Annotated in this window: 52 protein-coding genes (2 of these 52 only partly in view); 29 read left to right on the plus strand and 23 right to left on the minus strand. The window is 72.6% G+C overall.

Features of this window, described 5'->3' with window-relative positions:
• The 4 genes from QRN30_RS04825 to QRN30_RS04840 all read left to right on the plus strand — a co-directional run.
• Window positions 1-293: the 3' portion of a dihydrofolate reductase family protein gene (locus tag QRN30_RS04825; RefSeq protein ID WP_056070136.1), read on the plus strand. The gene continues 256 nt to the left of window position 1, outside the view; 293 of the gene's 549 nt are visible here — the last part of the coding sequence; its start codon lies beyond the left edge, outside the window; it ends in the stop codon at window positions 291-293.
• Between the two features lie 103 nt (window positions 294-396).
• The gene (locus QRN30_RS04830; RefSeq protein ID WP_017886975.1) at window positions 397-1,695 is read left to right on the plus strand and encodes an NAD(P)/FAD-dependent oxidoreductase; all 1,299 of its coding nucleotides are present in this window, start codon (window positions 397-399) and stop codon (window positions 1,693-1,695) included.
• A gap of 367 nt (window positions 1,696-2,062) precedes the next feature.
• A complete protein-coding gene (locus tag QRN30_RS04835; RefSeq protein WP_284760566.1) occupies window positions 2,063-3,337 on the plus strand; it encodes an acyltransferase family protein in 1,275 nt (424 codons plus the stop codon).
• 57 nt (window positions 3,338-3,394) lie between these two features.
• Window positions 3,395-4,588, plus strand: a complete 1,194-nt coding sequence (locus QRN30_RS04840) for an FAD-dependent oxidoreductase (RefSeq protein ID WP_159556086.1) — start codon at window positions 3,395-3,397, stop codon at window positions 4,586-4,588.
• 9 nt (window positions 4,589-4,597) lie between these two features.
• On the opposite strand, the gene QRN30_RS04845 is transcribed toward QRN30_RS04840, so the two are convergent.
• From QRN30_RS04845 to QRN30_RS04855, 3 genes are all read right to left on the minus strand, one after another.
• Window positions 4,598-5,467 (minus strand): UbiA family prenyltransferase, encoded by an 870-nt coding sequence (locus QRN30_RS04845; RefSeq protein ID WP_284760567.1) that lies wholly within the window; start codon window positions 5,465-5,467, stop codon window positions 4,598-4,600.
• Between the two features lie 42 nt (window positions 5,468-5,509).
• Window positions 5,510-7,108 (minus strand): long-chain-fatty-acid--CoA ligase, encoded by a 1,599-nt coding sequence (locus QRN30_RS04850; protein WP_071250437.1) that lies wholly within the window; start codon window positions 7,106-7,108, stop codon window positions 5,510-5,512.
• 120 nt (window positions 7,109-7,228) lie between these two features.
• Window positions 7,229-8,134, minus strand: a complete 906-nt coding sequence (locus tag QRN30_RS04855) for a DMT family transporter (protein ID WP_082046982.1) — start codon at window positions 8,132-8,134, stop codon at window positions 7,229-7,231.
• Between the two features lie 71 nt (window positions 8,135-8,205).
• Between QRN30_RS04855 and QRN30_RS04860 the strand changes: the two genes are divergently transcribed.
• From QRN30_RS04860 to QRN30_RS04900, 9 genes are all read left to right on the plus strand, one after another.
• Window positions 8,206-9,054: a LysR family transcriptional regulator gene (locus QRN30_RS04860; RefSeq protein ID WP_056070117.1), complete on the plus strand. Its 849-nt coding sequence runs from the start codon at window positions 8,206-8,208 to the stop codon at window positions 9,052-9,054.
• 98 nt (window positions 9,055-9,152) lie between these two features.
• Complete coding sequence (locus QRN30_RS04865) at window positions 9,153-10,394, plus strand: sensor histidine kinase (RefSeq protein WP_214585138.1); 1,242 nt, start codon at window positions 9,153-9,155, stop codon at window positions 10,392-10,394.
• Window positions 10,382-11,107 carry a response regulator transcription factor gene (locus tag QRN30_RS04870; RefSeq protein WP_056070111.1) on the plus strand — a complete coding sequence of 242 codons (726 nt, stop codon included), beginning with the start codon at window positions 10,382-10,384 and terminating at the stop codon, window positions 11,105-11,107. The genes QRN30_RS04865 and QRN30_RS04870 overlap by 13 nt, the downstream gene beginning before the upstream one ends.
• A 53-nt stretch (window positions 11,108-11,160) precedes the next feature.
• The gene (locus QRN30_RS04875; protein WP_284760568.1) at window positions 11,161-11,973 is read left to right on the plus strand and encodes a fructosamine kinase family protein; all 813 of its coding nucleotides are present in this window, start codon (window positions 11,161-11,163) and stop codon (window positions 11,971-11,973) included.
• Window positions 11,974-12,252: 279 nt separating this feature from the next.
• The gene (locus QRN30_RS04880) at window positions 12,253-14,424 is read left to right on the plus strand and encodes an ArnT family glycosyltransferase (RefSeq protein WP_284760569.1); all 2,172 of its coding nucleotides are present in this window, start codon (window positions 12,253-12,255) and stop codon (window positions 14,422-14,424) included.
• Between the two features lie 35 nt (window positions 14,425-14,459).
• Complete coding sequence (locus QRN30_RS04885; protein WP_284760570.1) at window positions 14,460-15,182, plus strand: response regulator transcription factor; 723 nt, start codon at window positions 14,460-14,462, stop codon at window positions 15,180-15,182.
• An 86-nt stretch (window positions 15,183-15,268) separates the two neighbouring features.
• Window positions 15,269-16,846 carry a sensor histidine kinase gene (locus QRN30_RS04890; protein WP_284760571.1) on the plus strand — a complete coding sequence of 526 codons (1,578 nt, stop codon included), beginning with the start codon at window positions 15,269-15,271 and terminating at the stop codon, window positions 16,844-16,846.
• The gene (locus QRN30_RS04895) at window positions 16,843-17,112 is read left to right on the plus strand and encodes a hypothetical protein (RefSeq protein WP_017885437.1); all 270 of its coding nucleotides are present in this window, start codon (window positions 16,843-16,845) and stop codon (window positions 17,110-17,112) included. The genes QRN30_RS04890 and QRN30_RS04895 overlap by 4 nt, the downstream gene beginning before the upstream one ends.
• Before the next feature lie 214 nt (window positions 17,113-17,326).
• On the plus strand, window positions 17,327-17,830 hold the full coding sequence (locus tag QRN30_RS04900) for a hypothetical protein (protein WP_250891688.1): 504 nt from the start codon (window positions 17,327-17,329) through the stop codon (window positions 17,828-17,830).
• 39 nt (window positions 17,831-17,869) lie between these two features.
• On the opposite strand, the gene QRN30_RS04905 is transcribed toward QRN30_RS04900, so the two are convergent.
• Window positions 17,870-18,688, minus strand: a complete 819-nt coding sequence (locus QRN30_RS04905) for a helix-turn-helix transcriptional regulator (RefSeq protein ID WP_031259005.1) — start codon at window positions 18,686-18,688, stop codon at window positions 17,870-17,872.
• Window positions 18,689-18,801: 113 nt separating this feature from the next.
• Between QRN30_RS04905 and QRN30_RS04910 the strand changes: the two genes are divergently transcribed.
• From QRN30_RS04910 to QRN30_RS04920, 3 genes are all read left to right on the plus strand, one after another.
• Complete coding sequence (locus QRN30_RS04910) at window positions 18,802-20,109, plus strand: bifunctional glycosyltransferase family 2/GtrA family protein (protein WP_502869529.1); 1,308 nt, start codon at window positions 18,802-18,804, stop codon at window positions 20,107-20,109.
• Between the two features lie 340 nt (window positions 20,110-20,449).
• Window positions 20,450-26,020 (plus strand): glutamate synthase-related protein, encoded by a 5,571-nt coding sequence (locus QRN30_RS04915; RefSeq protein ID WP_284760573.1) that lies wholly within the window; start codon window positions 20,450-20,452, stop codon window positions 26,018-26,020.
• Window positions 26,017-27,807, plus strand: a complete 1,791-nt coding sequence (locus tag QRN30_RS04920) for a sulfite reductase subunit alpha (protein WP_056070095.1) — start codon at window positions 26,017-26,019, stop codon at window positions 27,805-27,807. Before QRN30_RS04915 ends, QRN30_RS04920 begins: the two co-directional genes overlap by 4 nt.
• 362 nt (window positions 27,808-28,169) lie before the next feature.
• On the opposite strand, the gene QRN30_RS04925 is transcribed toward QRN30_RS04920, so the two are convergent.
• The 9 genes from QRN30_RS04925 to mvk form a co-directional block, all read right to left on the minus strand.
• On the minus strand, window positions 28,170-28,565 hold the full coding sequence (locus QRN30_RS04925; RefSeq protein WP_042539899.1) for a DUF7882 family protein: 396 nt from the start codon (window positions 28,563-28,565) through the stop codon (window positions 28,170-28,172).
• 8 nt (window positions 28,566-28,573) lie between these two features.
• Complete coding sequence (locus tag QRN30_RS04930; protein WP_052481865.1) at window positions 28,574-29,788, minus strand: alpha/beta hydrolase family protein; 1,215 nt, start codon at window positions 29,786-29,788, stop codon at window positions 28,574-28,576.
• Window positions 29,789-29,792: 4 nt separating this feature from the next.
• Window positions 29,793-30,698, minus strand: a complete 906-nt coding sequence (locus QRN30_RS04935; RefSeq protein WP_042539900.1) for a hypothetical protein — start codon at window positions 30,696-30,698, stop codon at window positions 29,793-29,795.
• On the minus strand, window positions 30,698-31,165 hold the full coding sequence (locus QRN30_RS04940; protein WP_017885429.1) for a hypothetical protein: 468 nt from the start codon (window positions 31,163-31,165) through the stop codon (window positions 30,698-30,700). The genes QRN30_RS04935 and QRN30_RS04940 overlap by 1 nt, the downstream gene beginning before the upstream one ends.
• A gap of 187 nt (window positions 31,166-31,352) precedes the next feature.
• The gene (locus tag QRN30_RS04945) at window positions 31,353-32,516 is read right to left on the minus strand and encodes a hydroxymethylglutaryl-CoA synthase (RefSeq protein WP_042539902.1); all 1,164 of its coding nucleotides are present in this window, start codon (window positions 32,514-32,516) and stop codon (window positions 31,353-31,355) included.
• Window positions 32,513-33,577 (minus strand): hydroxymethylglutaryl-coenzyme A reductase family protein, encoded by a 1,065-nt coding sequence (locus QRN30_RS04950; protein WP_017885427.1) that lies wholly within the window; start codon window positions 33,575-33,577, stop codon window positions 32,513-32,515. The genes QRN30_RS04945 and QRN30_RS04950 overlap by 4 nt, the downstream gene beginning before the upstream one ends.
• Complete coding sequence (locus QRN30_RS04955) at window positions 33,570-34,652, minus strand: phosphomevalonate kinase (protein WP_042539904.1); 1,083 nt, start codon at window positions 34,650-34,652, stop codon at window positions 33,570-33,572. The genes QRN30_RS04950 and QRN30_RS04955 overlap by 8 nt, the downstream gene beginning before the upstream one ends.
• Window positions 34,649-35,662 (minus strand): diphosphomevalonate decarboxylase, encoded by a 1,014-nt coding sequence (mvaD, locus tag QRN30_RS04960; RefSeq protein WP_042539906.1) that lies wholly within the window; start codon window positions 35,660-35,662, stop codon window positions 34,649-34,651. Before mvaD ends, QRN30_RS04955 begins: the two co-directional genes overlap by 4 nt.
• A complete protein-coding gene (gene mvk / locus QRN30_RS04965) occupies window positions 35,656-36,639 on the minus strand; it encodes a mevalonate kinase (protein WP_140448800.1) in 984 nt (327 codons plus the stop codon). Before mvk ends, mvaD begins: the two co-directional genes overlap by 7 nt.
• Before the next feature lie 104 nt (window positions 36,640-36,743).
• Between mvk and QRN30_RS04970 the strand changes: the two genes are divergently transcribed.
• From QRN30_RS04970 to QRN30_RS04980, 3 genes are all read left to right on the plus strand, one after another.
• Complete coding sequence (locus tag QRN30_RS04970; protein ID WP_284760574.1) at window positions 36,744-37,214, plus strand: MarR family winged helix-turn-helix transcriptional regulator; 471 nt, start codon at window positions 36,744-36,746, stop codon at window positions 37,212-37,214.
• 100 nt (window positions 37,215-37,314) lie between these two features.
• On the plus strand, window positions 37,315-37,737 hold the full coding sequence (locus QRN30_RS04975; RefSeq protein WP_017885422.1) for an organic hydroperoxide resistance protein: 423 nt from the start codon (window positions 37,315-37,317) through the stop codon (window positions 37,735-37,737).
• A 27-nt stretch (window positions 37,738-37,764) separates the two neighbouring features.
• Window positions 37,765-38,739, plus strand: a complete 975-nt coding sequence (locus tag QRN30_RS04980; RefSeq protein WP_031259002.1) for a zinc-binding dehydrogenase — start codon at window positions 37,765-37,767, stop codon at window positions 38,737-38,739.
• A gap of 148 nt (window positions 38,740-38,887) precedes the next feature.
• Here the strand turns inward: QRN30_RS04980 and QRN30_RS04985 are convergent, their stop codons facing one another.
• The 6 genes from QRN30_RS04985 to QRN30_RS05010 all read right to left on the minus strand — a co-directional run bounded on the left by QRN30_RS04985 (window position 38,888) and on the right by QRN30_RS05010 (window position 46,005).
• On the minus strand, window positions 38,888-40,345 hold the full coding sequence (locus QRN30_RS04985; RefSeq protein ID WP_042539908.1) for a sugar porter family MFS transporter: 1,458 nt from the start codon (window positions 40,343-40,345) through the stop codon (window positions 38,888-38,890).
• A gap of 155 nt (window positions 40,346-40,500) precedes the next feature.
• Complete coding sequence (locus tag QRN30_RS04990) at window positions 40,501-41,037, minus strand: hypothetical protein (RefSeq protein ID WP_139179692.1); 537 nt, start codon at window positions 41,035-41,037, stop codon at window positions 40,501-40,503.
• Between the two features lie 238 nt (window positions 41,038-41,275).
• Window positions 41,276-42,997: a glucose-6-phosphate isomerase gene (gene pgi / locus QRN30_RS04995; RefSeq protein WP_194590778.1), complete on the minus strand. Its 1,722-nt coding sequence runs from the start codon at window positions 42,995-42,997 to the stop codon at window positions 41,276-41,278.
• A 237-nt stretch (window positions 42,998-43,234) separates the two neighbouring features.
• A complete protein-coding gene (locus QRN30_RS05000) occupies window positions 43,235-45,466 on the minus strand; it encodes a heavy metal translocating P-type ATPase (RefSeq protein WP_284760575.1) in 2,232 nt (743 codons plus the stop codon).
• Window positions 45,463-45,681, minus strand: a complete 219-nt coding sequence (locus QRN30_RS05005; protein WP_017885416.1) for a heavy-metal-associated domain-containing protein — start codon at window positions 45,679-45,681, stop codon at window positions 45,463-45,465. Before QRN30_RS05005 ends, QRN30_RS05000 begins: the two co-directional genes overlap by 4 nt.
• A gap of 33 nt (window positions 45,682-45,714) precedes the next feature.
• Window positions 45,715-46,005 carry a metal-sensitive transcriptional regulator gene (locus QRN30_RS05010; RefSeq protein ID WP_027466001.1) on the minus strand — a complete coding sequence of 97 codons (291 nt, stop codon included), beginning with the start codon at window positions 46,003-46,005 and terminating at the stop codon, window positions 45,715-45,717.
• A gap of 82 nt (window positions 46,006-46,087) precedes the next feature.
• On the opposite strand from QRN30_RS05010, the gene QRN30_RS05015 reads away from it, so the two are divergent.
• The 10 genes from QRN30_RS05015 to QRN30_RS05060 all read left to right on the plus strand — a co-directional run bounded on the left by QRN30_RS05015 (window position 46,088) and on the right by QRN30_RS05060 (window position 51,959).
• A complete protein-coding gene (locus tag QRN30_RS05015) occupies window positions 46,088-47,314 on the plus strand; it encodes a helix-turn-helix domain-containing protein (protein ID WP_194590780.1) in 1,227 nt (408 codons plus the stop codon).
• 161 nt (window positions 47,315-47,475) lie between these two features.
• The gene (locus tag QRN30_RS05020; RefSeq protein ID WP_017885413.1) at window positions 47,476-47,934 is read left to right on the plus strand and encodes an Asp23/Gls24 family envelope stress response protein; all 459 of its coding nucleotides are present in this window, start codon (window positions 47,476-47,478) and stop codon (window positions 47,932-47,934) included.
• Window positions 47,931-48,122: a DUF2273 domain-containing protein gene (locus QRN30_RS05025; protein ID WP_017885412.1), complete on the plus strand. Its 192-nt coding sequence runs from the start codon at window positions 47,931-47,933 to the stop codon at window positions 48,120-48,122. The genes QRN30_RS05020 and QRN30_RS05025 overlap by 4 nt, the downstream gene beginning before the upstream one ends.
• Complete coding sequence (locus tag QRN30_RS05030; protein ID WP_017885411.1) at window positions 48,119-48,433, plus strand: hypothetical protein; 315 nt, start codon at window positions 48,119-48,121, stop codon at window positions 48,431-48,433. Before QRN30_RS05025 ends, QRN30_RS05030 begins: the two co-directional genes overlap by 4 nt.
• A gap of 9 nt (window positions 48,434-48,442) precedes the next feature.
• Window positions 48,443-49,018, plus strand: a complete 576-nt coding sequence (locus QRN30_RS05035; protein ID WP_056070061.1) for a DUF6286 domain-containing protein — start codon at window positions 48,443-48,445, stop codon at window positions 49,016-49,018.
• Window positions 49,015-49,578 carry a hypothetical protein gene (locus QRN30_RS05040; RefSeq protein WP_017885409.1) on the plus strand — a complete coding sequence of 188 codons (564 nt, stop codon included), beginning with the start codon at window positions 49,015-49,017 and terminating at the stop codon, window positions 49,576-49,578. The genes QRN30_RS05035 and QRN30_RS05040 overlap by 4 nt, the downstream gene beginning before the upstream one ends.
• A gap of 83 nt (window positions 49,579-49,661) precedes the next feature.
• A complete protein-coding gene (locus tag QRN30_RS05045) occupies window positions 49,662-49,835 on the plus strand; it encodes a CsbD family protein (RefSeq protein ID WP_017885408.1) in 174 nt (57 codons plus the stop codon).
• Window positions 49,836-49,913: 78 nt separating this feature from the next.
• On the plus strand, window positions 49,914-50,870 hold the full coding sequence (locus QRN30_RS05050) for an Asp23/Gls24 family envelope stress response protein (RefSeq protein ID WP_284760576.1): 957 nt from the start codon (window positions 49,914-49,916) through the stop codon (window positions 50,868-50,870).
• Window positions 50,867-51,283, plus strand: a complete 417-nt coding sequence (locus QRN30_RS05055; protein WP_214519520.1) for an MFS transporter permease — start codon at window positions 50,867-50,869, stop codon at window positions 51,281-51,283. Before QRN30_RS05050 ends, QRN30_RS05055 begins: the two co-directional genes overlap by 4 nt.
• 100 nt (window positions 51,284-51,383) lie before the next feature.
• Window positions 51,384-51,959 (plus strand): gamma-glutamylcyclotransferase family protein, encoded by a 576-nt coding sequence (locus QRN30_RS05060; protein WP_235517570.1) that lies wholly within the window; start codon window positions 51,384-51,386, stop codon window positions 51,957-51,959.
• Here the strand turns inward: QRN30_RS05060 and QRN30_RS05065 are convergent.
• The 4 genes from QRN30_RS05065 to QRN30_RS05080 all read right to left on the minus strand — a co-directional run.
• Entirely contained in the window at window positions 51,935-52,924 is a 990-nt protein-coding gene (locus tag QRN30_RS05065) for an NAD-dependent epimerase/dehydratase family protein (protein WP_214519521.1), read from the minus strand. The two genes, QRN30_RS05060 and QRN30_RS05065, sit on opposite strands and share 25 nt — an antisense overlap.
• Window positions 52,921-55,626 carry an alpha/beta fold hydrolase gene (locus QRN30_RS05070; RefSeq protein WP_284760609.1) on the minus strand — a complete coding sequence of 902 codons (2,706 nt, stop codon included), beginning with the start codon at window positions 55,624-55,626 and terminating at the stop codon, window positions 52,921-52,923. The genes QRN30_RS05065 and QRN30_RS05070 overlap by 4 nt, the downstream gene beginning before the upstream one ends.
• Window positions 55,627-55,634: 8 nt before the next feature.
• Window positions 55,635-56,708: a 3-oxoacyl-ACP synthase III gene (locus QRN30_RS05075; protein ID WP_042537701.1), complete on the minus strand. Its 1,074-nt coding sequence runs from the start codon at window positions 56,706-56,708 to the stop codon at window positions 55,635-55,637.
• A 69-nt stretch (window positions 56,709-56,777) separates the two neighbouring features.
• Window positions 56,778-57,671: the 3' portion of a RimK family alpha-L-glutamate ligase gene (locus QRN30_RS05080; RefSeq protein WP_042537686.1), read on the minus strand. It continues 285 nt past the right edge of the window; the window shows 894 of its 1,179 coding nt (coding positions 286-1,179); its start codon lies beyond the right edge, outside the window — the gene reads right to left on this strand; its stop codon occupies window positions 56,778-56,780.

Consider the following 57,671-nt stretch of genomic DNA (forward strand, 5'->3'; position numbering starts at 1 on the left):
ACCTGACCTGGCAGAACAGCACCCGGATCCCGGGCGACGTCCCCGCGTTCGTCCGCGACCTGCAGCAGCGCGACGGAGCCGACATCGCCGTGTGCGGCAGTGTCACGCTCGTCCGCAGCCTGCTGTTCGCCGGGGTCCTCGACGAACTGCAGCTCATGATCCACCCGGCGATCGCCGGCCGTGGCCGGCGGCTGTTCGAACCGACCGACCCGCCCACGCGCCTGCGTCTGGTCGACAGCACCGTGACGAGCAAGGGGAACGTGCTGAACACCTACGGGCGGTTCGACGCCTGACGGACGCACCACGGGCCTCCCGGCCCCTGCCCGTCATGCGCCCTGCCGAACCGCGCGTACCCTCGTGGGTGACCACACGCACCCGAGGAACACCGGAGCAAGCATGACCCAGGACACCCGCCCGCACGTCGTCATCGTCGGCGGTGGATTCGCCGGTGTGGCCGCCATGCGTGAGCTCGCCGACGCGCCGGTCCGGGTGACCCTGGTCGACCGCCACGTCTACAACATGTTCCAGCCCCTGATGTACCAGGTGGCGACGGGCGGCCTGAACGCCGGCGACGTGACGTACTTCCTGCGCTCGCTCCGTGCCCGGCAGTCGAACGCGGAGTTCCGCCACGGCCTGCTCACCGGCATCCGCACCGACGAGCGCATCGCCGAGATGTCCGACGGCGAACACCTGCACTACGACTACCTGATCCTCGCCAACGGCGTGAACACGAGCTACTTCGGCACCCCCGGCGCGTACGAGTACGCGTACTCGATGTACTCCCGCTCGCAGGCGCTCCGCATCCGCGACGAGCTGTTCACCCGACTCGAAGAGGCGGCGGCGAACCAGGGCCCCGACGAGATCCGCATCGTCATCGTCGGCGGCGGCGCGACCGGCGTCGAGATGGCCGGCGCGCTCGCCGAGCTCCGCGACCAGGCCCTCGTCGGCGCGTACCCGGAGATCGAGCGGGGCAACATCTCCATCACGCTCGTGCACCGCAGTGGTGAGCTGCTCAAGCCGTTCGCCCCGCGCCTGCGTCGCTACGCCGCCAAGGTGCTGCGGAAGCGCGGTGTCGTGCTCCGGCTGAACACGGGCGTCTCCGAGGTCAAGCCCGACGGCGTGATGACCGCGGACGGCGAGTTCATCCCCGCGTCGCAGGTCGTCTGGGCGACCGGTGTCGCCGCCCACAAGGAGGTCTCCGGCTGGGGCCTGCCGCAGACCCACGGGGGCCGCATCCAGGTGAACGACGACCTGAGCGTGAAGGGCGCCGAGCGCATCTTCTCCGCCGGCGACATCGCCGCGCAGGACGACGCCCTCGCCCAGCTCGCCCAGCCCGCACTGCAGGGCGGCCGGCACTCGGCGCGGCAGATCGTGCGCCTGCTCGAGGGCAAGGCCACCGAGCGCTTCAAGTACTTCGACAAGGGCACCATGGCGACGATCGGCACGAACGCCGCGGTCGCCCAGCTGCGCGGCGGGATCACGATGGTCGGCCCGGTCGCCTGGCTCGCCTGGGTGTTCGTGCACATCACGAGCCTGCTCGGCGCCGGCAACCGGATGTCGACCCTGACGCACTTCTTCGTCCGCTACGTGTGGTTCATGCGGAAGCGCTCGATCCCGATCGTCGGCGACGTCCGCCCGGTGCGCCCGAACGGCGACCGCGAGCCGGACCCCTGGCAGCTGCAGAAGGCCGAGTAGCCGCCGAGTCCACTCGCGCGCTCGCGCGCTCGCTTCGTGAGCAGGAACGGTCGAGTCCGCACGTCGGACCCGACCGTTCCTGCTCACGGTGTGCGTGCGGCGGACGTTGGGCGCGACGGTCTGGAGGCGCGGTGCGGGCTGGCCACGGGCCTCCTGGCCGACGCGTGGTGCGCGGGGCTGGCGCCGACGCGGAACGACCATGTCGCCGTCGTACGACAGCGACATGGTCGCTGTGCGCGCAGCGCGATGGTCCGCACGTTCGGCGTCGACACTGACGAGCCTGGTACACCCCGCTCGTTGAGCCTCCTCTTACCCGCGAGAGGCACCCTGGTCGGCGACACGCAACCGAGCAGCGCGCGGAGGGACCATGGCGACGACGACGCTGACACACGCGCCGACGGACGCGCCGACATCGGCGCGACCGCAGCACCGCACGGCCGCCCCGGCACGCGCCGGAACCGGTGCGCCCGAGGCTCCGCCGCCCCCGCTGACGCACCGTGCGCCCGCGCTCGACGGACTCCGGACGCTCGCCATCCTGGTCGTCGTCCTGTACCACCTGCACGTGCCGCAGTTCGAGGGCGGCTTCCTCGGGGTCACGGTCTTCTTCGTGCTCTCCGGGTTCCTCATCACGACGCTGCTGCTCGGCGAACGGCGCCGCACCGGGCGGGTGCGCCTCGGGTCGTTCTGGGTGAAGCGGCTGCTGCGCCTGTACCCGGCGCTGCTGGCGCTCGTCGTGGTCGGGCTGCTGCTCTGGAACTGGGTCGGTGACTACAAGGGCGCGTCCCTGCACTCCGGTGAAGCGGCGTTCATCGCGCTGACCTACACGGGCAACCTGTTCCGCGCCTTCTGGGACACCTCGCAGGGCGTCTTCGCGCACACGTGGAGCCTGTCGATGGAGGAGCAGTTCTACCTGGTGTGGCCTCCGGTCCTGGTGCTGCTGGCCGCGCTCAGGGTGCGGCGTCGCTGGCTCCTCGCGGGGCTCGGCGTCCTGGTCGTCGGGGCGTCGGCGGTGTCGTGGGCGAGCTACCGGACCCCGAGCGGCGGGACCACGCCCGACGTCTACTTCTCGCCCGTGCTCGGGGTGGTGCCGCTCGCGATCGGCTGCGGACTCGCCCTGCTGCTCGACGACGAACGCGTGCGGGTGCGGGCCGCCGGGGTCCTGGGGCACCTGGCGACCTGGGTCGGCCTCGTGCTGCTGGTCGCGGTGCTGCTCGGCATCGACGACGACTGGACCGAGCACGCGTCGACGTTCGGGATCGTGCTGCCGGCGACCGGACTGGTCTCGGCGGTGGCGATCGGCGGCCTGGTCTCGGTCCGGTCCCCCGTGTCCGCGGCCCTGGGCTGGACGCCGGTGTCGTGGTTCGGCCGCCGGGTGTCGTACTCGGCGTACCTCTGGCACCCGCTGGTGATCGCGCTGCTCGGCACCTTCGCGATCGGCCCCTGGGGCACTGTCGGCCTGGTCGGCGCCGTGGTGATCGTGTCGATCGGTGCCGCGTACGCCGTCGAGGTGCCCGTCGAGCGGTTCCGCGCGCGGGCTCGTGCGGCACGCAGCGCATCCGCGCCGATGCCTGCGGCCGCACCTGTGCCTGCGCCCGCGCCCGCGCCGTCGAGTGAGCAGAAGACGCCGGGTACGGCGCGCTGACCCGACGTCTTCTGCTCACTGAGTGCCCCGGCGCACGCCGACCGTAGGCTCGCCCCCGTGCACTCGGAACGGACGGACGTCCTCGTCGTCGGCGGCGGACCCGTCGGGCTGTTCGTGGCGGCGCTCCTCGCGGCGCGGGGCGTCGACGTCCGGGTGTGGGAACGCCGCGCGGAGCCGCCGACCGGTTCGCGGGCCATCGGCATCCACCCGCCGTCCCTCGACGCGTTCGCCGCGATCGGCCTGGACACCGCGGTGCTCGCCGAGGCGTCGCTCGTCCGTGCAGGGGTGGCCAGGAGCCGCGGTCGGACCCTCGGCACGCTGCGCTTCGACCGGGCTTCGCCGACCCACCCGTACGTGGCGACCCTCGACCAGCACCGCACCGAGTCCCTGCTCCGCGACCGGCTCCACACCGGTGCGCCGGAGGCCCTGCGTACCGGGACCGCCCTGACCGCCCTCACCCGGCACACCGACCACGTCGATGCCACCGGGACCGGGCCGGACGGCGACGTGGTGACGGTCCGTGCGGCCTTCGTCGTCGGTGCGGACGGCGCTCGGAGCGTCGTCCGTGACCTGCTCGGCATCGGAACGACCGGGCGCGAGTACCCGGACCGCTACGTGATGGGCGACTTCGCCGACCCCGAGGCTCCGTCGGCCCGGTCCGCCGCGCTGGTCGACGTGGGCCCGGACGGCGTGGTCGAGTCCTTCCCGCTGCCGGGCGCGCGTCGCCGGTACGTGGCACTGGTGCCGGACGACGCAGCGTTCGCCGCAGCGGAACGCGGCGCGACGGGCGACCCGGACCCCGCGCTCGTCGCCCGTCTCGCGGCCCTCGTCGCGGAGCGCACCGGTGTCGTCCCCGACCCGGCGACCTGCTCGATGACCAGCGGCTTCCGGGTGCGTCGCCGCACGGCCGACCGCGTCGGTGCCGGCCGGGTCGTGCTCGTCGGCGACGCCGCCCACGAGATCAGCCCGATCGGCGGGCAGGGCATGAACCTCGGGTGGCTCGACGCCGCCGAGCTCGCGCCGCTGCTCGCCGGAGCGGTCCGCACCGGCACGGCCGGGCCGTGGCCGGGCTACGCCGCCCGCCGCCAGGCAGCCGCCCGTCGTGCGGCTCGCCAGGCCGAGGCGAACATGGCGCTCGGTCGTCCGCTCGGCCCCGTCAGCACGACCGGACGGGAGGCGCTGCTCCGGACCGCCCTGTCGCTGCCGACCGCGCACGGCTTGGCCCGGCTCTACGCGATGCGCTGGGCCTGACGGCTCACGTCAGGCGACGAGTCGCGCGCCCGCGAAGCCGAGCTCGACGACGAGCACGAGCGACGACGCGATGACCAGCCGGAACAGGGTGCGCGACGCCCGTCCCGCGAGCACCAGCCGCACGCCGACGACGGCGAGGACGAGCACCACGACGGCACCGAGGACCGCGAGCACGACCCCGACGCCCCGCACCGGGTCGTCACCGAGCACCTGTCCGCCGAGCACCAGGGCGGCCGCGACGACGAGCGAGGCGAACGCGACGATCCCCGCGCCGCGGAGCCCGAGCCGGTGCGGGAACCCCCGGACACCGGTGGCGGCGTCGTCGACCAGGTCGGGCAGCACGTTGGTGCAGTGGATCGCGATGCCGAAGACGGCCCCCGTCGCGATCGCCCACCACGTCGGCCACTGTCCCTCCGGCCCGGCCGCGACGGACACGACGGGCAACAGCCCGAAGGCGACGATGAACGGCGCCACCGACCACACCGAACGCTTCAGGCCGGCGTCGTAGGCCCAGCCTGCGGCGACCAGCACGAGGTGCGCGATCGCGGCGACCGGACCGAGGAACATCGAGAGCACCACGGCGATCCCGGCGGTGACGTAGGCAGCGGTACGGACGGTGCCGACGGCGATGAGGCCGCGGGCCACGGGCTTGTCGCTCCGTCCGACGGCCCGGTCGCGGTCCGCGTCGATCCAGTCGTTCGCCAGCCCGATGGACAGCTGCCCGGCGACGACCGTCAGCGCCACCAGGGCCACGAGCCACACCGGGTGTCCGACGGCGGCGGCGACCACCGCGGCGAGGACGGTCACGGTGATGGTCGGCCCGGGGTGCGACGACGCGAAGAGCAGTCGTGCGGTCGACGGGGCGCTGCTGGCGGTCACCCGGTCAGCGTACGGATCGCTCCTGCGCGGTCGTGGGGCCGGTCACGGGACCGCGGTCACCTCGACGCCGAAGCGGTCGACGAGCTCGCGCTTGAGCACCTTGCCGCTCGGGCCGAGCGGCAGCGCGTCGAGGACGTGCACGACCCGGGGGTACTTGTACGCGGCGATCTCGGCGGCGACGAAGTCGACCAGGACCTGCGGCTCGACGGTCGCGCCGGAGCGCAGCACCACCGCCGCCTCGATCTCCTGCCCGTGCACCGCGTGCGGCACGCCGAACACCGCGGCCATCGCCACGTCGGGGTGGGTGGCGAGCACCTCCTCGACCTGGCGGGGGTACACGTTGTAGCCGTTGCGGATGATCATGTCCTTGGTGCGGTCGACGATCGTCAGGTAGCCGTCGTCGTCCTTCGTGCCCAGGTCGCCGGTGCGGAACCAGCCGTCGACGATGGCCTCTGCGGTGTCCTCGGGCCGGTCGAGGTACCCGTTCATCAGGTTGTGGCCGCGGATCACGAGCTCGCCGATCGCACCGTGCGGCAGCATGACGATCGCGTCGCGGACCTCCGGGTCGGCGATCTCGACGTCGACGCCCCACACCGGCGTGCCGATCGTGCCGGGCCGCGGCGGCTGTCCGACGTGGTTGAAGGTGGCGACCGGCGAGGTCTCGGTCAGGCCGTACCCCTCGTGGATCGGGGCGTCGAAGACCTGCTCGAACCGCTCGAGCACCGCCAGCGGCAGCGAGGCACCACCGGAGATCGCGTACCGGAGCGTCGGACGGGCCTCGGACCGGGTCGCGGCGTCGAGCAGCGCCATGTACATCGTCGGGACGCCCATGAAGATGCCGCAGCCGTGCTCGACCATCGCGGCGAGCGCCGAGTCGCCGTCGAACTTCGGCAGCATGACCAGCGTCGCGCCGGTGCGGAACCCGGTGTTCATCGTGCAGGTCTGCCCGAACGTGTGGAACAGCGGCAGCGCGCCGAGCAGGACGTCGCCGCGGTGCATGTCGAACGTGGTCATCAGGTTGGTGTTGACCTGTTCGAGCAGTGCGAAGTGCGACCCCTCGGCACCCTTGGGCTGGCCGGTGGTGCCGCTCGTGTACAGGATGGTCGCGGTGTCGAACGGGTGCCTGGGGACGTAGGTGTCGAGCGGTTCGCTCTGCGCGGCCAGGGCCTCGAGCCGGTCGGGGCCGGCCGCGGACTGGTCGCCGGTCGGAGCCTGCGCAGGGGCCGGCGCGAGCACGGTCACCACGTCGACCCCGGCCAGCTCGGCGCCGGCAGCACCTTCGCCGAGCAGCGGTGCGGCGCAGACGAGCAACGTGGCCCCGCTGTCGCGCAGGACGTACTCGATCTCGCGGCGTTTCAGCAGGGCGTGCACGGGCACGGCCACCGCGCCGAGGGCGAGTGTGGCGTAGTAGACGCGGGGGAAGTCCGCGACGTTCGGCACGAGCATCGCGACCTTCGACCCCTCGGTGACGCCCCGCGCACGGAGCGCTCCGGCGTAGGACAGGGTCTGGGCCCACAGCTCGGCGTAGGTGGTGCGGACGTCGCCGACGATGACGGCGACGTCGTCGGGGTACCGTGCCGCCGACTCGGCGAGGATCGCTGCGACCGATGCGGTCGCGCGGGTGGTGTGGGTGTCGTGCATGCCGGTCTCCGTCGTCGTCGACGACCTCGTCGTCGTCGCAGCCGATCCTACGGCTCGTCCTGCCGCGTCGCGCGTGCTCCGACGACACCCGTCCGGGGCGGTCGCCGCACGGGTGTCCGGTCAGGCAGCGGTCGGCGCGGCGACCTTCCGGCGCACCAGGACCCCGGACGCCAGGGCGATCCCGAGCAGCACGACGAGTCCGCCGACGGGTTCGTTCCACCGCACCCGCTCCCCCAGCACGAGCACCCCGAGCGCCACCCCGACCACCGGCGTCAGGTAGGTGACGGTGGAGGCGCGACCAGCGCCCCACGCCTGCACGAGCCGGGTGTTCCAGGCGTAGGCCAGCCCCGTGCCGACGCAACCGAGCGCGATCATCGCGGCCACGATCCTCCCGTCCAGCTCGACCGGACCGGTCGCGATGACGGGCGCGACCAGCAGCAGCATCCCGGAGGCCAGCGTCAGCTGGACCGTCGCCAAGGTGACCGGGTCGTACGCGCTCGCCACGGCCACCCGCCGCAGGTAGGCGAGCCCGATGCCGTAGGACGCGGTCATGCCGAGCAGTGCGACCTGCCCCGGCACGCTCGCCAGGACCTCGGGGTCGGTCAGGACGTCCCACGGGCCGACCAGCACGAGCACCCCGACGATGCCGAGCACGATCCCGAGCACCTGCCGTCCGCGCAGGCGTTCGGACGGCACGAGCACCGCGAGCGCGGCCAGCGTCATGATCGGGGTCGTCGCGTTGTAGATGCTCGCGAGGCCGGACGGCACCGTCTGCTCCGCCCACGCCATCAGTGACGACGGCACCGCGTTGAGGAACACCGCGACGACCGCCAGGTGCGCCCAGGTCCGCGGTTCCCGGGGCCAGCGCCGACGGGTCGCCAGGAGCACCACGACGAGCGTGACCCCACCGAGCACGGTCCGCACGGTGGCGACCTGCTGCGGGGCGAGACCGTCGAGGCCGATCTTCGCGAAGAGGAAGCTCGAGCCCCAGGTCAGTGCGACGAGGACGTAGAGGAGGGCGTTCACGTGGCCTAGTGTCGGACCACCGAGCGACATGCGGCAAACGCATGTCGCTCATGCCCACATGAGGAGGACGCATGACCGTCTCGGTCCAGCAACTGCGCGCGTTCGTCGCCACGCTCGACGCCGGGTCCTTCACCGCCGCGGCCGCCGCCCTGGGCGTCGGCCAGTCTGCGGTGTCGCACGCCGTCGCGGGGCTCGAGCGCGAGGTCGGCGGCTCCGTCGTGCACCGCGGCGCGGTCGCCGCCCCCACCCCGCTCGGCGACCGCCTGCTGGCCCACGCCCGCAGCGTGCTCGCCTCGGTCGAAGCCCTGGAGGCGGTGGTCCGGCCCGGCACGGCGCGCGGCACCGTGCGCCTCGCCGCGGTCCCCACCGTCTGCCAGGGGCTGCTGCCGCGGCTCCGCGAGCTGTGGGCGGTGACCCTGCCGGACGTCGACGTGCAGGTCTACGAGGGGGACGACGACGAGATGCCGGAGTGGCTCGAGGCCGGCACCGTCGACGCCGCCGTGCTCGTCGACCCGTCGCCGGTGCCCGACGGCGGCGTGGTCGTCGCGCGGGACGAGATGGCCGCGGTGATCCGCCGCGACCACCCCCTCGCCGAGCTGCCAGCACTCACCCTCGACGACCTGCACGAGGACGGCCTGGTGGCGGGCGGCGGCGGGTGCGAGTACCAGGTCCAGAAGCTCCACGAACTCGACGGCCGGCCGTTCCGGTACGCCCACCGGGTGCGCGAGATGAGCACGATGTTCGGGATGATCCAGCGGGGCGAGGGCGTGTCGATCGTGCCGACCCTGGGCCGCGGGATGCTGCCGCCGGACCTCGTGATGATCCCGATGGCCCGGCGGCTCGAGCGCACCCTGGTGCTGAGCGGGCCGTCGTCCCGTGCGTGGCACCCCCTGGCGCGGGCGCTGGTCGACGCGGTCTGAGGCGGGCGGGCGGGTCGCCGGTCGAGCGGCTCCGGCGGCTCCGGCGGCTCCGACCTTCGGCGGATCCGCTCGTCGACGCGGCTCCCTAGGCTCGGGGCATGACCTCGACCGCGCTCCCCGCCGTGCCCCTCGGGCAGCGTGTGTGGTCCCAGACGTGGCGCGTGGCCGTCGCGGCGCTGACCGGGCTGTTCACCGCCGGTCTGGTGTGGCCGACGACGGACACCCGCGGCTGGAACGACCTGCACGTCGGCGCCCTGATCCTCGGGGACATGGGAGCGGGCCTGGTCGCCCTCGTCCTGCTGCCGTTCCGGCACCGGGCACCGCTCGTGGTCACGGTCGTCATCGGTGCCCTCAGCTCGGTGTCGACGCTGGCGGTCGGGTCGGCCGCGATCGCGACGGTCTCGCTCGCAACCCGGCGCCGTGCCGTCGAGATCGCCGTCGTCGGTGCGGTGCTGCTCGGCGCCACCGTGCTCTACGACGTCGTCCTGGCCCCCGACCAATCCGTGCCGTTCTGGCAGATCGTGCTCGCAGGCACCGTCAGCATCGCCCTGCTCGTCGCGATCGGCATCGGGATCGGGCAGCGCCGGGCGCTCCTGCTCTCCCTGCGCGAGCGCGCGGACCTGCTCGAGCGCGACCAGCAGCTGCGCGAGGACCGCGCCCGCGAGCAGGAACGCGCCCACATCGCCCGCGAGATGCACGACGTCCTGGGCCACCGGCTCTCCCTCGTCGCGCTGCACGCCGGAGCACTCGAGTACCGCGGCCCGGGGCTCACCCCGGACGAGACCGCCGCAGCGGCCGGGGTCGTGCGGGCCGAGGCACACTCCGCGCTCACCGACCTGCGCGACGTGCTCGGGGTGCTGCGCGACCCGGCCGCGAACGCCGGCGACGAGGTGACCGGCACCGCGCCTCCGCAGCCGACACTCGTCGACCTGCCCGCCCTGCTCGACCAGGCCCGTTCCGGGGGCGCGGCCGTCCGGGCGCGCGTCGACTCCGACGCCGCGGCGGTGCCGACTGCCGTCGGGCGACATGCGTACCGCATCGTGCAGGAGGCGCTGACGAACGCCCGTCGGCACGCCCCCGGACAGCCCGTCGACGTGGTCGTCGAGACCGTCGGCGGTCCGGCGATCCGGGTGGTGGTGTCGAACACGCTGACCGACGAGCCAGCGCGCACGAAGGCCGCCGCCGCCGGGCAGGGTGCCGGGCACGCCGCCGGCTCCGTCGCGGGGCACGGTCTGCGCGGGCTCGCCGAACGCGCCCGACTCGTCGGCGGGAGCTTCCGTGCCGGCAGCGACGACGGACGCGTGCACGTGGTCGAGGCGGTGCTGCCGTGGACGCCGTGACCGCTCCCGTCCGGGTCGTCCTGGTCGACGACGACCAGCTCGTCCGCGTCGGGCTCCGCATGCTGCTCAGCGGCGACGACGGTCTGGTGGTCGTGGGCGAAGCGGGCGACGGGCTCGAAGCCGAGGGCGTCATCGCCGCGACCGCGCCCGACGTCGTGCTCATGGACATCCGGATGCCCCGGTGCGACGGACTCGTCGCCACCGAACGCGAACTGCGACGGCGGCCCGACCTGGCCGTCCTGGTGCTGACCACGTTCGAGGGGGACGACCTCGTGCTCGGAGCGCTGCAGGCCGGCGCCCGTGGGTTCCTGCTCAAGGACACCCCGCCGCACGAACTCGTGCAGGCCGTACGGACCGTGGCGTCCGGGCGCTCGATCCTGTCCCCCTCGGTGCTCGACCGGGTGATCGCGTTCGCCGCCGGGCCACGCTCGGGCCCCGCGGCCGGTGGAACGGGCGGCGCCACCGCGGACGGTGCCGAGGAACGTCGACTGCTCGCCCTGCTGACCGAGCGCGAGCGGGAGGTCGCGCTCGCCGTGGCCAACGGGGCGTCGAACGCGCAGATCGCCGCCGACCTGTACGTGGGCCTGGCCACCGTGAAGACGCACGTCGGGCACGTGTACGAGAAGTTCGGCGTCGAGAACCGGGTGCAGCTCGCGCTGGTCGTGCACGCGGCGCGGCGGGGCGGGACGGGGTGGGGACAGCCCACCGGGTGACCGGGTGAGCGTCGTCTGAACGGTCGGCGGTGTCCGCTCGGCAGGATGGACCGATGGCCGAGACCCACGTGAAGACGTTCACCACCGCGGACGAAGCGGCAGCCGAGGCCGCAGGGCTCGCCTGGCTCGCCGAAGCCGAGGACGCCGGCGGCACCCGCTTCGCCCGCGTGCTCGGGCGCCCGAGTCCGACCGTGCTCGACCTCGAACTGATCTCCGACGGCTCCCCCACCACCGCCCAGGCCGAGCGGTTCGGCCGATCGCTCGCCCACACGCACGCCGCCGGTGCCGACCACTGGGGCGCACCTCCCACCGGCTGGACCCGAGGAGCGGCGCTGCGGATGGGCCGTTCGCGCACGCCGTTCGTCGCAGCCGAACAGGCACCGGCGACCTGGGGCGAGTTCTTCGCCGAGTACCGGATCCGCGACTTCGTCCGCCGGATCGTCGACGCCGGCGGGTTCGACCACGCCGAGGCCGCCGTGTTCGAGCGGGTCGCGTCGCGGGTACAGGACGGCACCCTCGGTTCACCGCAGCCCGCGCTCGTCGGGGACCGCCCCGCTCGTCTGCACGGTGACCTGTGGGCCGGCAACGTCCTCTGGCCGACGGACTCGTCCGAACCCACCGGCGCCGTGCTCATCGACCCGATCGCGCACGGCGGGCACGCGGAGACCGACCTGGCGCTGCTCGGGCTGTTCGGGCTGCCCCGGCTCGAGACGGTGCTCGCCGCCTACGACCGGGAGTCACGGCTGGCCGACGGCTGGCAGGAGCGCGTCGAGCTCCACCAGCTCGCGCCGTTGCTGCTGCACGTGTTCCTGTTCGGCGGCTCGTACACCGGGGCCGCGCTCCGGGCGGCGCAGCGGTACGCCTGACCCCTCGCACCGTGCGGCCTCGCTCACCCCGTGCGAGGTTCCCCGCCCCGGTGCCAGCGGCGCACCGTGCGGCCTCGCTCACCCCGTGCGAGGTTCCCCGCCCCGTGCAGCGCTACAACCGCGCACCGATCAGGCGACCCCGCACCGACCGGACGACAGCGCACCGTGCGCCCGCGCCGCCCGCGCCCTCCCCGCCGGCCAACCTCGCACCGTGCGTCCTTAGCTCGCCCACAGCCGGCACAGTGCAGCAGTCGGGGAACGCCCCGGATGCTCATCGACATGACCACCTACCCGGTACCCGTGACCGACCGACGCGACCCCGCGCGCAGTGCCGCGCGGGATCGGCGCCGCCCGCCCCTCGCCCGGCTGTTCCTCGGCGAGCGCGAGGACGCCCGCTGGCTCCGGCCCGCGTTCTGGGCGCTCCTCACCGTGACCGCCGTGGTGTACCTGTGGGACCTCAGCGTCTCCGGGTACGCCAACAGCTTCTACGCCGCCGCCGTGCAGGCCGGCACGAAGTCGTGGGAGGCGTTCTTCTTCGGCTCCCTCGACTCGTCGAACTTCATCACCGTCGACAAACCACCCGCCTCACTCTGGGTGATGGTGCTGTCGGCCCGGCTGTTCGGTTTCTCGAGCTTCAGTCTGCTGCTCCCCCAGGCGCTGATGGCCGTTGGCTCCGTCGCCCTGGTCTGGGGCGCGGTCCGCCGCACCCTGGCCCGGCTCGGTGCCACCACCGCGAACGTCGGCGCCCTGCTCGCGGGCTTCGTCGTCGCAGCGACCCCGGCAGCGGCCCTGATGTTCCGCTTCGACAACCCGGACGCCCTGCTCGTCCTGCTGATGACCGCCGGGGCGTACTGCACGGTGCGGGCACTCCCGAAGGGCAGCTGGAGGTGGATCGCGCTCGCCGGGGTCGCCCTGGGCTTCGCGTTCCTGACGAAGATGCTGCAGGGCCTGCTCGTCCTGCCCGCCTTCGGCCTCGTGTACCTGTTCGCCGCCCGCACCGGATGGGGCCGGCGGGTGATCGGCCTGGTCGTCGCCGCCGGCTCCCTCGTGGTGGCCGCCGGCTGGTGGGTCGTCGCCGTGTGGCTCTGGCCCGCCGAGTCCCGCCCGTACATCGGCGGCTCGACGAACAACACCGTCCTCGACCTGGTGTTCGGCTACAACGGCCTCGGTCGGATCTTCGGCGGCTCGGGCAACGGTGGCGGAGGCGGTGGCATGACCGGCGGTACCGCGGGTGGCTCCTTCGGTGGCTCGACGGGCCTGAACCGGCTGTTCTCGTCCGAGATGGGGCTCGAGATCTCGTGGCTCCTGCCCGCGGCGCTCATCGCCCTGGTCGTCGGCCTGGTCGTCATCGGCCGCCGGCACCTGGCCGACCCCGCCCGTGCCGGGCTCGTCCTGTGGGGCGGGTGGCTCCTGGTCACCGGCCTGGTGTTCTCGTACATGTCCGGCACGATCCACCCGTACTACACGGTCGCCCTCGCCCCGGCGATCGCCGGACTCGTCGGCACCGGCGGCGCCCTGCTCTGGCACGCACGAGCCCGCTTCCTCGGCCGCCTCGGCCTCGCCGCGATGATCGGCGTCACCGCGTTCTGGGGCTGGTGCCTGCTGAACGAGAACCCGACGTGGCTGCCGTGGCTCCGCTGGGTGATGCTCGCCGGTGGGCTGCTGTCCGCGGCACTGATCGTCATCGGCAGTGTGCCGTCGCTGCGCAGGCTCGTCACGGTCGGCGTCCTCGCCGGCACCCTGTTCGGGCTGTCCGGCACCACCGCCTACGCCCTCGCCACGACGACCGTCGCGCACTCCGGTTCGATCCCGAGCGTCGGTCCGGCGGGCAGCAGCTCCGGTGGGACGGGCGGCGGTGGCACCGATGGCATGCCGGGAGGCACGGATGGACCGGGTGGACCGGCCTCCGGTTCCGACGACGGCGGCTCCGACGGCACGTCCGACTCCCAGCAGGGTCCCGGCGGGACCCCGCCGGAGGGCGCTTCCGGCGAGGCGCCGGAAGGCGCCACCGGGCAGGCACCGGGCGGTACGACGGAGGGACCCGACGGCGCGGGCTCCGAGGCGGGGTCGGGCACGGGCCTCCAGGCCGGGGGTGGTGGCACAGGCGGCGGCACGTCGACCTCGTCGGCGCTGCGGAAGCTGCTCGAGGCATCCGACGCGAAGTGGACGGCCGCGGTGAACGGATCGCAGTCGGCCGCGCAGCTCGAACTCGACACCGACACCGCCGTGATGGCGATCGGCGGCTGGTCGAGCGACCCGGCTCCGACGCTCGCGCAGTTCAAGGCCGCCGTCGCCGACGGCGACATCGGGTACTACGTCTCGTCCGGCTCCGGCGGCGGGATGGGCGGCGGATCCTCGACCGCGTCGGCGATCCAGGAGTGGGTCGCGGCGAACTACGAGTCGACGACGGTCGGCGGCCAGACCGTCTACGACCTGAGCAGCACGGAGTGACCGGCGACGGGGGCGCGGTGGATAGGCTCCGGGACATGCCCGGCCACCCGCTGCAGCGCACCGACGGCTCCCCCGTCCGCGCCCTCGTCGTCGACGACGAGCACGCCCTGGCCGATGCCGTCGCCCTGGCGTTCGCGGGCGACGGCTGGGCCGTGCGGTCCGTGCACCGTGGTCGCGACGTGCTGTTCGCGGCCAGGGAGTTCCAGCCCGACGTCATCGTGCTCGACGTGATGCTGCCCGACATCGACGGGTTCGAGGTGCTCGAACGGCTCCGCGACGCCCGCGACGGCGTCCGGGTGCTGTTCCTCACCGCACGCGACGCCCCCGAGGACCGGCTCGCCGGGCTGACCGGCGGCGGCGACGACTACCTGACCAAGCCCTTCGGCATCGAGGAGCTGCTCGTCCGTGCGCGGATCCTGGCGCGCACCTCGGCCAGGGTCGCCGCAGCCGGGGCGAGCACCGGGCTCGTGGTCGGCGACCTGCGGCTCGACGAGGACGCCCGCACGGTCAGCCGCGACGGGGACCCGATCGAACTCACGCCGACCGAGTACGAACTGCTGCGGCACCTGGCACGGAACGCCAACAGGGTGCTGTCCCGCGAGCAGCTGCTGGCGAGCGTGTGGGGCATGGACTTCGGCACGTCGTCGAACCTGGTGGACATGTACGTGTCGTACCTGCGGAAGAAGCTCGACGTCGGGCGCGAGCCGATGCTGCAGACCATCCGTGGGGCGGGGTACGTGTTGCGGCCGACGACGTGAGCCGATCGGCGAGGGTGATCCGGGCCTCTCCCCACCGTCACGGCCGACCCCGCGCCGGACGGGTGCCGTCGTTGCGGTGGCGGGTCGTGGCGGCCGTCGCGCTGTTGCTCGTGGCGACGAACGTCGTCGTGGGGGCGGTGACCGTCGTCGCGTTCCGGGGGTACCTGGTCGACCGGCTGGACGCGGAACTGTCGACGGCCGCGAACCGGACCGTCGGCGGACGGGACGGCGCGGACGCGCCCACCGGACCGCCGCCCGGGTCGTCGTCCTCGTCGTCATCCTCGTCGTCGTCGGATCGTCCGGATCCCGACAACGCCTTCATCGGTGCACCCGGGCAGTCCGCCGGCACGGTCGTGGCGATCGTGCGGGACGGCACCGTCGTGCTCGGCGGGTACACAGACAGCGACGGAGGCCAGCACGGGCTGGCGTCGGCGCAACGGAAGACGCTCACCGCGGTCGACATCGGCGCGGACCCCGCGACGATCGACCTCGGACCCCTCGGCGCCTACCGGGTGCAGGCGGTCGGGCACGACGGCGACGTGTTCGTCACGGCCCTGCCGCTCGGCGACCTGAACGCCGCGATCGCGCGCCTGCTGCTCGTGATCGGGATCGTCACGGTGCTCGGCCTGGTGGTCGCCGCCTGGGCACTCGCGCTGCTCGTGCGACGGTCCCTGCGACCGCTCGAGCGCGTCGCGTCCGTGGCCTCGGACGTCACGGCACTCGACCTGGAGCGCGGCGACACGGACATCCCCGTGCGGGTCGCCGACGCCGACCTGACAGCCAACCGCGAGGTCGGCCAGGTCGGCACCGCACTGAACCGCCTGCTCGGCCACGTCGCCCGGGCCCTGACGGTCCGACGCGACGCCGAGGCGGGCATGCGCACCTTCGTCGCCGACGCGTCGCACGAACTCCGCACGCCGATCGCGACCGTGCGCGCCTACGCCGAGCTGACCGCGGGCTCGTCGGACCTCGACGCCATCCACCGGAACGTCGACCGGATCGGGCAGGAGGCCCTCCGGATGGGCGAGCTCGTCGACGAGCTGCTGCTGCTCGCGCGGCTCGACGCCTCGGCACTCGGCACCGCGCCACCGATCGTGCCCGAGCCCGTCGACCTCACCTCGCTCGTCGTCGAGGCCACGATGGACGCCCGCGCCACCGCGCCGGAGCACCGGTGGACGCTGCAGGTCGTCGACGACCACCCGCTCGTGGTGCCCGGGAACACCGCACGACTGCGCCGCGTGGTGACGAACCTGCTCGCGAACGCGCGGACGCACACACCCGTCGGCACGACCGTGGTGGTGTCGTTGCAGGCGTTGGACGGCGTCGACGAGGGCCACGGGGCCGGTGGCTCCGTGGCGCGCTTCGTCGTGGCGAACGACGGGCCGCCGATCCCCACGGAGACCCTGCCCACCCTGTTCGACCGCTTCACCAGGGGCGAGGCCTCGCGGACGCGTTCGCCGGGGCAGGGGACGAGTGGCCTCGGGCTCGCAATCGTCCGAGCGGTGGTCCTGGCGCACGGCGGCAGCGTCCGGGTCTCGTCGGAGCCGGGGCGGACGGCGTTCACGGTGGACCTGCCTGCCGCTGCCGTCGGCGTGGGCGTGGGCACGGGGCCGGGCACGGGGTCGCATACTGGTCGGAGAACGTCGGACGAGGAGGCCCCGTGACGAACGCGTACGACAAGCTGCCCGGCCGTCCGGACCCCGCCGACCTGGTGGTCGAGGTCCCGGCGTTCGAGGACGACCGGCCCCAACCCGAGCCCGCACCGCCCGCCGCGGCGCCGGAGCTCGTGGCCGCGACCGAGTTCGCACGGTCATCGCACGCAGCCCCCACGATCCGCCGGACGCAGATGCGGGCGGGCGTGTGGATCGCGGGCGTCCCGATCGCAGCGCTCGTGGTCGTCGCGATCGTGCAGATCCTGCTGCCCCGCTGAACCGCTCGTCAGGCGCTCGGACGCGTGCTCTCGCGCCCGCGACACCTCACGCACCACTGGCCGCGTGCGGTGTCGTTGAGCACGAAAGTCGTGCGCGGTCCGGATCGTCAGACGATCGACCAACGTCGCACCCGATCGCGTGCATCCGCGGCGGAGCGCCCGCAGGCTGGGTCTTGTCCGAGCAAGACGACCCGAACGGGTCACCACTGCAGAGATGGGAAACACGATCATGAACTCGTTCAAGCGCAAGTCCGTGAAGCTCCTCGCCGGCACCGCCCTCGGTGGCGCCGTCATCGCCGGGGCGTTCGTCGCAGCCCCTGCGCAGGCCGCCGAGCCCGCGCCCACCACCTCGTCGTCCGTCGGGGGCAGCGTCAACGTCAACCTCGACCCGGTCGCGATCGTCAACGCGATCAAGGACGCCGTCAACGACCAGAGCGACCGCGGCGGTGCCGTGCAGGCGGCACTCGACGTCGGGTACTGGAACGCCGGCAACCCCGACCGCCTCACCGTCGCGGTGGTCAACAAGAACCAGGACATCACCGTCGAGGGCGACGTCGCCGACGCCCAGTCGATCGACATCAAGGGTGGCAACTACGTCATCTACTGGTTCAAGGGCCCCGGCAAGGTCACCAACAACGGTGACGGCGGCTGGCTGAACTGGGGTGTGTTCGGCAACATCGAGCGCATCGACAACGTCATCCACGTCAACGGCGGCTGACTCCGGCTCCGGCCGACGACGCCCCCTGGGACCCCGGTCTCAGGGGGCGTCGTCGTGCGCCGGCGGTGCTTCGATCCCCAACGGCCGGGTCCCCGCCGCCAGGCCGAGCTGGCGCCGCGACCGGATCCAGCCCCGGACGAAGGCGACCGACACCAGCGCCGTCCGGTTCGGCGCCTTCCACGACTTCATGAGCCGCCCGAGGTGCCAGGCGACGGCCTGCCGGCTGTAGGCGGTCTCCTTGGCGATGGCGTCGTTCGAGAGCCCGCTGGCGGCGAGCGCGAGCATCCGTTCCTCGGTCTCGTCCAGGCCGGGCGCGGACGCCACCAGGTCGATGTCGTCGGTGCCGAGCGGTGCCGCGGCGTCCTCTGACGGACCGCCACGCTGCTGCGCCCAAGCCTCGGCCCAGCAGGAGCCGAGCTCGTGCGCCACGAGCGACGCCCGGCTCATCGCGAGCATCGTCCGCCCCGCGTGGTCGATCGTCGTCGCGTGCTCGCGGGTGGCCGTGTGCATGACGAGTGCGAAGACGCGGATGGCGGGCAGGGCGCCGCGGAGCACGACCGACACGTCGACGTGCGGATCACCGGCACTGGCGGCGGCGACCTCGCGCAGCCGGACGAGGCAGTCGGGGTCGAGCGGCTCACCGTGCTCGACCGCCCGCAGCGCTGCGGGGAGCACGAGCGGGACGATCTGCTCGTAGCGCCGCCGGAGCCAGTCGTGTCCGTCCGGACGGATGCCGTGCAACGGTGGCGCGAGCAGCAGTTCGGTGAACTCGGGGCACCGCTCGTCGAGCGCCAGACCCAGCCGCTCCCCCGGGAGCAGCACGGCCGTCCGTCGTGCGTCGTCGCGCTCGGTCGTCATCGTGCGTCGAACGTATCCGGACAACAGGTGTCGTGTCCGCTGCGTTCACGTGGTGTTCGTTCTTACCCCGGACACAGGGCCCTGCTTCGGCCCCCGTAGCCGGGCTCCCGAGCATGAGCGGCATGACGGAGACCGACCAGCCCCTCGACATCGACATCGTCGTCCCCTGCTACGACGAGCAGGACACACTCGCCGCCCACGTGCGGCGGCTGCACACGTTCTGCCGGACGTCGTTGCACCACTCGTGGCGCATCACGATCGCGGACAACGCCTCGACCGATGACACCGCCCGGATCGCCGACGACCTCGCGGCGATGCTCCCCGGCGTGCACGCGGTCCACCTGCCCGAGAAGGGCCGGGGTCGTGCGCTCAAGGCCGTGTGGGCCGCGTCCCCGGCGACGGTGCTCGTGTACGTCGACGAGGACCTGTCGACGGATCTGGCGGCCCTCGAGCCGCTCGTCGCGCCGCTGCTCTCCGGGCACTCGGACCTGGCGATCGGGACGCGGCTGGCGGATTCGTCGCGGGTGGTGCGGGGCAGCAAGCGCGAGTTCATCTCCCGCTCGTACAACCTGTTGCTCCGGTCCACGATGGGGGTGTCGTTCTCCGACGCGCAGTGCGGCTTCAAGGCCGTCACCAAGCGCGCGGCCGACCACCTGCTGCCGCTCTGCGAGGACGACGCGTGGTTCTTCGACACCGAGATGCTGGTGCTGGCCGAGCACGCCGGACTGCGCATCCACGAGGTCCCGGTGGACTGGGTCGACGACGTCAACTCGTCGGTGCACATCGCGTCGACCGCGACCGCGGACCTGAAGGGCATGTGGCGCGTCTCGCGGGGCATCGCCACGGGTCGGGTGCCGATCGGCGCCGTGTACGAGGCGATCGGCCGCCGCCCCTTCACCCCACCGCACGTCGGGTTCCTCGGGCAGCTGCTGCGGTTCGGGGCGATCGGGGTGCTCTCCACGGTGGCGTTCGCCGTGCTCTACGCGCTGTTCCGGCCGGCGATCGGAGCGCAGACCGCGGACTTCCTGGCCCTGCTGCTGACGGCGATCGGCAACACCGCCCTCAACCGGCGGTTCACGTTCGGCGTGCGGGGCCGCGCCGGAGCCGGGCGACACCACGTGCAGGGGCTGGTGGTCTTCGGCGTCGCCTGGGCGATCACGTCGGGGTCGCTCGTGGTGCTGCACAGCACGACGCCGGGAGCCTCGCATGGCACGGAGATCCTCGTGCTGACGACCGCGAACCTGTTCGCGACGTGCGTGCGCTTCGTGCTCTTCAAGGCGTGGGTGTTCCGCACCGGCCGCCGTCACCCGGAGCTCGTCGGCCCCGGGACGACCCCCGGGACGACCCCGGCCGCCGACGCGAGCACGGCGGTCACGGAGCCGATCGCGGTGAGCGACCGAACCGGTGAGCGAGCAGCCTGACACCGTGCCGGGTCACCCACCCGGTGCGAGGTTGCACGGCGCCCGCGGCACGCCGCACCGTGCGGCGTCGGCCATCCCGTGCGAGGTTGCACGCTCCGTGCAGCGCTACGAACTCGCACCGAGCGTGCAACCTCGCACCAGCCGAACAGACCCGCACGGTGCGACCCCGTCACACGCCCGGACCACCCGTGTTGCACGGTCGGTATACCAAGCCGTAGCATCGCCCTACCGCACCACCACTCCACAGGGCCCGACTGCCACCATCGGTCTGCCCGCGGCGAGCGCTCCATCGATGCAGCCCGCGCCGTCCGCTGCCGGCAACGCCCCACTGGACCCGCACGTGAACCCCACACCCTTCGGTCTCTACGACCCTGCCCGCGAATCGAGCGATTGCGGCGTCGGTTTCATCACCCGTCTCGACGGGACGCCGAGCCACGACGTCATCCGCAAGGGCGACGAAGCGCTGTGCTCCATCCCGCACCGCGGCGGCAAGTCCGCCGAGGGTGTCGGTGACGGCGCGGGCGTCAGCATCGACCTGTCGGTGGAGTTCTTCAGCGCCATCACGGGCGAGCAGCTGCGCGCCGGGCACTTCGGCGTCGCGAACTGCTTCGTGCCGAGTGGCACCGGCGCGGACGGCGCCGACGAGCGCACCCGGGCCCAGCAGACGGTCTCGGACGCCATCGCGGCCGAGGGCTTCGAGCTGCTGCTGGTCCGTGACGTCCCGGTGGACCACTCGGTCGCGCGCCCCGAGGCCGAGCAGTACCAGCTGCCGATCGTGCAGTGGGTCTTCCGTGCGCCGTCCGACTGGGACCGCACCGAGGTCGACGCCGCCGCGAACCGTGCCCTGCTCGCCATCGAGGCCGTGTCCTACGCCCAGGCCGCCGCCGAGCGTGCCGAGCACGCCGCCCTGTACCCGCTGTCGCTCAGCGCCCGGACCCAGATCCTGAAGGGCCGGCTGAACTCCGGCGAGGTGATCGGGTACTTCACCGACCTGCGTGACCCCCGGCACTCGGTGCGGACGCTGTACTTCCACACCCGGTTCTCGACGAACACCGAGCCGCACCCGACGATGGCGCAGCCGTTCCGCCTGATGGCGCACAACGGCGAGCTGAACACCGACCGGAAGAACCGGCTGTCGGACGAGGCGCTCGCGCGTGCCCGCACCCGGAGCATCGTGCGTCCGCCCGGGCAGTCGGACTCGAGCCGGCTCGACCAGACCCTGCAGAGCCGTGTGTTCGACGACGGGCTCGAGATCGTCGAGGCCGTCGTCTCGCTCATGCCCCCGGCGTGGGAGAACGACCGCACCCTGACCCCCGACGTCCGGGACATGCTCGAGTACTTCTCGCTGTACGAGGAGAAGAACGACGGCCCCGCGGCCGTGATCTTCAGCGACGGTGACGTCGTCGGTGCCCGGTTGGACCGCCTGGGCCTGCGCCCGCTGCGCACCGTCGAGACGGCCGAGTACCTGATGGTGTCGTCCGAGGCGGGCCAGGTCGAGTTCGCCGCCGACGAGGTCGTGCACCGCGGCCGCATCGAGGCCGGCGGCATGCTCGTCGTCGACCACCGCACCGGATCCCGCATGCGCACCGGCGAGGTGCTGCGCATGCTCGCGGCCCGCCGTGACTACGGCACCCTGCTCGACGCGGCCCGTGTGAACCTGGACGACCTGCCCGCGCCGGCCTACGAGCGCACCAGGAACACCCTGGGCTACGACGGCGACCTGTCGCTCGCGGGCCGGTACGTCGCGTACTCGCTGAACCAGGAGAGCTTCCGGTTCATGCTCGACCCGATGCTGCAGAACGGGTCGGAGCGCATCTCGGCGATGGGCTACGGCAACGCGATCAACGCCCTGAGCGACACCGAGGGCGGCATGGCGAAGTACTTCTCGCAGCGCTTCGCCCAGGTGACGAACCCGCCGCTCGACTCGATCCGCGAAGCCGACGGCATGTCGATGCGCGTCGCACTCGGCGCCAAGCCGGACGGCACCGGCACCACGGGCCGGCAGCTCGTCGTGCAGTCGCCGATCCTGGGGCACCTGGACATGGTGCGGCTGCGTGACCAGGACATCGTGCCGCTCGAGCGCTTCGACATGCTCTACGTGCCGGTGCCCGCCGACGAGCAGGCGAACGCCGACGCGATGCGCGGCGCACTGGACGCCCTGTGCGACGCGATCGAGGCGTTCGCGTCGCGTGGTGGTGGGATCGCGGTCGTGACCGACCGCGAGGTGTCGTCGACCCATGCGCCCCTCCCCGTGATCCTGGCCGTGGCGGCCGTCAACCAGCGACTCATCGAGACCGGTCTGCGCCTGCGGGTGTCCGTCGTCGCGGAGAGCGGTCAGCTGCCATCGTCACACCACGTCGCGACCGCGCTCGGCTTCGGTGCCGCCGCTGTGTACAGCTTGAGCGCACGGCTGCGTGCGGAGGAGAAGTACCCCGCCGCGCCCGCACCCGCCGGTGAGCTGACCGCGACCGACCTGGCACTCAAGCAGTTCCGCAAGGCCGCCGAGAAGGCCCTGGCGAAGACCATGGGCCGCGTCGGCCTGTGCACCGCCGAGAGCTACATCGGCGGCGAGTTCTTCGAGCCGAACTACCTCGACACCGGCGACGACGTGCTCGCACGGGTCTTCCCGCACATGCAGGCCCCGGTCGGCGGCGTCGGCTTCGTGCGCATCGCCCAGGCGGCGACGGACTGGCACGAGCGTGCCCGTTCGGTGGCGTCCGAGGGTCAGGTCCCGCTCCTCGGCCTGTTCAAGGAACGCTCCGACGGCGCCGGCCACTCGTTCGGCGTCGCGAGCGTCCGCGGGTTCGGCGGCATGACCGAGGAGCGCCCGGCCTTCGAGCGCTCCGGCGACTCGGACGCGCTGCGGCTGCTCACGCTCCGCCAGCTCGACGACTCGTTCGGCATCACCGACGCCGCGTACCGGAACACCGGGTACGACCGCCTCAGCGAGGCCGAGATCGACGCGCACCGCATCACGCCGGGCTACGTCACGTTCCTGCAGACCACGCACGACGAGCGGTCCCGCCGCCCCGCCGCGCTCCGCGACGTGCTCGCCCTGCCCGCGGACGTCACGGGCATCGACATGGCCGAGGACTTCGCGCGCGAGCTCGGTCGTTTCTCGACGAGCGGCAACGCCAGCGTCACCGTGCGCGGGCTCTCCGGCTCGCGTCCGTCGGACGACCAGGACCTGCCTGGAGGAACGGAGCGGTTCCGCCTGGAGCTCACGTCGACGGGGACCACGGGTGCACTGCGCCACACGGCCCTGGCAGACGGCCTCGCGTTGCTCCACCCGGGGCAGATCGACGTCGACGCCGTCGACGACACCCAGGTGACGCTCCGCGCCACCGGTGCGGCCGTCGCGCTGCTCGCGCTGCTGCAGAGCGCCCCGGCGAGCGTCGAGCCCGACGAGGTGCAGCCGGCCCACGAGATCACCCGGACCCTGGCGTCCGGCGCGATGAGCCACGGCGCGCTCGTCGCCACCGCCCACGAGGCCGTCGCGCACGGCACGAACATGGTCGGCGGCATGTCGAACAGCGGTGAGGGCGGCGAGCACCACTCCCGCTACGGCACCATCCGCGGCTCGCGCATCAAGCAGTTCGCCTCGGGCCGGTTCGGCATCTGGGCCGGCTACCTCGCCGACCCCATGCTCGAGGAGCTCGAGATCAAGATCGGTCAGGGTGCGAAGCCCGGCGAGGGTGGCCAGCTGCCCGCGCCCAAGGTCACGGTGGACATCGCCGCGGCCCGTGGCGGCACGCCCGGTGTCGAGCTGATCTCGCCGCCGCCGCACCACGACACGTACTCGATCGAGGACCTCGCGCAGCTCATCCACGACTGCAAGGCCGCCCGCGTCCGCGTGATCGTGAAGCTCGTCTCGTCCGAGGGCATCGGCACCATCGCGGTCGGTGTCGCGAAGGCCGGCGCCGACGTGATCAACGTCGCGGGCAACACCGGCGGCACCGGGGCCGCGGCCGTCACCAGCCTGAAGTACGCCGGCCGCTCCGCGGAGATCGGCGTCGCCGAGGTGCACCAGGCCCTGGTCGCGAACGGCCTGCGCCAGAAGGTCACGCTCCGCTGCTCGGGTGCGCACCAGACCGGCAGCGACGTCGTCACCAGCGCCCTGCTCGGCGGCGACAGCTTCGAGTTCGGCACGACCGCGCTCATGATGCTCGGCTGCGTGATGGCGAAGAACTGCAACGTGAAGTGCCCGGCGGGCCTGACCACGAACGCCGAGGCGTTCGAGGGCGACCCCCGCGCGCTCGCGCAGTACCTGCTCAACATCGCGCACGACGTGCGGCAGATCCTGGCCCGTCTCGGCCTGCGCTCCCTGCGCGAGGCCCGTGGCCGGACCGACCTGCTGCAGCTCCTCGACCACCCGGCGAGCGTCGGCCGGCTCGACGCACGTGCCCTGCTCGCCCAGGTGCCCGAGAAGGTCGTCACCGACCCGGAGTACCTGGAGAAGGACTTCCACACCGACGACGCCCTGCTCGAGCGCGTCCGCACCGCCCTGGTCGACCACGCGCAGGAGCACGTACTCGTGCACGGCGTGCTGCTCGGCAACAGCGACAAGTCGGTCGGCGGCCAGCTCGGCATCGACCTCGAGCGCCTGCTCAACCACGAGCTCCGCTCCGAGGACGTGCAGGGCCTGCCCGCCGTGACGACGGACGACCGCGGACGCCGCCGGCTGGTGGACGGCGCGGTCACGATCCGCACGCAGGGATCGGCCGGGCAGTCCTACGGCGTCTTCAACAACGACGGCGTCGTGCTCGAGCACACCGGCACCGCGAACGACGGCGTCGGCAAGAGCCAGAGCGGCGGACGGATCATCGTCCGTGCCCCCGGTGGCGGCAGTGCCGAACAGGGCGGCAACGTGCTGGTCGGCAACTTCGCGCTCTTCGGGGCCACCGGCGGCCGCACCTTCGTCGAGGGCGAGGCCGGCGACCGGTTCGCCGTCCGCAACTCCGGCGCGACCGCCGTCGTCGAGGGCGTGGGCGACTTCGGCTGCGAGTACATGACCGGTGGCGCCGTGTTCAACCTCGGCGCGTTCGGCAAGGGCCTCGGCAACGGCATGTCCGGCGGGTTCCTGTACCAGTACGACCCGTCCGGCCAGGTCGCCGAGCGTGCCAGCACCGACTCGCTCCTGGTGTTCCCCGTCACCGACACCGAGCGCGGTGCGTTCCACGAGTCCGCCGCCCGCCTGCTGCTCGAGTGGCACCTCGAGGCGACCGGTTCGGCCCTGGCCGAGCGGCTGCTCGCCGAGTGGGACACCGCACGCGCACACGTGTTCGTCGGCATGCCCCGCGCCCTGCTGCTCACGCAGGACGCCGGCGAGATCCTGGCGGCGGCGACCCGGCCGGAGCTCCTCGACGAGCTCGCGACCTCGATCGCCACCGACAAGCTCCGCGCGTTCAAGCTCGACTACCGCGACCAGCGCACGGTGCTCGACGGCCGTGCCCCGGCGCTCGGCGACCAGGGCGAGGACATGTTCTCGCTGCTGTCGTCGTACACCGTGCTCGGGGTCGCCCAGGACGTCGCCCTCGAGCGCGTCCCCGGCGCGTCCGGTGCCGCCGACCCGCGGGTCGCCGACGCCGTCAAGAACCTCGTGCTCACCGAGGACTTCTCCGTCAAGCAGCGCGTCGTGAAGTACCTGCGCGGCACGCTCGACCGGTTCGCCGACGACCAGCTCGCGACCCTGATCGCGATCAAGCGGCTCGACGACTACAAGCGCGCGCTCACGCAGCGGAACAACCGCAGCATGGACGCGCCGGGCACCACGGGGTGGATCATGCACCAGAACGCCCAGAACGACGGCCGCGTCCGCGAGGCACGCTTCGACGAGCTGCTCGCGACCGCGGCGCTCGAGGACATCGCGCGCCGTGCACCGCAGGCGCCGACCGAGGCGGTGACCGCGTGAGCCTGCTCCCCCCGACCGGGTCGCTGATCCCCGTCGACGCACCGTTCTCCGCCGCCCAGGAGTCCTGGCTCGCCGGGTTCATCGCGGGCATCGCCGCCGCCGGCAAGAAGGTCGCGGCCAGCGCGCCCACGACGACGATCGACGTGCTCTTCGGCACCCAGACCGGCAACGCCGAGTTCCTGGCCGACGAGCTCGTCGCCGGCGCAAGGGCCCGCGGGCTCGGTGGCCGTTCCAGCGCGCTCGACGCCGTCACGCCCGAGCAGCTCGCCGAGATGTCGCACGTGCTCGTCGTCACCTCGACCTACGGCGAGGGCGAGATGCCCGACAACGCCGGCCTGTTCTGGGACGCGATCCAGGCCAGCACGGTGCCGCGGCTCGAGGGGCTGCAGTACGCCGTCCTCGGGCTCGGTGACACGAGCTACGACGAGTTCTGCCAGGCCGGCAAGCTCCTCGACACCCGCTTCGAGCAGCTCGGCGCGACGCGGGTCCACGACCGCGTGGACTGCGACGTCGACTTCGAGGACGCGGCCGCACTGTGGACCGCTGCGGTCCTCGACCGCCTGGCCGCCGAGACCGGCGCGACGGCTGCACCCGACGCTGCCACGGGCGGTGGCACCGGCGACGGTGCAGCCGCGACCGGCGGGGCGGGCGCGAGCCGTGCCTCCCGGCCGGGGTCGCAGTGGAACAAGCGCAACCCGTACCCGTCGCGCCTGGTCGAGAACCGGCTGCTCTCCTCGCCGCGCAGCGCGAAGGAGATCCGGCACTACGAGTTCGACCTCGGCGACTCGGGGATCGAGTACGCGGCCGGTGACGCCCTGGCGGTGGTGCCGGTGAACGACGAGGTCTTCGTGGCGGACCTGCTCGAGCAGGTCGGCGCGAACGGCGGCGAGGCGTTCGACGGCCGTCCGATCAGCGAGGTCCTGCGGACCGACCGCGAGATCCGGACGCCCTCGAAGGACCTCATCGCTGACCTGGTGCAGCGCGCGCCGTCGAGCGAGCTCGCAGCCGTCGTGGCGCACGGCGACAAGCACGAGCTGGACCGCTGGCTGTGGGGACGTGACGTCCTCGACCTGCTCCGCGACGCCGGGTCGGCTGCCCCCGGACTCGACGAGCTGCTGCCGAACCTCCGGCCGCTGCAGGCGCGCCAGTACTCGATCTCGTCGAGCCCGCTGGCGCACCCGGACCGCATCCACCTGACCATCGCGTCGGTGCGCTACGGCGACCCGCACCGGATGTACGCCGGCGTCGCGTCGACGTTCCTGGCCGACCGGGTCGACCCGGACGGCACCGTCGACGTGTACCTGCAGCCGAACGCGTCGTTCGGGGTACCGGCGGACGAGTCGGCGCCGATGATCATGATCGGTCCGGGCACCGGAGTCGCGCCGTTCCGCGGGTTCCTGCACGAGCGCGCGGTGTCCGGTGCGACCGGGCGCAACTGGCTGTTCTTCGGCGACCAGCACCGGGACACCGACTTCGTGTACCAGGACGAGCTCGCCGAGCTGCAGGAACAGGGCGTGCTGGACCGCCTCGACCTGGCGTTCTCGCGCGACCAGGCCGAGAAGGTCTACGTGCAGACCCGGATGCTCGAACGGTCGGCGGAGCTGTTCGCCTGGCTCGAGGACGGCGGCCACGTGTACGTGTGCGGCGACGCCTCACGCATGGCGAAGGACGTCGAGGCCGCGCTGCTGCAGGTCATCCGCACCGGCCGCGGGCGCGACGAGGACGACGCGCAGGCGTACCTGGCCGACATGCGTCGCGCGAAGCGGTACGTGCGCGACGTCTACTGAGGCGAGCGGAGAGACCGCCCCGGCCACGGAACCCGAATCCGATGGCCGGGGCGATCCCGGAGGAGCGCCGGTCGGTCGAGACCGATCGGCGAGCCCAGCACCGTGACGCGGCGGTCCCGGCGCACGGCGCCGGTCGCATGAGCGGCGAATCCCCTGATCCGGGACTCACCTCGCTCGCTCGCCCAGAGCACCGATGGTTGGTCGGTGCCGGACTCGCAGTGCGTCACGGTCAATTCGGGTCCCCCTCCTGCCGCGGGACAGGTCAACACCGGATCCCTGGATTCCGGTGCGGGGGACGACTCTGTACCGCGGTACAGAAAGCGTACGGGTCGGACGGACTGACCGGAACCCGTTGACCCAGATCAGCGTGTTGTGGTACCGCTCGGAGTGCTCGAGGCGTCGTCCGCGTCCCCGGGTGCGACGGCACGTGACCACGCCGAGTCGTCGGCCGTGCTGGTGTCCGTCGGCTCCGGTGTCAGCACGAGCCCGGACCCCGACGTGGCCGATGCGTAGAGGTCCTCGAGCCAGCTGCGGTTGATCGACGGCACCCGGCTCCCCGTGAACTTGAAGTGCAGGCTGACGCTCGGATGCAACCAGATCGTGCTGCGACCGTTGCCGTGGATGACGTCGTCCTTCCACGAGAACGCGAAACGGTGGTCGCGCCGGAGCATGTTGACGATGACGATCTGCAGGTGTGTGAGCGCGCGGTCGTCGATCCGCAGGTCGAGCGGTTGCCCGCCGTAGATGAGCTGACCCATGGCTCCTTCTACTCCTGTGCCGCGGTGTGCGCGAGGTTCGACGCCCAGGTCGTGATCGTCCGGTCGAACCAGACGGCGTCGACGTTGCGCTCCCACGCGTGTTCGGCCGGTTCGCTGACCGCCAGCGTCACCGTGCCCGGGTGTGCCTCGGCGAACTCCTGGCTGGCCGAGAACGGCACCGTCGTGTCGCCGGCGGAGTGGATGAGCAGGGTCGGTGGCAACGCCCGGGGTGCGCGCAACCAGGAGAGGGCCCGGACGTCGACGGCTTCCCGCAGCCCGACCAGCCGGCAGATGACCGGGGTCGCCATCGCACCGAGGGCGGCCGAGACGACGATGCCGGGGAGACCAGCACGGCGGGCCTGTGACCGGACCGCCACCGACCAGTCCAGCGCGGGGGCGACGAGCACGATCCCGGCCAGGCGGTCGCGGTGCGCCGAGCGGGCGAGGAGCTCGTGCGTGATCGTCGCGCCCATCGACCAGCCGACCAGGACGAGCTGTTCGGCGCCGTTCGCGACGGCGTGGTCGAGCGCCGCTTCGACGTCCGCCCACTCGCGGGCACCGAGGTGCGAGGCCCGGCCTTCCCACGGGGCCTCGCCGTCGCCACGGAACGACGGGACGATCGACGTCCAGCCGAGCTCGAGCGCCGCGGGGACGGTCCGGAGCGCGGTGACCCGGGTCGTCCGGATCCCGTGGACGTGGACCGCCCAGGTCCGGGCGGCATCGCGGTCGGCAACGCGGTCGGCAACGCCGTCGGCGGTGCCGTCCGTTCCCGCACGGCCGTCGGCCGCGCCGTCGGGGCCCGGCCGCACCACCCACGCCGGTGCCGGCCCCACCGGCGTCGGCAGCGACACCTCGGACCAGTCGACCTCCATCGCCGCCGGGTCCGGGTGCACGTGCCCACTCCACCGCACCCGCGACGACACCGCGCCGGTCGTCCGCACCACGGCCCGCCGCACCGACCCGGCGGCTTCGTCGATCTCGAGCACCGGCCCGACGGTGGTGTGGCCCGGGCCGTCGTGCCACAGGCCGTACTCCCCCGGGCGCACGGTGTCGTCGGTGATCGGCAGCCGGACGGAGTCGGCGTCGGACCCGAGCACGGGGGTCCAGCGGTCGCCCCCGGGCAGCACGATCCGTCCGACGACCTTCCGCACCACGAGCAGGACGAGCAGCGCCGCCACCGCCAGCACCACGAGCGCACCGAGCACCCACCACACGATCGTCACGCCGTCATCCTCCGAGGCTCCGGGTCAGGGTCCGTTCCGCCGCCCGCACCTGGGCGAGCTCGGCATCGTCGAGGGTCCGTCCCTGCACCTCGGCGTCGCGGATCGCGATGACCAGGTCGTAGGTCCGGGCCTGCGGGTCGCCCGGCCGCTCGACCGCGCGCACCTCGTGCCGGCGCACGATGCGGCGCAGGTGGCGGTGGTGCCCGCGGTGCCGCAGGTCACGCCCCCACCGCCGGAACGTCAACGAGGCCATCGCGACGACGATCAACACGATGCCCAGGTAGAACGGCGGGTCGAAGGCCAGACGCAGTCCGTCACGGACCCCGGCTGGGAACACCCCGAAGTGGTCCGCCGTCAGCGAGGCGACCTCGTCGACGCTCGCCAGGACCACCAGGGCCAGCCCGACGCGGAACACCACGAGCGCCACCGGGTTCTGCAGCACGCCACGCCGCAGGGTCGTCGCGGCGATCAGCCCCACGCTCACCATGTAGACGGTCGCGTAGAACCACATCGGCGTCTGTGCGATCCCGTGCACGATGAAGTCGAAGTCGGTACCGCCGCGCTCCTCGACCAGCAGGAACGGCACCGTGAACGCCACGACCACGACGAGCAGCGCCACCGGCTTCGCCAGCATCGGGCGTTCCGGCAGGTCGTCGGTGCTCGCCCGCAGCATCAGCCAGAACGCCACGGTCGCGCAGACGTTCTGCACCAGGTTGATCAGGTTCGAGCCGCCCAGTGCGCCGTCGAGCACGGTCTGCGGCACGACGCTGCCCAGGGTCAGGAGCCCGAGTGCGCCGACACCCGTGGCACCCCAGGCCGCCCGGCCGCGCGGGTTCCGCAGCACGTACGGCGTGCGGGCGAGGAAGATCAGCGCCGCGAACCAGAAGGCTGCGGCGTGCAGTGCTGCCATCAGCCGTAGGCCCGCTCGTCCGCGCCCGTGGCACCGGCGAGCAGGACGGTCGCGAGTTCGTACGCGAACCGCTCGGCGAAGTGCTCGTCGTCGTCCGAGATGCTCACGAGCCCCGAGTCGGCGTCGAGCGCACGACGGCACACGTGGCCCCCGGCGGCGAACTCGGCGACGGACGACGCGGTCGGCGTGCCGACGTCGCCGTGCACCAGGTGCCCGAGCTCGTGCAGCACGCAGTGCATGCGGTAGAGCGGCGGCGCCCCGGCGGGCACGAGCACCAGGTTCTCGTGCTCGAACTGCGACACGAGCGCCGTGAGCGGCCCCCAGCTCGGACCGTCGACGTCGACGACGCGAGTGGGTTTGCCGACCATCGTGCCGACGCCGGTGACGACGTCGGACAGGTGCGGTGCGCGGGGCAGGGTGGCGACGAGGGCACGGACGGCGCCGGACGCGCCCAGCTGCTCCGCCATCGACCCTCCGATCTCCGCGGCAAGACTACCGGCACCTCGCCCTCGTGCACGAGACCGCCGGCGTGACCGGTGGACGGACTGGAGGCCCGTGGCGGCGCCGCCACGGGCCTCCAGTCCGGTCCGCGGAAGCGACAGGTGCCGGCACGTGCGCCGGGTCCGCGGGGCGGGAGCAGCCCGGCGACGCCGGCTACGCCTGCTGCGTCGTCGCCTCGTAGTGGCGCGCGCCACCGCGCACACCCTCGAACCGGAACGGCGCGGTCGTGACGCGCGGACGCTCGACGTCCTCGCTGGTGGCGGCGCCGGCTGCGTGCAGCTCGCGGTACGCGTCGACCGTCAGCGGGACGCGTGCGCCGAGCAGCGCGCGCACCCGACCGACCCGGCGGTGCTCGCGGTAGTCGGGCCGGACGACACCGGTGATGAGCTCGCCGACGCTGCCCGAGCCGTAGCTGAACAGGGCGATGCGCTCCCCCGCCAGGTGCTCGTCGAGGTCGAGGAGTGCCGCGAGCCCGATCCAGAGCGACGCCGTGTACGTGTTGCCGGTCTGCTTGTTGTACGTGAACCCGACGAACAGCTCCGACTCGTCGAACGGCACGCCCACGTGCTGCGTGAGCTTCCGGTGCGCCTTGAGCGCCATCTTCGTGAACGGCTGGTGGTGGACGAAGCGCACGATGTCCTCGTACGCCGGCCCGCCCTGCTCGGCGAGGTCGTCCCACGCGCCGACGAACGCGTCGACGTAGGCGCTGACGGACAGCCGTCCGTCGACCAGCGCGGTGGAGCGGTCGTTCGGCCGCCAGAAGTCGTCGACGTCGGCGGTGTAGACGCCGGCGGCCGGCTCGATCTCGATCAGGTCGGGGTCGGCGGACACCAGGATCGCGGCGGCACCGGCACCCTGGGTCGGCTCGGCGGCGGTGTCGACGTCGTAGCGCGCGACGTCGGCGGCGATGACGAGCACCCGCTCGTGCGGGGCGCGGGCGACGATGCCGAGCGCGAGCTGCACCGCGGCCATCCCGCCGTAGCAGGCCTGCTTCAGCTCGACCACGCGGACGGCCTTCGGCAACCCGAGCAGACCGTGCACGTAGACGCCGGCGGCCTTGGACTGGTCGACGCCGGACTCGGTGGCGAACAGCACCGTCCGGATGCCCTCGACGCCGTGCCGGTCGATGAGTTCCTTCGCAGCGGTGGCGCCCATCGTGACGATGTCCTCGTCGGGGGCGGGCACGCTGAACGCGTCCTGCCCGATGCCGACGTGGTACTTCGCCGGGTCGACGCCGAGCCGCTCGGCCAGGTCGTCGAGCTCGAGCACGTGGTGACCGGTCGCGATCGCGATGTCGTGGATGCCGACGCCGCTCATGCTGCACCGCCTGCGGGCTTCGTGCCACGGCGTTCCATGGCGACGTGGGCGGCCATCAGCTCGCCCGGGTTGGTCTGCGCGGCGAGGAGCGAGAGCTCCCCGCACAGCACCGTGGCGGCGCAGAGACCGGCGAGGCGGCGGGCGTTCGCCCCCGGCTCGCGGTCGTCGCGGCAGCCGAGGCGCACCAGGGCGTCCTCGACGACGGGCAGGTCGCCGCCCTTGCCGTTGCCGACCGTGCCGACGATCAGGTGCGGCAGCGAGGTCGCGAAGTACAGGTCGCCGTCGCGGTCCTCGGCGCTCGTGATGCCCTGCGAGCCCTCGACGATGTTGGCGGCGTCCTGGCCCGTGGCCAGGTAGAAGCCGAGCAGCATGTTGGCGTAGTGCGCGTTCGCCGAGCGGATGGCGCCGGCGATCGTCGACCCGATCAGGTTCTTCGCGATGTTGAGCTCGACGATGCGTGCGGTGCTCGACCGCAGGCGCTTCTCGACGACCTCGCCCGGGATCACGATCTCGGCGATGGTGTTGCGGCCGCGGCCACGGATGCCGTTCACCGCGGTGGCCTTCTTGTCGGTGCAGAAGTTGCCCGACACCGACACGTACCGCAGGCCCGGCTGCCAGTCCAGGATCGCCGGCAGCAGCTTGTCCGCGGCCTGGGTGACCATGTTGTGGCCGGAGGCGTCGCCCGTGGTGAACGCGAAGCGCAGGAACAGCAGGTCCCCGACGATCTCCGGGTGCACCTCGATGAGCTTGGCGAACCGGCTCTGGCCGGCGACGATCGCGGCGAGCTCGTCCTGGCGTGCCAGGATCTGCCCGGCGGCGACGTGGGCGGCAGCGGCGCTGTCGGCACGGACCACGACGGATCGGGTCATCCGCTCGTCGACGACGGTCGCGACGATGCCGTCCTCGACCATGCGCGAGATGCGGGCACCGCGGCCGACGGACGGCCAGAGCGGCGACTCGTAGGTGGCGAGGGGGACCTCGTGCTCCCCCTGCACGGCGTTGCCGCTGACGCGGATCGGACCGACCCACTTGGTGGGGATCGGTGTGAGCAGGTCACTCATCGAGGGCTCCTTCTGGTGCTCGCACCGCGACGCTGAGGTGTCTGATGTCGTGCGCCTCCCAGGCGCGGTGGATGCCGGCGGGGTCGGTGTCCGCCGGGACGAGCGCGATGCCGCAGTCGCCGCCGCCGGCACCGGACGGCTTCGCCGCCCCGCCAGCCGCCTCGACGACGTCGCACAGGGTCGCGAGCCGCTCGGTCTCGATCTGCGACCCGACCGAGTCACCGAGACGCTGCATGAGCACGCGTGCACGCTTGAGGGCATCGAGCGTGCGCTCGGCGTCGCCGGTCTGGAGGCCCGTGGTCAGGTCGTCGACACAGCTACGGCTCTCGTCGAGGAACGCCTGGTACCCGCCGTTGCGGTGCCGACGCACCACGTCGACGAGCTTCGTGGTGGACGCGGGCGAGCCGGTCCAGCCGACGAGCAGCTGCAGGTTCTCGGGGGCGGGGAGCCGCTGGACGTCGAAGCCCTGCCACGCGTCCGCGTCGGCCAGGATCGCGGACACCGCGTGGTCCCCGAGCATGGCGGCGAGCCGCTCGCGGTCCGGGGCGCTGTAGCGCAGCCATCCGCCGAACGTGCTCGCGGCGAGGTCACCGCCCGAGGCCCGGGGGTTGACCCGGATCGTCGCGAGCAGGGCGACCTGGAAGCGCTGGCGCTGGGTCAGACCGATGCCGTAGAAGCGGTCGAGGGCACCGACGGTCGCGACGGTCACCGCGGCCGAGGACCCGAGTCCGAACTTCCGGCCGCTGGCGTCGTCGAGCTGGCTCTCGATGCGCAGGTCGTGGAACCGCGGGGCGATGCCGCGCTCGGCGCGGAGCTTCTCGACCAGGTCGATCGTGGCCATCACGTAGTCGTAGGGGTGGTGCTCGCGGTCGAGCGCCAGGCCGTCCTCGGCACGGGTCCACGTGAGCGGGAGGTGCCCGTACTCCTCGGAGTGCACACTGCCCGCGCCGTGGCCCTCGCGCACCTTCGCCGTGATGGCGCGGTCGAGGGCGATCAGGACGGACGGCTGGCCCGGCTCGACGACGGCGTACTCGCCGGCGACGAACAGCTTGCCGTGTGCACGGAACTCGATCACTGCGCGGACTCCTTCTGGTCGGGATTGCTCCCGGTCTCTTCGGAGCGGAGCACCCGCGCGGCAGGTCCGGTGCCGGACTCGATGACGTCACCCAGCGACGCGAGCGCCCCGGCGACGGCCGACCGGTCCTGCGGCTTCGTGAGCACGACGACGTTCGGGCCGGCGTCGGCCGTGGCGTAGGCCTCGACCCCGCCGGCACGCAGCTCGGCGACGGCGTCGAACACGGCGACGCTGCGGGCGTTGAGGTAGCGGATCGGCGGGAAGGCGCCCTCGATCGTGGCGTGCATGCGGAGGGCGTTGCTCTCGGTGATCTCGCCGATGCGGGTGAAGTCGCCGGCCGCGCAGGCCGTGAGCATGTCACCGACGGTCTCGGTGGTCGAGGTGACCCAGGCGGGGTAGAAGGGCGACGTGGCGATGGTGCGGCGCATGGCCTCGCGCGACCCGATCGGCTTCGGGCCGGCGTCGATCGTGACGACGACCATGGCCATCGGCGGAGCGGGGATCGGCTCGGCGAAGGAGCCCTGGTCGTCGCCGGCGTGCCAGACGGCGACACCGCCGGGGATCGAGCGCGTGGCCGAACCCGAACCACGACGGGCCAGACGCGACAGGTCGCGCGGCGACAGGTCGAGGCCGTACGCCGCTGCGGCCGCGGTGGCCAGCGCTGCGAAGCCGGAGGCGCTCGAGGCCAGCCCGGCACCGGTCGGCACGGTGTTCTCGGAGACGACTGACGCGCGGGCGTCGCTGCCGGCGAGCTCCCGCACCAGGTCGAGGAACTGCTGCACGCGCACCAGCGCCCCGTCGTCGACGACGTGACCGTTCAGCGTGAACGTGTCTCCCCGTGCGCCCAGCGCCTCCCGTCCGCCGTCCACCGTGACGGTGGTCGTCGTCGGGAACACGTCGAGCCCCATCGAGACGCTGCCCGTGGCGGGCAGCGCGAGCTGCGCGTCTGCCTTCCCCCAGTACTTGACGAGGGCGATGTTGGGGTGCGCGACGGCGGTGGCTGTCAGCAAGCGCGGGCTCCGATCGTGGTGGTCCAGGTGGCTGCGGCCCCTGCAGCGCGGAGTGCGGCCGCGATGCGGTCCGCGTGGTCGTCGTCCGCGGCGAGCGCGAGGACGCACCCGCCCCGCCCGCCGCCGGTGAGCTTCGCGCCGAGGGCGTCCGCAGCGCGTGCGGCGTCGACGAGCCGGTCCAGGTCGACACTCGACACGTCGAGTGTGCTGAGCAGGTCGTGCGCGGCGTCCATGGTGACACCCAGAGCCTGGGCATCGCCGTCCTCGAGTGTCCCCCGTGCCCGCCGGGCGAGCGCGCCGATCCGGTCGATCACGGCGCCGACACCGGCCGGGTCCTGGTCGTGGCGTGCGCGGACCGCGGACACGGCTTCCCTGGTGTGCCCGGGGACGCCGGTGTCTGCGACGACGAAGGTGAACCGGGCGCCGAGCGCGACGGGTTCGATGTGCCCGGCCTCGAACCAGACCGGCGCGGACGCGACGACGCCCCGGGCGTCGAGGCCCGACGGACGCCCGTGGGCGACGCGCTCGCACTCCTGGATGAGTTCGTGGTGGGTCTCGACGTCGAGTGTCTCGCCCAGCGCGTCGGCGACGGCGGCGGTCACGGCCGCGGCGACCGCGGCGCTCGAGCCCATGCCGCGGGCGGTCGGGACCTCGCTGTCGACCCGGACGTGGAAGTGCCGGTCGGTGACCCCGAAGTGCCGCAGGGTCGCGGTGACCGCGGTGACGGTCGGCATCACGGCAGCGGGGGCCAGGTCGAGGGGGCCGGTGTGCACGGTGGACTGCAGGCTGTGACCGGGCTGCTCGGCGTCGGCGGCGACCGGGGTGACCGTCGCCACGACCCGCGCGTCGAGCACCGGCAGGACGAGAGCGGGTGCGCCGTACACCACGGCGTGCTCACCGATCAGGATCGTCTTGCCGTGGGACGACGCCGATCCGTTGCCGGGGGTCGTGGTGTTGTCGAGGTCGCAGCTGGTCATCGTGGGTCACGTCAGCCTAACCGCACGGGCCGTCGGCGTGTTCGTCAGCTGGGCATCCGCTGCATCGAGTTGTGCACAACTGGGTTGCGTGACAGTGTGGACGCATGCCCGTGACCGACGAGATGGTGTGCTTCTCCCTCTACGCGGCGTCCCGCGCCACCACGCAGGCGTACCGCACGATGCTCGAACCCTGGGGCCTGACGTACCCGCAGTACCTGGTGCTCGTCACCCTGTGGGTCGAGGGTGACCAGACCGTCTCGAGCCTCGGGGAACACCTGCAGCTCGACTCCGGCACCCTCTCGCCGCTGCTCCGCCGCATGGAGCAGAGCGACCTGGTCCGCCGCGAGCGCCGCAGCACCGACGAACGCGTCGTCACCGTCACCGTCGGTGAGCGCGGCCGCGAACTACGGTCCGAGCTGAGCGGCATCCCCGCACGCATCGCTGCCGGGATGGGCCTGGCCGACGAACGTGCCGCTGCCGAGCTCATCGCGACGCTGCACCGGCTGACCGAGACGATGCACACGGCGGCCGATCCCGAGCGCGACGCCGCCGGCGCTGACGCCGTTCCGCGCTGAGCGACACCTCACGGCGACGTGTGCCCGTGAACTGTCGCTGAGCGCGGAAGCACGCCGCACACCCCGAACTGCACGATCCGCCCCACAAGGAAGGAACCCCATGGAAGCCCTCTACACCGCCGAGGCCCTGGCCACCGGCGAAGGCCGCAACGGCCACGTCGCAACGAGCGACGGCACGGTCGAGTTCGACCTCGCCATCCCGAAGGAGATGGGTGGCTCCGGCAACGGCGCGAACCCCGAGCAGCTCTTCGCAGCCGGCTACGCCGCCTGCTTCCACTCCGCACTGCAGGGCGTCGCCCGCAGCCAGAAGGTGAAGATCACCGACTCGTCCGTCGGCGGTCGCGTGCAGATCGGCCCGAACGGCAACGGTGGCTACCAGCTCGCCGTCATGCTCGAGGTCGTCATCCCCGGCCTGGAGCACGACCAGGCCCAGGCACTCGCCGACGCAGCCCACCAGGTCTGCCCCTACTCGAACGCGACCCGCGGCAACATCGACGTCACCATCGTCGTCTCGGAGGACTGACCCATGAGCACCACCACTCCCACCACCATGCGCGCCGTCGTCCACGAGACGTTCGCCGAGCCCGCCGACGTCCTCGAGGTGCAGGAGCGCCCCGTCCCGACGCCCGCCGCCGGCGAGGTCCTCGTCCGCACGGTCCTCTCCCCCATCCACAACCACGACCTGTGGACCGTCCGCGGCACCTACGGCTTCAAGCCGGAGCTGCCCGCCGCCTCGGGCACCGAGGCACTCGGCGTCGTCGAGGCGCTCGGCGAGGGCGTCACGAACCTGCAGGTCGGCCAGCGCGTCGCCGGTGGTGCCTTCGGCGTCTGGGCCGAGTACTACACCGCGAACGCCGCAGGCCTCGTGCCGGTGCCGGACGCGATGACCGACGAGGCCGCCGCGCAGCTCGTCTCGATGCCGTTCAGCGCCATCAGCCTGCTGCACTCGCTCGACCTGCACGAGGGCGACTGGATCATCCAGAACGCCGCCAACGGTGCGGTCGGTCGCATGGTCGCCCAGCTCGGTGCCGCACGCGGCATCAACGTCATCGGACTCGTCCGTCGCGCCGCCGGTGTCGACGAGCTCCGTGAGCAGGGCATCGAGCGCATCGTCGCCACCGACGCCGACGACTGGCAGGACCAGGTCGCCGCGATCACCGGCGGCGCCCCGATCATCGCCGGTGTCGAGTCCGTCGGTGGCAAGGCCGCCGGCGACATCGCCTCGGTGCTGGGCGAGAACGCCACCCTCGTCGTCTTCGGCGCGATGGCGTCGCCGACGCTCGAGATCCCGTCGGGCAAGGTCATCTTCGGCCAGCTCACCGTGAAGGGCTTCTGGGGTTCCGTCGTCAGCAAGACGATGCCCGCCGAGACGAAGGGCCAGCTCTTCGGTGAGCTCATCACCCGCGTGCTCGACGGCTCGCTGACGCTCCCCGTCGCCGAGACCTTCGCCTTCGAGCAGGTCCGCGACGCCGTGCGCGCCAGCGACACCGCCGGCCGCGTCGGCAAGGTGCTCCTGCGCCCGTAGCGCGACCACAGGACGGGAGGCCCGGTGCCAGCTGGCACCGGGCCTCCCGTCCGTCTGCGTGCTTCGTCACACACCGAATGAGCAGAAGACGCCGGGTGCCCTGGGGCGACCCGACGTCTTCTGCGCACTCGTTGCAGCGTGGTGCGGCCTAGCGGCGCGACGCCTTCACGGGGACGGTGAAGATGTTGCCGGTGGTGACGCCCTCTTCGACCTCTTCCAGGGTGCGGCCGCGGCTCTCCGGCACGAACTTCCAGATGAAGAGCAGGGCGAGGAGCCCGACGATCCCGAAGCCGAAGAACGTCCCGGTGATGCCGGTCGCGGCGACGATGGTCGGGAAGTACAGCCCGAGGAACGCGTTCGCGATCCAGAGGCAGAACACCGAGATGCCCATGCCGAGCGCACGGATCTGGGTCGGGAAGATCTCCGACAGGACGACCCACACGGCGATGTTGAGGAAGGTCTGCATCGAGCCGACGAACGCGACGACCAGGAACAGGATCACCCACGGACGAGCGGGGTTGCCCTCGGGCAGTGCGACCGACGCGATGCCGATCAGGAAGTGGCAGGTCGTCGTCAGCGTGAACCCGAGGATCAGCGTCGTCCGGCGGTTGATCTTCTCCATGTTGTACAGGGCGATGACGCCACCGACCACGGCGATCACACCGGGTGCGATGTTCGCGATGAGGGCTGCCGATGCCTGGAACCCGGACTCGATGAGCACGGTCTGGCCGTAGTACATGATCGAGTTGATGCCGGTGAGCTGCTGCGCGACGCCGAGTCCGGCGCCGATGAGCACGATGCGGATGAGCCACTTGTTCCCGCGCAGCGTCTGCCACCCGCTGACGCGCTCGACCTTCGCCTCGATGTCGTTGCTCCGCTTGATGTCGTCGAGCTCGGCACGGGCACGGTCGGTGGTCCGCACCTGCTCGAGGACGGAGAGTGCTTCGTCGTAACGGTTCTTCGACGCGAGCCAGCGCGGCGACTCCGGCACCCGGAGCATGCCGACGAAGAGGGCGATCGCGGGGAGCGCGCAGACGGCCAGCATGACGCGCCACACCCCGTTGCCCTCACCCCACACGCTGCCGATGACCGCGTTGACCACGAACGCCGCGAGCTGGCCGATGACGATCATCAGCTCGTTGCGGCCGGACAGGGATCCGCGGATCTCGTACGGGGCGAGTTCGGCGAGGAAGACGGGCACCACCGTCGACGCGCCACCGACCGCGAGGCCGAGGAGCACACGACCGATGACGATGACCTCGAACGTCGGCGCGAACACGCAGATCAGCGTGCCGACGAAGAACGTGACGGCGAGCAGGATGATCGTCTTGCGGCGACCCCAGCCGTCGGCGATGCGGCCGCCGAGCATGGCACCGATCGCGGCGCCGAACAGCAGCGAGCTCGTGACGACACCCTCGGTGAAGTTGGTGAGGCCGAGCTCCGTCTTCATCGGGTTCAGGGCGCCGTTGATGACGCCGGTGTCGTACCCGAAGAGCAACCCGCCGAACGTGGCGACGAGGGCCAGCACGCCGAGACGTCGGCGGTGCGGCCCGGTCCCCAACGGGGGCAGTGCGACAGTCGGGGCTGTCGGTTTGATGTCGACCATTCGGTGACTCCTTCGTCGGTGATCGCGCGTCAGTGCGTGGACCGATCGTAACCCGATTCCATGTCCTGTCAATTGGACATTCTGTCGTCAGGTCGTTTGGATCGGTCCACAGAACACCTGATGAGGACGGGAGCGGTCCAATCTGCGATGCAGCGTCAGCGGTCGTCGTCGACGGGGCCGTCGCCGAGGACGTCCCCCAACGACGCCATGTCCGCACCGTGGTCGGTGTAGCGGCGGACGGTGCGTCGAGCGGCCGCACTGGCGGCGCCGGACAGGGCGGGGTTGCGCCGAGCGGCGTCGGCGACGCGGCCCGCGTGCCCCGCGGTCGAGAGCAGCACGTTCGCCAGCGCACGGGCGTCACCCCGCTCGGGGACCCCGGTCACGGTCCAGGCCGTGCGGACCTGCGCGTCCGGGGTGACGCCACGACGGGTGCCCATGCGGTGCCAGTCCGACAGCACGCCCTCGGTGCGCGAGGCCGCGCGGTCCGCCTCTCCCGCACGACGGCGGGCGGCGTCACGGGCGTCGGACTCGGTGTCCGTGCCCTCGACCGTGTCGTACCGGTCGGTGAGCCCGTCGGCCCGGCGCCGGACACTGTCGGCCCGTTCACGCGCCGCGGCGTCGTCACCACCCGCCGCTGCGATGCGGGCGGCGTGCGCGGCGGCAGCCGCGGCGAGGATCTCCGAACGCTCCATGCCCTCGACCGTAGCCGCTCCGACCGACACCGGCGGACCGTCCGTCGCGGTGGCGGGGCACCGCGACCAGCCGCGTTCCGCACTGAGCGACACCGCACGGGACGGCGCGCGCATGAGGTGTCGCTGAGCGCGAAACCGGCCCGGCGTCCGGCCCGCGGCCGCAGCGCACGCACACGACGGACGGGAGGCCCGTGGCGGATCCGCCACGGGCCTCCTGTCCGTCAGGTGGGGGCGTGCGCTACTTCCGCAGCTCCAGGTACTTCGCGATGAGCGCCTTGGTCGACGGGTCCTGCGCGTCGAGCGCGGCCTGGTCGCCCTCGACGGCCGGCGTGACCTGCAGCGCCAGCTGCTTGCCGAGCTCCACACCCCACTGGTCGAACGAGTCGATGCCCCAGATCGTGCCCTCGGTGAACACGATGTGCTCGTACAGCGCGATGAGCTGGCCGAGCACGCTCGGGGTGAGCTCCGGCGCGATGATCGACGTGGTCGGCTTGTTGCCGGGGAACGTGCGGGCCGCGACGATTCCTTCGTCGGTGGTGCCCTCGGCGCGGACCTCGTCGGCGCTCTTGCCGAACGCCAGCGCCTTGGTCTGCGCGAAGAAGTTCGCCAGGAACAGCGTGTGCACGTCGGTGCCGGGCGCGACGCCCTTGCCGTCGCCGGTCGCGTCCTGCAGCGGACGGGCCGGGTTGGCGACCGTGATGAAGTCGGCCGGGATCAGGCGGGTGCCCTGGTGGATGAGCTGGTAGAACGCGTGCTGGCCGTTCGTGCCGGGCTCACCCCAGAAGACCTCGCCGGTCTCGGTGGTGACGGGCGAGCCGTCCCAGCGGACGCGCTTGCCGTTCGACTCCATCGTGAGCTGCTGCAGGTACGCGGCGAAGCGGTGCAGGTACTGCGTGTAGGGCAGGACCGCGTGGCTCTGCGCACCGAGGAAGTTCGTGTACCAGACGTTGAGCAGGCCCATCAGGACGGGGACGTTCTGCTCGAGCGGCGTGGTGCGGACGTGCTCGTCGATGGCGTGGAAGCCGGCGAGGAACTGCTCCCAGTTCTCCTTGCCGATCGCGATGACGACGCTCGTGCCGATGGCCGAGTCGACCGAGTAGCGGCCGCCCACCCAGTCCCAGAAGCCGAAGGCGTTCTCGGGGTCGATGCCGAACGCCTCGACCTTGTCGAGCGCGGTGGAGACGGCGACGAAGTGCTTGGCGACGGCGTTCTTCTTCTCGTCGTCGGCGGCGTCGGTCAGGCCGAGCTTCTCCCACAGCCACTGGCGGGCGAGGCGCGCGTTCGTCAGGGTCTCGAGCGTGCCGAAGGTCTTCGACGCGACGATGAAGAGCGTGGTCTCGGGGTCCAGGTCCGCGGTCTTCTCGTAGATGTCCGCCGGGTCGATGTTCGACACGAAGCGGGCCTCGAGGCCGGGCTGGACGTACGGCTTGAGCGCCTCGTAGACCATGACCGGGCCGAGGTCGGAGCCACCGATGCCGATGTTGACGACGGTCTCGATGCGCTTGCCGGTGACACCGGTCCAGGCGCCGCTGCGGACCTGCTCGGCGAAGCCGTAGACCTTGTCGAGCGTGGCGTGCACGTCGGCGTCGACGTCCTGGCCGTCGACGGTCAGCGGCGCGGCCGGCACGAGGCCCTCGGTCGACTTCGGACGACGGAGCGCGGTGTGCAGCACGGCGCGGTCCTCGGTGACGTTGATGTGCTCACCGGCGAGCATCGCCTGGAAGCGCTCGGCGACGCCGGTGTCCTTGGCGACCTGCAGCAGCGCGGCGAGGATCTCGTCGGTCACCAGGCCCTTGGACAGGTCGACGGTCAGGTCGGCAGCTTGGAAGGTGTACTGCTCGGCACGACCGGGGTCGCTGTCGAACCACCCTCGCAGGTCCGGGGTGAAGCCGGCAGCGATGCTGTCGAGCTTCTTCCAGCCTTCGGTCGATGTGGGGTCGACGGGAGCGGATTCGGTCACTTCGGTCCTCCTGGGGATCACGTTCGAGACGTACAGCCCGCGGGTCACGCAGCGCTGCGTCGCGGACCGTCTTCGAGCGTAGTGCGCTCCGGCAGGTGGTGCGCACAGTCGGACGGGAGGCGCGGCTCGCGTTCGCTGCGCGCGTCACGCCTCCCGGCCGGTCGCGTTCATCGCCGCGGTCGGCTTGCCGGGTTCAGGGCTGCGGTCGGCCTGCCCGGTTCACGACTGTGGCCGGGTTCACGACTGCGGTGCGAAGCGGCGCAGGCGCAGGCTGTTCGTCACGACGAAGACCGACGAGAACGCCATCGCCGCACCCGCGAGCACCGGGTTCAGCAGCCCCGCCATCGCGAGCGGGATCGCCGCCACGTTGTACGCGAACGCCCAGAACAGGTTGCCCTTGATGACGCCGAGCGTCGCGCGGGACAGCCGGACGGCGTCGGCCACCACGGTGAGCCGACCGCTCACGACCGTGATGTCGCTCGCCGCGATGGCCGCGTCGGTGCCGGCGCCCATCGCGATGCCGAGGTCTGCGGCTGCCAGCGCGGCGGCGTCGTTCACGCCGTCGCCGACCATCGCGACGCTCCGGCCCTCGGACTGCAGCCGGCGGACGGTCTCGAGCTTCGACGCCGGGGTCGCGCGGGCGTGCACCTCGTCGATGCCGACCCGGGCGGCGACGGCACGTGCTGCGCCGTCGTTGTCGCCGGTGAGCAGGACCGGGCGCAGGCCGAGCGCGCGGAAGCGGGTGATCGCGTCGGCGGCCTCGGGCTTCACGGTGTCGCCGACGACGACCACGCCCAGGGCGCTGCCGTTCCGGGCGACGACGACCGCGGTGGCCCCGTCGGCCTCGGCGCCGTCCACGGCGTCGGCGAGCACCGGCGGCAGGGTGATCGACCATGCGTCGGCGAGCCAGCGGGTCGTGCCGACCAGGACGACGTCACCGTCCACGACGGCCTGCACCCCGGCACCGGCGGTGGCGGTGAACTGCTCGGCCGCGGGCAGGTCGGCGCCCCGGGCGCGGGCCGCGGTGGTCACGGCGCGGGCGACGGGGTGCTCCGAGCCGTCCTCGACCGCGGCGGCGAGCCGGAGCACGGCGTCCTCGGTCTCGTCGACGACGGTCACGGACCGCAGGGTCATCGACCCGGTGGTGACGGTGCCGGTCTTGTCGAGCACGACGGTGTCGACGCCGCGCGTGCGCTCGAGGACCTGCGGGCCGCCGATCAGGATCCCGAGCTGCGAGCCCCGACCGGTGCCGACCAGCAGCGCGGTGGGCGTGGCGAGCCCGAGGGCGCACGGGCACGCGATGATCAGGGTGGCGACGGCGGCGGTGAAGGCCGCGGTGACCGAGCCGCCGAGCACGAGCCAGCCGACGAAGGCCAGCACGGCGAGCGCGATGACGATCGGCACGAAGACGCCGGACACGCGGTCGGCCAGGCGCTGCACCTCGGCCTTGCCGGTCTGGGCGTCCTCGACCAGGCGCCCCATGCGGGCGAGCTCGGTGTCGGCACCGATGCGGGTGACGGCGACGACGAGTCGGCCGCCGACGTTGATCGTGGCGCCGGTGACACGGTCGCCCGGTCCGACCTCGACCGGCACGGACTCGCCGGTGAGCATGCTGCGGTCGACGGCCGAGGAGCCGTCCTGCACCAGTCCGTCGCTCGGGATCCGCTCGCCGGGTCGCACGACGACGACGTCGCCGACGACGAGGGACGAGGTCGGCACGCGGTGTTCGGCACCGTCGCGCAGGACCGCGGCGTCCTTCGCACCGAGTTCGAGCAGCGCCCGGAGTGCGGCACCGGACTGCGTCTTCGCACGGGCCTCCATGTACCGGCCGGCGAGGATGAACACCGTCACGGCGGTCGCGACCTCGAGGTACAGGTCGGCGGCCTCGGGATCGGTGGCGAACCACGAGAACGTCATGTGCATGCCGGTCGTGCCGGCGTCCCCGAGGAACAGGGCGTACAGCGACCACCCGAACGCGGCGAGGACCCCGACGCTCACCAGGGTGTCCATGGTGGCGGCACCGTGGCGTGCGTTCACCCACGCGGCACGGTGGAACGGGAGCGCTCCCCAGACCGCGACGGGTGCCGCGAGCGTCAGGGCGAGCCACTGCCAGTTCGGGAACTGCAGGGCCGGCACCATCGAGAGCACCACGACGGGCACCGCGAGCACGGCGGACACGACCAGGCGTCGTCGCAGCGGTTCCGCCCGGTCCTGGTCGGCCGTGGGCTCGGCGTCGGCGGCAGCGGGCGGTGCCGGCACCGTGGCGCCGTAACCGGCGGACTCCACCGCGGCGATCAGCGACTGGGGGTCGGCGGTGCCGTCGGCCGCGACCTGCACCTGCGCCTTCTCGGTGGCGTAGTTCACGGTGGCGGTGACGCCGGGCATCTTGCCGAGCTTTCGCTCGATGCGGTTCGCGCACGAGGCGCAGGTCATCCCGGTGATGTCGAGTTCGACGGTGCGGTCCGTCACGAGCGCGCGACCTCGTAGCCTGCCTCGGCCACCGCGGCGTGCAGGGCGTCCGCATCGACCGGCGCCGCGGAGCTGACGGTGACCTCGGACGAGCCGCCGGGGACGAGTCGGACGTCGACGCCCGTCACCCCGTCGACCTCGGAGAGTTCCTCGGTGACGCTCATCACGCAGTGTTCGCAGGTCATGCCCTCGACGAGCAGCGTCTCGGTGGTCATGGTGTCTCCTTCTGGTTGATCGATCGTCAGGGGTCAGGAGCGGACGAGCCGGGCGATCGCCTGGCTGGCCTCGCGCACCTTCTCGTCGGCGGCGTCCCCGCCCTCGGCGACGGCCTCGGCGACGCAGTGCGCCAGGTGGTCTTCGAGCAACGACAGCGCGACGCGTTCGAGCGCCCGGTTCGCCGCGGATATCTGGGTCAGGACGTCGATGCAGTACGTCTCGTCCTCGACCATCCGCGCGATCCCGCGCACCTGCCCCTCGGCGCGACGGAGTCGCTTGAGCAGGTCGTCCTTGTCGCCGATGTACCCGACGTGTTCGTGCATGTCCGCCTCCACCGTTCTCAATACGGTACCCCCCTAGGGTATTCCTTTCCTTGTCTGGTGCAACTGATGGCATGATCGGCGCATGGACACCTCGACGACGAACGGATTCCGCCGGCTGCGGTTCTCCGACGGTGAGGGTTCCGACTACTCCGAGATCTTCGCCGCGGAGTACGGCGGCTCGGACTTCGCCTCGGAGACCTTCGCCACCGACGACACCCGGTACGAGTACACGGTCGTCGGCGACGACGACCTGTCACTCCGCACCATGCGTGCCGAGGGCGGGCGACGCGGCGGGGTCATCGGTGTGCGGGACGACCACGTGGTGTTCTGGCTCACCAAGGGCCGGCTCGAGATGCACTTCGCCGACCGCACCCGCGTCGTCGAGCCGGGCAGCCCGTACATCGCCTCGGCGTCCGAGGCGTACCGGTTCGAGTCCGACGGCACCGTCTACAACGGCGTGCACGTGTCCGACCGCTTCCTGCGGAGCGTCGGCCGCGACCTCGGCTACCGGCTGCCGGACGGTCCGCTGCTGTTCGACCAGCAGGACGAGGTCATCGCCCGGCGTGAACCGCTCCGGCACCTCATCCGCGAACTCGGCCCGGCACTGGTCGACGACCGCGTGCTCGGCCCGATGCGGACCGCGCTGAACCGTCGGCTGGCCGTCGTCATCCTCGACACGTTCCCCATCCGCAACCGCGGCGACGACGTCCCCGTGGCGAACCGGCTCCGCGACGCGATCCGCTTCATCGAGCTGCACGCCGCCGAACGCCCCTCGATCCCCACCATCGCCGCCGCCTGCGGGCTCAGCCAGCGTGGACTGCAGGACGTCTTCGCCCGGACGCTCGACACCACTCCGCACCGGTTCCTCCGCGATCACCGCCTGGACCGGGTGCGGGAAGAGCTCCTGCGCGCGGACCGCGGCGGCGCGACTGCAGCGGACTGCCCGCTCGTGTCGTCGGGGATCGCCGTGATCGCCCGGCGGTGGGGCTTCACGAACCCCGGCCGGTTCGCCGAGACCTACCGCGAACGGTTCGGCGAGGACCCGGCCACCACGAAGCGCGCGGCACTCGCGGCGCAGCCGCAGGCCGGCAGGGCGTCGTGGCGTGTCCGTCGTGCGGTGTCCTACATCGAACAGCACCTCGACGACCCGCTCACGCTCGACGACATCGCAGCCGCCGCAGGGGTGCTCCCCCGTCGGTTGCAGCAGCTCTTCCGCGAGGAGCGCGGCGAGTCCCCGATGGCCTGTGTCCGCGCCATGCGGGCCGCTGCCGAACGCAACGACGCGGCCGGAATCGGCGAAACGGCCTGACGGAACGCCCCGGGGGTACACGCAGATCCCCGGATTTCCGGGGATCCCTGGATTTTTCCCGAATCCGAGAAGTCGTGTGTGACGAATCTCTTCCACAGCCCGTCTCATCCGTGAACAGCAACCGCTGGGAACGCCCGGCGGGTCAACGGAAGGAATGAACCATGGCTGACACCACCACCCCCACCCCGGCCACCACGGCGACCCGTGCCACCTCGCACGCCGGCACCAGCGGCGTCACCGGCAAGACCGTCATCGACGACACCGTCGTGTCGAAGGTCGCCGGCATCGCCGCCCGCGAGGTCAACGGCGTGCACTCCCTCGGCAACGGCGCAGCCCGTGCCATCGGCGCCATCCGCGACGCGATCGGCCAGCGCGACTTCGGTCAGGGCGTCAAGGTCGAGGTCGGCGAGAAGCAGGTCGCCGCGGACATCGTGATCGTCGCCGAGTACCCGGTGTCGCTCCAGCAGGTCGCCGACGGTGTCCGCACCGGTGTGGCCCGTGCCCTCGAGCAGATCGTCGGCATGGAGGTCGCCGAGGTCAACGTGACCGTCCAGGACGTCTACATCCCGGGTGACGACGACGACAACGACGACGAGAAGAAGGAAGCGCGAGTCGCATGAGCAACACGCTGATCGGCGCCCTCATCGGCGCAGTCCTCGCCGTCGTGGCACTGCAGTTCGGGTTCTGGGGCTTCGTGCTCGTGATCGTGTTCGGTGCGATCGGGGCCCTCGTGGCCGCCCTCGCCACCGGTCGCATCGACCGCGGCGCCCTGACCGACGTGCTGACCGGACGCCGGAGCTCCCGGTGAACGCCGGCCCGGACGTCCCGGGCCGCGTCGAGATCACCGCACGCGCGCTCACCTCGCTGGCGCGGGCCGTCGCAGCCGAAGGGCTCGGCGCCCCCGCCAAGCGGGTGCGCGTCGGCCTCGGCGACGCGTCGGGAGCACTGTCCCTCGACATCACCGGGCCGATCGCCGCGAGCGACGACATCGTCTCCGGGTCGATCCGGATCGCTGACCAGGTCAAGGGCCGCGTGAGCGACCTGACCGGGCGCCGCGTCGGCAGTGCCCACATCGAACTCACCGGGATCGTGCGCGAGCACGAGTCCCGCGCCCGCTAGGAGGCCATCATGAGCAACGGTTCCGTCGAACGACGCATCCGTCGTCGGAGCGTGCACCGCTCCCGCTCCACAGCAGTGGCGGTGGCCCTCGTGGTGCTCGCCCTGGTGGCCGCCTGGATCGGCACCGAGTCGGTGCTCAGCGCCATCGGACGCCCACCGCTGGTCGCCGACCCCCAGACCGTGGTCGACACGGCGCTCCGCCCGGACGCCGCGTTCGTCACCATCGTCGAGGTCATCGCCGGTGTGCTCGTCGTCCTCGGCGTCGTGCTGGTCGTCCTGGCCCTCAAGCCCGGTCGCCAGCACCGATCGGTCGTCGAGCACGAGCGTGGTGCGGTCGTCATCGACTCCCGCATCGTCGCCTCCACCGCGGCGAACGCCGCCGGCATGGCGGCCGGCGTCCCCGAGGGGAACGCCTCCGCCACCGCCCGCGGCCGTTCCACCGAGGTCCGCATCGTCCCCGTCACCGGTGTGCCGGTCGACGAGGCGACCGTCCGCGCCGCCGTCGTGGAGCGCCTGAGCGGCCTCGACGAGCGTTTCGGCCGACGCGTCCGCGTCCGGGTCGAGGAGAAGGGAACCCTCGCATGACCAAGAGCAACCGGACCCTCAACCGGATCATCCTGTTCGTCCTCGGCCTGGTCGCCGTCGTCGTCGGGATCGCGATGGGCGCGGGTGTCCTGCCCGCCGTCCAGGATGCGCTCAAGCCGTACGTCGACCTCCCCCGCAGCCTCGACGTGCCCGCGTCCGCGCTGTGGATCGTCGCCGGGGCCGCGGCCCTCGTGGTCGTCCTGTCACTCGTGTGGGCGTCCACCCGCGGTGGTGGCGGCACGTCCGTCGCCGTCCGGGAACGCTCGGGCGACGACGCGGTCACCATCAACGTCGCACTCGTCCGGGACGTCGTCGAACACGAACTCGCGGGTGTCCGCGACGTGGTCGGCTCCCGCGTCGACACCTACCTCGTCCGCCGGCAGCGCGCCGCACGGATCCGTGTCGCGGTCCGCCGCGGCGGGGACGCCGTCACCGTGCTCGACGCCGTCGACCGAGCCGTCGCGGTCCTCGACCGCACCCTCGGCCGTCCGGTCCCGGTGCTCGTGCACCTGACCGGCGGTACCCGCTCCGCGCTCGCGAAGGCGACCCGCGTCCACTGACACCCGTCAGCCGGACGCACCCCCGGGCCTCCCGGCCCACCTCCACACCACCGGGCACACGCCCACCCACGAAAGGACCCGTCATGGGACTCGACGACAAGATCAAGAACGCCGCTCAGGACCTCGCCGGCAAGGCGAAGGAAGCCGTCGGCAACCTGACCAACGACGACGCCAAGGTCGCCGAAGGCAAGAAGGACCAGACCGCTGCGAGCGCGAAGCAGACCGGCGAGGACGTCAAGGACGTCTTCAAGAAGTAGGTCGCACGACCGCGTCGGGGCACCCGTCGAACGGGTGCCCCGACGCGTCCCCGCGCTGATCCCGAACGAGGAGGAACCATGCAGCACGACCCCCATGCGAACACGCAGGTCACCGAGGTGGCCCTGCCCGCAGCACTGACGGAGCCGCTGCCCGACGACGCGAGCACCGCGACGATCGTCGCGCGCACCGCGGCGGAGACCGCACTCGGCGTGCCCGGCGTGCACCACCTCGGCGGGATCGCCGCCCGTGCCGCCGACCAGCTGCGGAAGCAGCTCGGCCGCTCGGCCGGTACCGCCGGCGTGCAGGTCGACGAACAGGACGGCGAGCTCAGTGTCCAGGTCGCCGTCGTCGTCAGCTACCCGCACCCGGTGCTCGACGTCGCCGCCGAGGTCCGGCAGCAGGTGAGCGCAGCGACGCGCCAGCTGTCCGACCTGCACACCACGGTCGACGTGCGCGTCCTCGACGTGCACGGCCCGTTCGACGACGAGCAGTCCCCGCTGGGTCGCGCCGCCGAGCAGACGACCGACGCCCTCAAGCAGGCGGCCGAGTCGACCGGCGACGCCGTCAAGCGGGCCGCCGAGACGACCGCGGACGCCACGAAGCGCGTTGCCACGGCCACGGCGGACGCGACGAAGCAGGCTGCCGACGCCACCGCTGACGCCACCAAGCGGGCAGCGTCCGCCACCGCCGACGCCACCAAGCAGGCAGCGTCCGCCACCGCCGACGCCACCAAGCAGGCTGCCGACGCCACCGCCGACACGACGAAGCGTGCCGTCGACGCCGCTGCCGAGACCGGCGAGCGTGTTCGCGACTCCGCCTCGGAGTCCCTCGCCCGCGCATCGGAACAGGCCGCCGACGCGGCATCGTCCGCGAAGGACGCCGCCGAACAGGCCCGCGACGTCGTCGTCGAGACAGCTGGCACGACCCGCGACCGGGCCGCCGACGCCGCCGATGCCGCGGCAGAAGCGGCTGACGACGCCGCTGACTCGGCCGCCGACGCCGCAGCGGTACCGCGGCACCGGGACCAGCCGTGACCACCGCCTGGTCCGGAGGGCGCCGGTCCCGCGACCGGCGCCCCCGACCCCGCGGCGTCTGGATCGCCGGCGGCACCGGGGTCTTCCTCGTGCTCGCCATCGCGGTCGGCGGCTTCCTGCCACTGGTCGGGTTCCTCGGCGGGGTCACCGCCACGACCGCCGGCCTCGTGCCGTTCCCGTTCGTCCGCGTCACCCTCATCGCCCTGCTCGGCGCGGTCGTGGTGCTCGCCCTGCTCCTGCTCGCCCTGACCCGCCGGCACACCGCCACAGCGACGACCGCCGTCGTGCTCGCCGTCCTGGTGAGCGTGGCCGTCACCCTGGTCCCCGTCGTCCTGGTCGCCGTCGGGTCCGCCGACCGTGCCGGCGACGTCTGGCCGATCGTCACGGAACTCTGGAACCGCTTCACCGGCTGACGTCGTGCACGCGGTCCCGGCCTGGAGGCCCGCCCCGCCCGCCCACGTCGGCGCACCCGGGTGGTCCTCCGGTCCACTGCCCGTCCGCTAGCCTCGCGACGTGAAGCGTCTCTCCCCCGGCCAGCGCTGGGTCATCGGTCTCGGCGCGTTCGCGCTCGTCTGTCTCGTCGTCGGGATCATCGCGTTCGCGGTCGGCTTCCCCTGGGGCGGCGTCGTCGGCATCATCGGGCTGCTGCACCTCGGCCTGACCGGCCTGGCCGGTGCACTCGTCTGGACCTCGACCCCGGCGATCGCGCCGCGTCCCGTCAAGCGTCCGACGCCGCGCCCCGGAGCGACGCACCGGGTCTTCTCGTACGGCACCCTCCAGCAGCCCCTGGTGCAGGAGTCCCTGTTCGGCGACCACGTCCCGACGACCGCGGACTCCCTGCCCGGCTGGCGACTCGACTGGGTGACGATCACCGACCCGGACGTCATCCGGACGAGCGGCTCCGACCGGCACCCGATCCTGCGCCGCGGCGCCGCGGGCGACGTCGTCGAGGGCGTGGCCCTGACGCTCGGGTACGAGTGGCAGCTCCGCGCGGTCGACGACTACGAGGTCGCCGACTACCAGCGCATCCAGGTCACGCTGGCCTCGGGCTGGACGGCCTGGGTCTACGTGGCGGCCGACGAGGCCTGAGCCGCAACGCGCAGCCGCTCCAGCCCCTGGTCGATCGACACCGACGGGGTCCACCGCAGGTCCTGCCGGGTCCGTCGCTGGTCGAACCAGTGCGCGGTCGAGAGCTGTTCGGCCAGGAACCGGGTCATCGGCGGCTCGTCCTCACCCGGTCGGACACGCCAGACGGCCTCGACCACTGAGCCGGCGATCCGGGCGACCGCCGCCGGCACGTGCCACTGCGGTGGCCGGACGCCCGATGCCGTGCAGATGCCGGCGAGCAGGTGGGCGACCGGGCGGGGCTCACCGTTCGTGACGACGTACGCGTTGCCGTGCACGCCGTCGTCCGTGACGCGCTCGAGTGCCGCGACCATGGCCGTCGCGGCGTTGTCGACGTAGAGCGTGTCGATGAGCGCGGCGCCGGAGTCGAGCAGCGGGAGCCGTCCTGCTCGGGCCCGCTCGACGATCCGTCCGACGAGCTGCGTGTCACCCGGCCCCCACACCAGGTGCGGCCGGACCGCCACGACGGCGAAGTCCGGGGCGTCGGCGTCGAGTGCCAGCAGCTCCGCCGCGGCCTTGGTGCGGGCGTAGTCGCCACGGGCACGGGACGGTTCGGCGGGTCCGGCGTCGGCCCCGACGAGCGACGACCCGGTGTGCGCGACCGACGGCGACGACACGAAGACGAAGCGCGCGACCCCGGCGGCACGGGCGGCTCGCAGCAGCGATCGCGTCCCGTCGACGTTGACCCGGGCGAAGTCGGCGGGGTCCCCGGCGAGCGACACCTTGGCGGCCAGGTGCACGACGGCGTCGACCCCGTCGACCGCGCGGGCGAGCGCAGCGTCGTCGGTCATCGTGCCGGCGACGTCCTGCACGCCGGCGACGCCCGAGGGACGGCGCTGGAAGGTGCGGACCTCGTGCCCGGCGTCCCGCACGGCCGCGGCGGTGGCCTGCCCGAGGAACCCGCTGGCCCCGGTGACCAGGACCTTCACGGCCGGACCATCCGTCCGCCGGACAGCACCGAGCCGGCCCAGCGCGACAGCCGGGTGCGATCGACCTTGGAGTTGTGCCGGATGTCGGTCGGCAGCACGGGCACGACGAGCACCGCGGCGAGCCGGACCCCGGCGGCAGCGCGGACCGCGGCGGCGAGCTGCGGCGACGCCAGACGCGGCCGGCGCCCGGCGGGTTCGGTCTCGACGACGGCCACAACCTGCTGCGTGCCGATCGGACCGATGCCCGCCACCCCGGCACGTCCGACACCGTCGACGCCCTCGATCCGCTGCTCCGGCCCGACCGGTGTGACGACCCCGTCGGGCGTGGTGAGCACGTGCTGCAGACGGCCTTCGACCCAGACCCGTCCCGCGGAGTCGAGGTGTCCGACGTCCCCGGTGCGGTGCCCGCGCGGGTCGTCGACTCCGAGGCGCGAGACCCGGTCGGTGCGCCAGAGCCGGTCGTAGTGGTCGCGCACGTGCGGTGCCGCGACGACGATCTCGCCGGTGACCCCGGGCGCGTCCGTCAGGGCTCCGGTCGCGCGACCGGAACCGTCGAGCGGCGCGATGCGGACGCGGACGTTCGCCGCTGGCACCCCGACGCAGATCCCCTCGTCGGCGGACCGGCCGGCGGCGCGGACCCCGTCCAGGTCGACGTCGGTCATGAGCAGCCCCTCGGTCATGCCGTAGGGGGTGTGGGCAGTGGCGTTCGGCATCAGCTCGGTCGCCGCGGTCAGCAGCGCGGCCGACACGGGAGCGCCGGCCGACAGGAACAGCCGCACGCCCCGCAGCGCCGCACGGTCGGCGTCGGTGAGCTCCGACGCAGTCTCGACGACGTTGGCCAGCGCTGCCGGCGACAGGAACACCAGGGTGGCATCGGCGGCGGCGACCGACGCAGCGACCGCCTTCGCCGTGAGCGTGCGCGGTGCGGTGACGTCCATGTCCGGCGCGACCGACCTGGCGCCGAGGGCCGGGCCGAGCAGCGCGAACGGTGCGAACCCGGCGACGAGTCCGGTGCCGACCCCGACGTCGTACTGGGTCGCCAGGGCGTCCCGGACGGCGCTCAGCTGCCCGTGCGTGTACACGACGCCCTTCGCCGGGCCGGTCGACCCCGAGGTGAACAGCACCGCGGCGGGCGCGTCCGGCGACGGCGCTGCCGGCAGTTCCGCCCCGTGCGCGAGACGACGCGCACCACGTCGGGCGACGTCGACGAGCGTGTGCTCGACGCGCAGCGCCCTCCGTGCCGGTGCGGGCAGCGAGACCGTCGCGATGCGTCGCCCCGGCCAGCCGAGGGCACGCGCGGCACCGAGGCCGGGCAGCGCGCCGATGATCCAGTCGGGTCGGGCACCGCGGACCGCGCGGGTCAGGCCGCCGAGGCCGAGACCGGCATCGGCGACGACGACGACCGCCCCGATCCGCACGCAGGCGTACAGGACGGCGGTCAGGTCGGCACCGGGGGTCACCAGGAGCGAGACACGGTCGCCGCTCCGGACCCCCAGGTCGTCCAGCCCGGCGGCGATCTCGTCGACCCGTCGGGCGAGCAGCCGCCACGTGATCGTGCGGGGACCGCCAGGGGCGGCCATCTCGACCAGGGCGGGTTCGTCACTCCCCCGCAGCTCGTCGAGCCGCGCCCAGAGCGGCGGCGTCGCCGCGGCGGGCCGGTCCGTGTCCACGGGTCCGGACTGGAGGCCCGGGTCGGCCTGTGCAGGACGGCCACCGTCCGGCAGGCGGTCACCGAGCCAGTCGAACACCGCGCCCGCCACGTCGGCGTCATCAGGCAGCAGGTGCCCGGCGCCCTCGAACCGGTGGACGTCGGCGTGCGGCATCCGCTCGGTCAGGTCGTCCAGGTAGCGCTCGAGGAACACCGGGTCACGCGGACCCCAGAGCAGGAGCGCCGGCACGTCGAGCGCCGCCACACCCGCAGCGATGCGGTCGAGCTCCGGCGCACTCCGGTGCCGGGCGTCGACAGGGATGTCCGCGACGAAGCCGCCGATGCCACCGCGCCGCGCGGCACCGCGGTAGGGCGCCCGGTAGCCGTCGGCCGTGGCACGGTCGAGCTTCGGGTGCGCGATGGCCAGGGTGGTCTCGAGGAACGCCGGCGTCACGACCGTCGCGCGGCCGAGCATGCCGGGGCCGAGGGCGAGCCGCAGCGGTGCCGGGATCGGGGCCTCGTCGGGCTGGTGCACCGCGGTGTTGCACGTCATCGCGGCGGCCAGGACGTCCGGGTGGTCGACCGCCCAGCCGAGCGACACCACACCACCCCAGTCGTGGCCGAGGGTGACGACCGGGCCGGTCAGCCCGAGTTCGTCGGTCAGGGCACCGAGGTCCGCGACGCGCTGCGGCAGCCCCCGCTCGACGCCGGTGCGCTCCGAGAAGCCCATGTCGAGCTGGTCGACGGCGACCACGCGCCAGGCCGGGCCGCCGGCCTGGGCGACCTCGAGCGAGGTGCGGAGCACCGACCGCCAGAGGTACGACCAGGTCGGGTTGCCGTGCACGCACAGGATGGTGCCGACCGGTTCCACGCCGAGCGCGGCCAGGGACCCGGCCGTGTCGAGGAGGTGCCAGGTGCGCGCGGCGCGATCCGTTCCTCCCCTGCGATCTCCGGACCACGCGGGGACCGTGACCAGACGCGACCACGCCGGGTCGAGGCCGGGCAGGGAGGGTGGCTGCGTCGCCGGAGCCGTGCTCGCGGCGACGCGGGGCAACCGGGACCTCACCAGTGGAGTTCCATCATCGCCGTGTTGATGCCGGAGCCGACGCCGCCCAGGAACACGCGGTCACCGCGACGGATGCCGCCGGAGGCGACCTCGTCGGCCAGGGTGATCGGGATCGACGCGGGGCCGACGTTGCCGAACCGCTGGTAGGTGGTGGGGACCTTGTCGCGCGGGATGCCGATCGCCTCGACGAAGGCGTTGGTGTGCACGTCGGAGACCTGGTGCAGCACGTAGCGGTCCATGTCGGCCCAGTCGAAGTGGGCGCGGGCCTCGGTCCAGGCGGCGACGACGAGCTCCATGCCGCCCTTGAGCAGCATCTTGGCGTCCGTGAACATGCCGTCGACGCTGCCGACGCACAGGTCGTACCACTGGGTCGCCGCGCGGGTGACGCCGCCGACGATCCGGTGTCCTTCGGGGTGCAGGTCCGCCGGGCCGAGCACGGCCGCCGCGGCGCCGGACCCGAGGGTCAGGCTGGCGAACTCGCTCATGAAGTCCTTGCGGTTCCGCCCGCCCTGGTTCAGGCGGTCGATGGTGTTGAGCTGCACCTGGTCGGCGTCCTCGCCGTCGACGACGAGCGCGTACTTGATCTGCCCGGAGTCGATCATGCCCGCGGCGACGCTCATGGCGTTGACGAACCCGAGGCACGCGTTCGCGATGTCGAAGTTGATGGCCGACGACGGCAGCCCGAGCCCGTGGTGCAGGCGGACGGCCACCGACGGCTCCAGGTGCGGACGGGTCACCGAGGTGTTGATGAGCAGGCCGATCTCGTCCGGACGCACCCCGGCCTCGGCCATGGCACGGCGGCCGGCGTCGATCGCGGCGTCCTGGAAGGTCTGCCCCTCGCCCCAGTTGCGACGTTCGATGACCCCGGCGACGCGCTCGAGCAGTCCCATCGGCAGACGGAGTCGACGGAGGACCCCACGGAGCTTGGCCTCGATGTCGGCCGAGGTCGTCACACGCTCCGCCGTGGTGGTCGCCACGGAGAGCAGTGAGACGTTCCGGTGCTTCGCCGTGGCGTTGCCGGGCTGCTCCGGTTCACTGCTCGATGCCTGGTCGACCGGCCGTTCCGTCATGATCGTCACCGACACATACTTCCGCATCTGGCCTGTGTGCGCGATCCGGATGCGCTGGACGGCTCCGGATCAGACGTCCTTCGGCAGCTTCCGCACCTTCGCGCGCCGCTTGCGGCGCTCCGGGATCATCGACCGCATCTCCTCGAGCTTGCCGAAGCAGAGCAGGCGGTCACCCGGCTCCAGGACGACGCCGCTGCGTGGGTTCGGGATGACGTTCGAGCCACGGTGCAGGGTGAGGACCGTGATGTCGCGGTCCCAGAGCCCGGACTCCTTGATCGTCTTGCCGACCAGGTCCGCGTTGGTGTGCACGAGGAGCTCGGCGACGCCGTAGCCGGTCGAGACGGACAGCCGCTGGCGGACGTCGATCTCGGGGAACGCCACCTGGTTCGCGATGAAGTCGACGACCGCACCGGCGATGTCGAGGCCGGTGGCACGCTCGACGCCCTCGAGCCCCGGTGAGGAGTTGACCTCCATCACGAGCGGCCCGTCGTTGCCCTCGAGCATGTCGACGCCGGCGACCTTCAGGCCCATGATCTGCGCCGAACGGACGGCCACGGCCTCGTACTCGGGCGTGAGCGTGACCTTCTCGACGGTGCCGCCGCGGTGCACGTTCGACCGGAACTCGTCACCCGAGGCGGTCCGGCGCATCGCCGCGACGACCCGGTCGCCGACGACCAGGGCACGGATGTCCCGGCCGCGGCTCTCGGCGATGAACCGCTGGATCAGGACGTTCTGCTTGGTGGAGTGCAGGGTCTCGACGATCGACTCGGCGACCTTCGCCTCGGGTGCCAGGATCACGCCGATGCCCTGCGTGCCTTCGAGGAGCTTGATGACGACGGGCGCGCCGCCGACCCGCTCGATCGCGCCGCGCACGTCGTTGCGGCCGGCCACGAAGGTCGTCGCCGGCATGCCGATGTCGTGCCGCGACAGGATCTGGTTCGCCCGGAGCTTGTCGCGCGAGTT

Origin of the sequence: Curtobacterium sp. MEB011, from assembly GCF_030209655.1 — a bacterium.
In the GTDB taxonomy this organism is placed as follows: domain Bacteria; phylum Actinomycetota; class Actinomycetes; order Actinomycetales; family Microbacteriaceae; genus Curtobacterium; species Curtobacterium poinsettiae.

Excerpts from the sequence above, each read along its gene's own strand:
- QRN30_RS04830 (WP_017886975.1), top strand. The coding sequence starts at position 397 with ATGACCCAGGACACCCGCCCGCACGTCGTCATCGTCGGCGGTGGATTC.
- QRN30_RS04835 (WP_284760566.1), top strand. The coding sequence starts at position 2,063 with ATGGCGACGACGACGCTGACACACGCGCCGACGGACGCGCCGACATCG.
- QRN30_RS04850 (WP_071250437.1), bottom strand. The coding sequence starts at position 7,108 with ATGCACGACACCCACACCACCCGCGCGACCGCATCGGTCGCAGCGATC.
- QRN30_RS04860 (WP_056070117.1), top strand. The coding sequence starts at position 8,206 with ATGACCGTCTCGGTCCAGCAACTGCGCGCGTTCGTCGCCACGCTCGAC.
- QRN30_RS04865 (WP_214585138.1), top strand. The coding sequence starts at position 9,153 with ATGACCTCGACCGCGCTCCCCGCCGTGCCCCTCGGGCAGCGTGTGTGG.
- QRN30_RS04875 (WP_284760568.1), top strand. The coding sequence starts at position 11,161 with ATGGCCGAGACCCACGTGAAGACGTTCACCACCGCGGACGAAGCGGCA.
- QRN30_RS04880 (WP_284760569.1), top strand. The coding sequence starts at position 12,253 with ATGACCACCTACCCGGTACCCGTGACCGACCGACGCGACCCCGCGCGC.
- QRN30_RS04885 (WP_284760570.1), top strand. The coding sequence starts at position 14,460 with ATGCCCGGCCACCCGCTGCAGCGCACCGACGGCTCCCCCGTCCGCGCC.
- QRN30_RS04900 (WP_250891688.1), top strand. The coding sequence starts at position 17,327 with ATGGGAAACACGATCATGAACTCGTTCAAGCGCAAGTCCGTGAAGCTC.
- QRN30_RS04905 (WP_031259005.1), bottom strand. The coding sequence starts at position 18,688 with ATGACGACCGAGCGCGACGACGCACGACGGACGGCCGTGCTGCTCCCG.
- QRN30_RS04910 (WP_502869529.1), top strand. The coding sequence starts at position 18,802 with ATGAGCGGCATGACGGAGACCGACCAGCCCCTCGACATCGACATCGTC.
- QRN30_RS04925 (WP_042539899.1), bottom strand. The coding sequence starts at position 28,565 with ATGGGTCAGCTCATCTACGGCGGGCAACCGCTCGACCTGCGGATCGAC.
- QRN30_RS04935 (WP_042539900.1), bottom strand. The coding sequence starts at position 30,698 with ATGGCAGCACTGCACGCCGCAGCCTTCTGGTTCGCGGCGCTGATCTTC.
- QRN30_RS04940 (WP_017885429.1), bottom strand. The coding sequence starts at position 31,165 with ATGGCGGAGCAGCTGGGCGCGTCCGGCGCCGTCCGTGCCCTCGTCGCC.
- QRN30_RS04945 (WP_042539902.1), bottom strand. The coding sequence starts at position 32,516 with ATGAGCGGCGTCGGCATCCACGACATCGCGATCGCGACCGGTCACCAC.
- QRN30_RS04950 (WP_017885427.1), bottom strand. The coding sequence starts at position 33,577 with ATGAGTGACCTGCTCACACCGATCCCCACCAAGTGGGTCGGTCCGATC.
- mvk (WP_140448800.1), bottom strand. The coding sequence starts at position 36,639 with ATGACCAGCTGCGACCTCGACAACACCACGACCCCCGGCAACGGATCG.
- QRN30_RS04970 (WP_284760574.1), top strand. The coding sequence starts at position 36,744 with ATGCCCGTGACCGACGAGATGGTGTGCTTCTCCCTCTACGCGGCGTCC.
- QRN30_RS04975 (WP_017885422.1), top strand. The coding sequence starts at position 37,315 with ATGGAAGCCCTCTACACCGCCGAGGCCCTGGCCACCGGCGAAGGCCGC.
- QRN30_RS04980 (WP_031259002.1), top strand. The coding sequence starts at position 37,765 with ATGCGCGCCGTCGTCCACGAGACGTTCGCCGAGCCCGCCGACGTCCTC.
- QRN30_RS04985 (WP_042539908.1), bottom strand. The coding sequence starts at position 40,345 with ATGGTCGACATCAAACCGACAGCCCCGACTGTCGCACTGCCCCCGTTG.
- QRN30_RS04990 (WP_139179692.1), bottom strand. The coding sequence starts at position 41,037 with ATGGAGCGTTCGGAGATCCTCGCCGCGGCTGCCGCCGCGCACGCCGCC.
- QRN30_RS05005 (WP_017885416.1), bottom strand. The coding sequence starts at position 45,681 with ATGACCACCGAGACGCTGCTCGTCGAGGGCATGACCTGCGAACACTGC.
- QRN30_RS05010 (WP_027466001.1), bottom strand. The coding sequence starts at position 46,005 with ATGCACGAACACGTCGGGTACATCGGCGACAAGGACGACCTGCTCAAG.
- QRN30_RS05015 (WP_194590780.1), top strand. The coding sequence starts at position 46,088 with ATGGACACCTCGACGACGAACGGATTCCGCCGGCTGCGGTTCTCCGAC.
- QRN30_RS05020 (WP_017885413.1), top strand. The coding sequence starts at position 47,476 with ATGGCTGACACCACCACCCCCACCCCGGCCACCACGGCGACCCGTGCC.
- QRN30_RS05025 (WP_017885412.1), top strand. The coding sequence starts at position 47,931 with ATGAGCAACACGCTGATCGGCGCCCTCATCGGCGCAGTCCTCGCCGTC.
- QRN30_RS05035 (WP_056070061.1), top strand. The coding sequence starts at position 48,443 with ATGAGCAACGGTTCCGTCGAACGACGCATCCGTCGTCGGAGCGTGCAC.
- QRN30_RS05040 (WP_017885409.1), top strand. The coding sequence starts at position 49,015 with ATGACCAAGAGCAACCGGACCCTCAACCGGATCATCCTGTTCGTCCTC.
- QRN30_RS05045 (WP_017885408.1), top strand. The coding sequence starts at position 49,662 with ATGGGACTCGACGACAAGATCAAGAACGCCGCTCAGGACCTCGCCGGC.
- QRN30_RS05050 (WP_284760576.1), top strand. The coding sequence starts at position 49,914 with ATGCAGCACGACCCCCATGCGAACACGCAGGTCACCGAGGTGGCCCTG.
- QRN30_RS05075 (WP_042537701.1), bottom strand. The coding sequence starts at position 56,708 with ATGACGGAACGGCCGGTCGACCAGGCATCGAGCAGTGAACCGGAGCAG.